At 56.9% G+C, this 57413-nt stretch carries 56 protein-coding genes (2 of these 56 running past the window's edge); 19 read left to right on the forward strand and 37 right to left on the reverse strand.

The genetic code is table 11. The features are described 5' to 3' along the window. Nucleotides 1–390 carry the 3' portion of a DUF3251 domain-containing protein gene (locus NYE85_RS21950; RefSeq protein WP_259006815.1) on the forward strand. Its footprint begins 159 nt before the window's first position, so the window shows 390 of its 549 coding nt (coding positions 160–549); the start codon falls outside the window, past its left edge; the stop codon is at nt 388–390. A gap of 108 nt (nt 391–498) precedes the next feature. Here NYE85_RS21950 and secF read toward each other — a convergent pair whose 3' ends face one another. The 5 genes from secF to queA form a co-directional block, all read right to left on the reverse strand. Next, entirely contained in the window at nt 499–1467 is a 969-nt protein-coding gene (gene secF / locus NYE85_RS21955; RefSeq protein WP_259006816.1) for a protein translocase subunit SecF, read from the reverse strand. Nucleotides 1468–1477: 10 nt separating this feature from the next. Further along, nucleotides 1478–3325, reverse strand: coding sequence for a protein translocase subunit SecD (secD, locus tag NYE85_RS21960; protein ID WP_259006817.1), 1848 nt, complete (start codon nt 3323–3325; stop codon nt 1478–1480). A gap of 25 nt (nt 3326–3350) precedes the next feature. Next, nucleotides 3351–3683, reverse strand: coding sequence for a preprotein translocase subunit YajC (yajC, locus tag NYE85_RS21965; protein WP_004949246.1), 333 nt, complete (start codon nt 3681–3683; stop codon nt 3351–3353). A gap of 33 nt (nt 3684–3716) precedes the next feature. Then, on the reverse strand, nt 3717–4841 hold the full coding sequence (gene tgt / locus NYE85_RS21970; RefSeq protein ID WP_259006818.1) for a tRNA guanosine(34) transglycosylase Tgt: 1125 nt from the start codon (nt 4839–4841) through the stop codon (nt 3717–3719). A 174-nt stretch (nt 4842–5015) separates the two neighbouring features. Beyond that, nucleotides 5016–6086, reverse strand: a complete 1071-nt coding sequence (gene queA / locus NYE85_RS21975; protein WP_259006819.1) for a tRNA preQ1(34) S-adenosylmethionine ribosyltransferase-isomerase QueA — start codon at nt 6084–6086, stop codon at nt 5016–5018. 104 nt (nt 6087–6190) lie between these two features. Here queA and NYE85_RS21980 point away from each other — a divergent pair, with 104 nt between their 5' ends. The 3 genes from NYE85_RS21980 (at nt 6191) to ggt (ending at nt 9642) form a co-directional block, all read left to right on the forward strand. Then, nucleotides 6191–6772, forward strand: coding sequence for an ACP phosphodiesterase (locus NYE85_RS21980; protein ID WP_259006820.1), 582 nt, complete (start codon nt 6191–6193; stop codon nt 6770–6772). A 247-nt stretch (nt 6773–7019) separates the two neighbouring features. Beyond that, the gene (locus tag NYE85_RS21985; RefSeq protein WP_198773369.1) at nt 7020–7622 is read left to right on the forward strand and encodes a peroxiredoxin C; all 603 of its coding nucleotides are present in this window, start codon (nt 7020–7022) and stop codon (nt 7620–7622) included. 256 nt (nt 7623–7878) lie between these two features. Continuing rightward, on the forward strand, nt 7879–9642 hold the full coding sequence (ggt, locus tag NYE85_RS21990; protein WP_259006821.1) for a gamma-glutamyltransferase: 1764 nt from the start codon (nt 7879–7881) through the stop codon (nt 9640–9642). Nucleotides 9643–9691: 49 nt separating this feature from the next. On the opposite strand, the gene malZ is transcribed toward ggt, so the two are convergent. Beyond that, on the reverse strand, nt 9692–11512 hold the full coding sequence (gene malZ, locus NYE85_RS21995; protein WP_259006822.1) for a maltodextrin glucosidase: 1821 nt from the start codon (nt 11510–11512) through the stop codon (nt 9692–9694). A gap of 245 nt (nt 11513–11757) precedes the next feature. On the opposite strand from malZ, the gene NYE85_RS22000 reads away from it, so the two are divergent. Both NYE85_RS22000 and NYE85_RS22005 read left to right on the forward strand, forming a co-directional pair. Next, nucleotides 11758–13023: a mechanosensitive ion channel family protein gene (locus NYE85_RS22000; protein ID WP_259006823.1), complete on the forward strand. Its 1266-nt coding sequence runs from the start codon at nt 11758–11760 to the stop codon at nt 13021–13023. Between the two features lie 132 nt (nt 13024–13155). Continuing rightward, entirely contained in the window at nt 13156–13413 is a 258-nt protein-coding gene (locus NYE85_RS22005; RefSeq protein ID WP_259006824.1) for a hypothetical protein, read from the forward strand. A 32-nt stretch (nt 13414–13445) separates the two neighbouring features. On the opposite strand, the gene proY is transcribed toward NYE85_RS22005, so the two are convergent. The 6 genes from proY to phoB form a co-directional block, all read right to left on the reverse strand. Then, nucleotides 13446–14846, reverse strand: a complete 1401-nt coding sequence (gene proY / locus NYE85_RS22010; protein ID WP_259006825.1) for a proline-specific permease ProY — start codon at nt 14844–14846, stop codon at nt 13446–13448. Between the two features lie 70 nt (nt 14847–14916). Further along, on the reverse strand, nt 14917–16236 hold the full coding sequence (brnQ, locus tag NYE85_RS22015) for a branched-chain amino acid transport system II carrier protein (RefSeq protein ID WP_259006826.1): 1320 nt from the start codon (nt 16234–16236) through the stop codon (nt 14917–14919). 448 nt (nt 16237–16684) lie between these two features. Further along, nucleotides 16685–17791 (reverse strand): cobalamin-independent methionine synthase II family protein, encoded by a 1107-nt coding sequence (locus tag NYE85_RS22020; RefSeq protein ID WP_259006827.1) that lies wholly within the window; start codon nt 17789–17791, stop codon nt 16685–16687. Nucleotides 17792–18042: 251 nt separating this feature from the next. Next, nucleotides 18043–18978 carry a PstS family phosphate ABC transporter substrate-binding protein gene (locus NYE85_RS22025; protein WP_259006828.1) on the reverse strand — a complete coding sequence of 312 codons (936 nt, stop codon included), beginning with the start codon at nt 18976–18978 and terminating at the stop codon, nt 18043–18045. Between the two features lie 16 nt (nt 18979–18994). Beyond that, nucleotides 18995–20311, reverse strand: a complete 1317-nt coding sequence (gene phoR / locus NYE85_RS22030; RefSeq protein WP_259006829.1) for a phosphate regulon sensor histidine kinase PhoR — start codon at nt 20309–20311, stop codon at nt 18995–18997. Nucleotides 20312–20335: 24 nt separating this feature from the next. Next, entirely contained in the window at nt 20336–21025 is a 690-nt protein-coding gene (phoB, locus tag NYE85_RS22035) for a phosphate response regulator transcription factor PhoB (RefSeq protein WP_004954725.1), read from the reverse strand. Between the two features lie 211 nt (nt 21026–21236). Between phoB and sbcD the strand changes: the two genes are divergently transcribed. After that, the gene (gene sbcD, locus NYE85_RS22040; RefSeq protein ID WP_259006830.1) at nt 21237–22463 is read left to right on the forward strand and encodes an exonuclease subunit SbcD; all 1227 of its coding nucleotides are present in this window, start codon (nt 21237–21239) and stop codon (nt 22461–22463) included. Beyond that, nucleotides 22460–25717, forward strand: a complete 3258-nt coding sequence (gene sbcC, locus NYE85_RS22045; RefSeq protein WP_259006831.1) for an exonuclease subunit SbcC — start codon at nt 22460–22462, stop codon at nt 25715–25717. Before sbcD ends, sbcC begins: the two co-directional genes overlap by 4 nt. 168 nt (nt 25718–25885) lie before the next feature. On the opposite strand, the gene mak is transcribed toward sbcC, so the two are convergent. Next, nucleotides 25886–26794, reverse strand: coding sequence for a fructokinase (gene mak / locus NYE85_RS22050; RefSeq protein ID WP_259006832.1), 909 nt, complete (start codon nt 26792–26794; stop codon nt 25886–25888). A 174-nt stretch (nt 26795–26968) separates the two neighbouring features. Between mak and rdgC the strand changes: the two genes are divergently transcribed. Further along, on the forward strand, nt 26969–27880 hold the full coding sequence (gene rdgC, locus NYE85_RS22055; protein WP_259006833.1) for a recombination-associated protein RdgC: 912 nt from the start codon (nt 26969–26971) through the stop codon (nt 27878–27880). Nucleotides 27881–27939: 59 nt separating this feature from the next. Here rdgC and ppnP read toward each other — a convergent pair whose 3' ends face one another. The 7 genes from ppnP to NYE85_RS22090 form a co-directional block, all read right to left on the reverse strand. After that, complete coding sequence (gene ppnP / locus NYE85_RS22060; RefSeq protein ID WP_259006834.1) at nt 27940–28230, reverse strand: pyrimidine/purine nucleoside phosphorylase; 291 nt, start codon at nt 28228–28230, stop codon at nt 27940–27942. Between the two features lie 211 nt (nt 28231–28441). Further along, complete coding sequence (locus tag NYE85_RS22065; protein ID WP_259006835.1) at nt 28442–29119, reverse strand: AroM family protein; 678 nt, start codon at nt 29117–29119, stop codon at nt 28442–28444. Nucleotides 29120–29121: 2 nt separating this feature from the next. Further along, nucleotides 29122–30051: a DUF1177 domain-containing protein gene (locus NYE85_RS22070; protein ID WP_259006836.1), complete on the reverse strand. Its 930-nt coding sequence runs from the start codon at nt 30049–30051 to the stop codon at nt 29122–29124. A gap of 36 nt (nt 30052–30087) precedes the next feature. Continuing rightward, nucleotides 30088–31656 carry an OPT/YSL family transporter gene (locus tag NYE85_RS22075; protein ID WP_259006837.1) on the reverse strand — a complete coding sequence of 523 codons (1569 nt, stop codon included), beginning with the start codon at nt 31654–31656 and terminating at the stop codon, nt 30088–30090. Between the two features lie 215 nt (nt 31657–31871). After that, nucleotides 31872–32645: an IclR family transcriptional regulator gene (locus NYE85_RS22080; RefSeq protein ID WP_259006838.1), complete on the reverse strand. Its 774-nt coding sequence runs from the start codon at nt 32643–32645 to the stop codon at nt 31872–31874. Between the two features lie 284 nt (nt 32646–32929). Then, nucleotides 32930–33124 carry a YaiA family protein gene (locus tag NYE85_RS22085; RefSeq protein WP_259006839.1) on the reverse strand — a complete coding sequence of 65 codons (195 nt, stop codon included), beginning with the start codon at nt 33122–33124 and terminating at the stop codon, nt 32930–32932. 59 nt (nt 33125–33183) lie between these two features. Further along, entirely contained in the window at nt 33184–33582 is a 399-nt protein-coding gene (locus NYE85_RS22090; protein ID WP_259006840.1) for a nuclear transport factor 2 family protein, read from the reverse strand. A gap of 99 nt (nt 33583–33681) precedes the next feature. On the opposite strand from NYE85_RS22090, the gene NYE85_RS22095 reads away from it, so the two are divergent. Next, a complete protein-coding gene (locus NYE85_RS22095) occupies nt 33682–34407 on the forward strand; it encodes a helix-turn-helix domain-containing protein (RefSeq protein WP_259007014.1) in 726 nt (241 codons plus the stop codon). 13 nt (nt 34408–34420) lie between these two features. Here NYE85_RS22095 and aroL read toward each other — a convergent pair whose 3' ends face one another. The 4 genes from aroL to NYE85_RS22115 form a co-directional block, all read right to left on the reverse strand. Then, nucleotides 34421–34945 carry a shikimate kinase AroL gene (aroL, locus tag NYE85_RS22100; protein WP_259006841.1) on the reverse strand — a complete coding sequence of 175 codons (525 nt, stop codon included), beginning with the start codon at nt 34943–34945 and terminating at the stop codon, nt 34421–34423. A 119-nt stretch (nt 34946–35064) separates the two neighbouring features. Continuing rightward, the gene (locus NYE85_RS22105; RefSeq protein ID WP_259006842.1) at nt 35065–35580 is read right to left on the reverse strand and encodes a GNAT family N-acetyltransferase; all 516 of its coding nucleotides are present in this window, start codon (nt 35578–35580) and stop codon (nt 35065–35067) included. An 86-nt stretch (nt 35581–35666) separates the two neighbouring features. Then, nucleotides 35667–37817, reverse strand: a complete 2151-nt coding sequence (locus NYE85_RS22110; protein WP_259006843.1) for a TonB-dependent siderophore receptor — start codon at nt 37815–37817, stop codon at nt 35667–35669. Then, nucleotides 37810–38925, reverse strand: a complete 1116-nt coding sequence (locus NYE85_RS22115; protein ID WP_259007015.1) for an ABC transporter substrate-binding protein — start codon at nt 38923–38925, stop codon at nt 37810–37812. The genes NYE85_RS22110 and NYE85_RS22115 overlap by 8 nt, the downstream gene beginning before the upstream one ends. A 216-nt stretch (nt 38926–39141) precedes the next feature. Between NYE85_RS22115 and NYE85_RS22120 the strand changes: the two genes are divergently transcribed. After that, nucleotides 39142–39603 (forward strand): GNAT family N-acetyltransferase, encoded by a 462-nt coding sequence (locus NYE85_RS22120; RefSeq protein WP_259006844.1) that lies wholly within the window; start codon nt 39142–39144, stop codon nt 39601–39603. On the opposite strand, the gene NYE85_RS22125 is transcribed toward NYE85_RS22120, so the two are convergent. The 3 genes from NYE85_RS22125 to NYE85_RS22135 form a co-directional block, all read right to left on the reverse strand. Further along, nucleotides 39600–40157: a class I SAM-dependent methyltransferase gene (locus NYE85_RS22125; RefSeq protein WP_259006845.1), complete on the reverse strand. Its 558-nt coding sequence runs from the start codon at nt 40155–40157 to the stop codon at nt 39600–39602. The two genes, NYE85_RS22120 and NYE85_RS22125, sit on opposite strands and share 4 nt — an antisense overlap. 153 nt (nt 40158–40310) lie before the next feature. Further along, nucleotides 40311–40580, reverse strand: coding sequence for a DUF1471 domain-containing protein (locus tag NYE85_RS22130; protein WP_259006846.1), 270 nt, complete (start codon nt 40578–40580; stop codon nt 40311–40313). Between the two features lie 546 nt (nt 40581–41126). Beyond that, nucleotides 41127–42488, reverse strand: a complete 1362-nt coding sequence (locus tag NYE85_RS22135) for an esterase-like activity of phytase family protein (RefSeq protein ID WP_259006847.1) — start codon at nt 42486–42488, stop codon at nt 41127–41129. 443 nt (nt 42489–42931) lie between these two features. Between NYE85_RS22135 and aqpZ the strand changes: the two genes are divergently transcribed. Then, nucleotides 42932–43627: an aquaporin Z gene (aqpZ, locus tag NYE85_RS22140; protein ID WP_259006848.1), complete on the forward strand. Its 696-nt coding sequence runs from the start codon at nt 42932–42934 to the stop codon at nt 43625–43627. A 58-nt stretch (nt 43628–43685) separates the two neighbouring features. Here aqpZ and NYE85_RS22145 read toward each other — a convergent pair whose 3' ends face one another. Further along, the gene (locus tag NYE85_RS22145) at nt 43686–44456 is read right to left on the reverse strand and encodes a class I SAM-dependent methyltransferase (protein WP_259006849.1); all 771 of its coding nucleotides are present in this window, start codon (nt 44454–44456) and stop codon (nt 43686–43688) included. Nucleotides 44457–44575: 119 nt separating this feature from the next. On the opposite strand from NYE85_RS22145, the gene NYE85_RS22150 reads away from it, so the two are divergent. Both NYE85_RS22150 and NYE85_RS22155 read left to right on the forward strand, forming a co-directional pair. After that, the gene (locus NYE85_RS22150) at nt 44576–45361 is read left to right on the forward strand and encodes a helix-turn-helix transcriptional regulator (protein ID WP_259006850.1); all 786 of its coding nucleotides are present in this window, start codon (nt 44576–44578) and stop codon (nt 45359–45361) included. A gap of 97 nt (nt 45362–45458) precedes the next feature. Continuing rightward, the gene (locus NYE85_RS22155; protein WP_259006851.1) at nt 45459–46190 is read left to right on the forward strand and encodes a DUF2076 domain-containing protein; all 732 of its coding nucleotides are present in this window, start codon (nt 45459–45461) and stop codon (nt 46188–46190) included. A gap of 279 nt (nt 46191–46469) precedes the next feature. Here NYE85_RS22155 and NYE85_RS22160 read toward each other — a convergent pair whose 3' ends face one another. The 3 genes from NYE85_RS22160 to NYE85_RS22170 all read right to left on the reverse strand — a co-directional run bounded on the left by NYE85_RS22160 (nt 46470) and on the right by NYE85_RS22170 (nt 48274). Then, on the reverse strand, nt 46470–46727 hold the full coding sequence (locus tag NYE85_RS22160) for an ABC transporter ATP-binding protein (protein ID WP_259006852.1): 258 nt from the start codon (nt 46725–46727) through the stop codon (nt 46470–46472). 83 nt (nt 46728–46810) lie between these two features. Beyond that, nucleotides 46811–47263, reverse strand: a complete 453-nt coding sequence (locus tag NYE85_RS22165) for a thiol-disulfide oxidoreductase DCC family protein (RefSeq protein ID WP_259006853.1) — start codon at nt 47261–47263, stop codon at nt 46811–46813. A 120-nt stretch (nt 47264–47383) separates the two neighbouring features. After that, nucleotides 47384–48274, reverse strand: a complete 891-nt coding sequence (locus NYE85_RS22170) for a pirin family protein (protein WP_259006854.1) — start codon at nt 48272–48274, stop codon at nt 47384–47386. Nucleotides 48275–48401: 127 nt separating this feature from the next. On the opposite strand from NYE85_RS22170, the gene NYE85_RS22175 reads away from it, so the two are divergent. After that, nucleotides 48402–49307: a LysR family transcriptional regulator gene (locus tag NYE85_RS22175; RefSeq protein WP_309600890.1), complete on the forward strand. Its 906-nt coding sequence runs from the start codon at nt 48402–48404 to the stop codon at nt 49305–49307. Here the strand turns inward: NYE85_RS22175 and NYE85_RS22180 are convergent, their stop codons facing one another. After that, on the reverse strand, nt 49308–49691 hold the full coding sequence (locus NYE85_RS22180; protein WP_259006856.1) for a VOC family protein: 384 nt from the start codon (nt 49689–49691) through the stop codon (nt 49308–49310). Then, nucleotides 49688–50476: a DeoR/GlpR family DNA-binding transcription regulator gene (locus NYE85_RS22185; RefSeq protein WP_259006857.1), complete on the reverse strand. Its 789-nt coding sequence runs from the start codon at nt 50474–50476 to the stop codon at nt 49688–49690. Before NYE85_RS22185 ends, NYE85_RS22180 begins: the two co-directional genes overlap by 4 nt. Before the next feature lie 170 nt (nt 50477–50646). Here NYE85_RS22185 and NYE85_RS22190 point away from each other — a divergent pair, with 170 nt between their 5' ends. Further along, the gene (locus tag NYE85_RS22190; RefSeq protein WP_259006858.1) at nt 50647–51258 is read left to right on the forward strand and encodes a hypothetical protein; all 612 of its coding nucleotides are present in this window, start codon (nt 50647–50649) and stop codon (nt 51256–51258) included. A 9-nt stretch (nt 51259–51267) separates the two neighbouring features. Here the strand turns inward: NYE85_RS22190 and NYE85_RS22195 are convergent, their stop codons facing one another. From NYE85_RS22195 to pagP, 3 genes are all read right to left on the reverse strand, one after another. Beyond that, nucleotides 51268–51534, reverse strand: a complete 267-nt coding sequence (locus NYE85_RS22195; protein ID WP_309600888.1) for a DUF333 domain-containing protein — start codon at nt 51532–51534, stop codon at nt 51268–51270. A gap of 22 nt (nt 51535–51556) precedes the next feature. Next, the gene (locus tag NYE85_RS22200; RefSeq protein WP_259006859.1) at nt 51557–52039 is read right to left on the reverse strand and encodes a DUF2501 domain-containing protein; all 483 of its coding nucleotides are present in this window, start codon (nt 52037–52039) and stop codon (nt 51557–51559) included. 132 nt (nt 52040–52171) lie between these two features. Then, a complete protein-coding gene (gene pagP / locus NYE85_RS22205; protein WP_259006860.1) occupies nt 52172–52765 on the reverse strand; it encodes a lipid IV(A) palmitoyltransferase PagP in 594 nt (197 codons plus the stop codon). A gap of 881 nt (nt 52766–53646) precedes the next feature. Between pagP and NYE85_RS22210 the strand changes: the two genes are divergently transcribed. Continuing rightward, nucleotides 53647–55323: an alpha-keto acid decarboxylase family protein gene (locus NYE85_RS22210; protein WP_259006861.1), complete on the forward strand. Its 1677-nt coding sequence runs from the start codon at nt 53647–53649 to the stop codon at nt 55321–55323. A 53-nt stretch (nt 55324–55376) separates the two neighbouring features. Here NYE85_RS22210 and NYE85_RS22215 read toward each other — a convergent pair whose 3' ends face one another. Continuing rightward, nucleotides 55377–56492, reverse strand: a complete 1116-nt coding sequence (locus NYE85_RS22215) for a DUF1615 domain-containing protein (RefSeq protein WP_259006862.1) — start codon at nt 56490–56492, stop codon at nt 55377–55379. 168 nt (nt 56493–56660) lie between these two features. On the opposite strand from NYE85_RS22215, the gene tehB reads away from it, so the two are divergent. Together tehB and leuE are read left to right on the forward strand one after the other, a co-directional pair. Continuing rightward, nucleotides 56661–57257, forward strand: coding sequence for a tellurite resistance methyltransferase TehB (tehB, locus tag NYE85_RS22220; protein WP_259006863.1), 597 nt, complete (start codon nt 56661–56663; stop codon nt 57255–57257). 118 nt (nt 57258–57375) lie between these two features. Further along, nucleotides 57376–57413: the 5' end (the start) of a leucine efflux protein LeuE gene (gene leuE, locus NYE85_RS22225; protein ID WP_259006864.1), read on the forward strand. The gene runs 601 nt beyond the window's last position; only the first 38 of its 639 coding nucleotides appear in the window; it begins with the start codon at nt 57376–57378; its stop codon lies beyond the right edge, outside the window.

A 57413-nucleotide genomic window follows, 5' to 3' on the forward strand; every position in this document is an offset into this window, starting at 1 on the left:
AATCGATTGAACGGCAACTCCGCCAGCGGCGTATATCTGCTGCCCGCCGCCAACACCGCCGCACGTTTGCAGAGCGCACTGGGTGAACTGAGCGTATCGCTCACCCATGTAAAAACCGAAGCCAACGGCACGCAGGCGATGTTGCATATACGCACGCTCTCCGGTAAATCGCTGCCGGCCTTCAAGGCGATGGTGGAATGGGGCCAGCTGGATCCCAACGGCCAGTTGCAAAGCGCCGGAGCGCTTTCACAACCCATCCAGAGCACCGAATCCCTGCTGTCGAAAACCGAGCAGAGCTTTGAGCTGCGCTTCAGCGGCGTAACCCCACAACAGCTGGGTTACATTCGCCTGCATGAGGTCGAGCCGATCGGCGCAGAAACGGCAAAATAAACGCCGTTTGCTACCGCGCAAGTCGCCGCGCTGCAAGCCTCATCGGTCATGCAGCAGCAAAAAAAAGAGCGCCAATTGGCGCTCTTTATTCAACTGAACCTATCGCAATCAGGGCAGGATTGAAGGCTGATCGGCGCCTTCTTTTTCTACTTTCTGCTGCAGCATGTGTTCACGCTTCATACCCAGCTTCAACGCCAGCGCAGACGCGACGTAGATGGAGGATACGGTACCGATGGATACGCCGATCAACATCGCCAACGAGAAGCCGTGCAGCATCGCACCGCCAAAGATGTACAGCATCAGCACTACCATCAAGGTGGTCCCGGAGGTCATCAATGTACGACTCAGCGTCTGGGTCAGCGACACGTTGATGATTTCGTAAGAAGTACCGCGACGGATCTTGCGGAAGTTCTCACGAATACGGTCGGAAACCACGATGCTGTCGTTCAGTGAATAACCGATGACCGACATCAAGGACGCCACGATGGTCAGATCGACTTCGATCCGGAACAGTGACAGAACCCCGAGGGTGATCACCACATCGTGCGCCAACGCGATAACCGCCCCTGCCGCCAGACGCCATTCAAAGCGGAAACCAACGTAAATCAAGATACAGATCAACGCCACCAGCAGCGCCATGCCGCCATTTTGCGCCAGTTCGCTACCAACGCTTGGACCGACGAACTCAACGCGCTTGACGGTGGCGTTTTTATCCACTGACGCGTTAATCACGCTGATCACCTTGTTGCCCAGCTCCTGACCGGCAGGGCCGGTCACCGGAGGCATGCGCACCATGATGTCGCGGCTGCTGCCAAAGTTCTGCAGCACCGGGTCCTTGAAGCCGGCCTTTTCCAGCGTATCCCGCATCAAATCCAGGTTTGCCGGCTGTTCCAGGTTGATTTCAATCACCGTACCGCCGGTGAAATCCAGACCCCAGTTAAAGCCGCGAACGGACATCACGGTAATCGACGCGATCAACAGCAGCAATGAGATGCCGAAGGCCACGTAATCCCAGCGCATAAAGTCATACACTTTACGGCCGTAGTTGAGTTGTTCAACAGTATAATCCTGTGCCACAACGCACTCCTCAGATAGACAGCTTGTTAATGCGTTTGCCGCCGTAAAGCAGGTTGACGATGGCACGGGTACCGACAATCGCGGTGAACATGGACGTCGCCACACCGATCGCGGTGGTAATCGCAAAGCCTTTAATCGAACCGGTACCCACTGCGTACAGAATAATCGCGGTGATAAGCGTGGTGATGTTGGCGTCGATAATACTGGAGAACGCGCCTTTATAGCCTTCATGGATCGCTTGCTGAACGGAACGCCCGTTCTTCAGCTCTTCCTTGATACGTTCGTTTATCAGTACGTTGGCGTCAACCGCCACCGCCAGTGTCAGCACGATACCGGCAATACCCGGCATGGTCAGCGTTGCCCCTGGTAACAGCGACATAACGCCGACAATCAGCACCAGGTTGGCGATCAATGCGCTGGTAGCGATCACACCGAATTTACGGTACCAGACCACCATGAACACGATCGACGCCACCAACCCCCACAGGCAGGCTTCCAGACCTTGAGTGATGTTTTGCATCCCCAGGGTTGGACCGATAGTGCGTTCTTCCACGATCTGGATTGGCGCAATCAGCGCACCGGCGCGCAGCAGCAGCGACAGTTGACGTGCTTCGTTCGGGTTCCCGATGCCGGTAATACGGAAACTGTTGCCCAGACGTGACTGAATGTTGGCAACGTTGATCACTTCTTCCTGTTTGACCAGTACCGCGCGACCGTTGGCGTCTTGCTTGCCACTGTCCTTGTACTCCACGAACAGGGTCGCCATCGGCTTGCCGATGTTGTCCTTGGTGAAGTTGGACATGGCGTTGCCGCCAGCGCTATCCAGCGAGATGTTAACCTGCGGCTGGTTGTACTCGTCCATGGTCGAAGTCGAGTCGGTGATATGATCGCCGGTCAGAATCACCCGCTTGTACAGCACAATCGGCTGGCCTTCACGGGTGTCTTTCACTTCGGAGTCGCCCGGCACACGGCCGTTGGCTGCCGCCGTGGCATCCACGTTGGTGTTCACCAGGCGGAATTCCAGCGTTGCGGTCGCGCCAAGGATTTCTTTCGCGCGCGCAGTGTCCTGAATCCCTGGCAGCTCGACCACGATACGGTCGGAGCCCTGACGCTGCACCAGCGGTTCGGCTACGCCGAGCTGGTTCACACGGTTACGCAGGATAGTGATGTTCTGCTGAACGGCATATTCGCGCGCTTCGCTCAAACGCGCATCGGTCAGGACGGCCTTCAGCGTGTTGTTGCCATTGGAAGACAGCACCAGATCGCGTTGACGCGGCGACAGGTAGCTGATGGCCTGATCGCGCGCGGCGTTGTCACGGAAACGGACCTCAACGCCATATTTGTCCAGTTTACGGATTGACGCATAAGGAATGCCCTTTTCACGCAGATCGCTGCGCAAGGTATCCATGGTCTGCTCTTGCAACTTGCCAAGCGCGGTATCCATGTCGACTTCCATCAGGAAGTGCACGCCACCACGTAAATCGAGGCCCAGTTTCATCGGCTCGGCACCCAGCATGGTCAGCCAGCGCGGCGTAGCCGGAGCCAGGTTCAGCGCAACGACATATTTGTCGCCCATCGCGGCCATCAGGGCTTCGCGGGCACGCAGCTGAACGTCGGGATCGGAAAAGCGAGCCAGGATTGCGCCTTCTTCCAGTGCAATCGACTTGCTCGCGATCTGGTCTTTTTCTAATACGGTACGGACTTGGTCCAGCGTAGCTTCACTGGCGGCGACACCGCGCGCGCCAGTGATTTGTACAGCCGGATCCTCACCATAGAGGTTGGGAAGCGCATAAAGCAGACCGACGACGATCACCACGATCAGCATCAGATACTTCCACAAAGGATAACGGTTTAGCACGGCAATTCCCTTCGGGAAAACAAAATTACAGGGCCTTCATGGTACCTTTCGGCAGAACGGCCGCCACGAAGTCACGCTTGATCATCACTTCCGTGGTGTCGTTCAGCGCAATAGCGATAATGCCGGTATCGGCCACTTTGGTAACGCGACCGATCAGACCGCCGGTGGTCAGCACTTCATCGCCCTTGCCGATGGAGTCCATCAGCTTCTTGTGCTCTTTGGCGCGTTTCTGCTGTGGGCGCAGGATCATGAAATAGAAGATCAGGCCAAACACCACCAGCATAATGATCAGAGAGTACGGGCTTCCCTGAGCCGGAGCCCCTGCGGATGCGACGGCGTCAGAAATGAAAAAGCTCATTGAAATTCCCTCATTAAGTTATCAATTATTAATTCAAACAGTTAAAGGTGGAACCGGCTTGCCGATCCGACCATAGAAGTCCGCAACAAACGTCTCTAATTTACCCTCTTCAATAGCCTGGCGTAAACCCGCCATCACACGCTGGTAGTAGCGCAGGTTATGAATCGTATTCAAACGGGCACCGAGTATTTCGTTGCAACGGTCGAGATGATGCAAGTAGGCGCGGCTGTAATTGCGACATGTGTAGCAATCACACTCGCTATCCAGCGGAGAAGTATCATCCTTGTGCTTGGCATTACGGATTTTTACCACACCGTCGGTCACGAACAGATGGCCGTTACGCGCATTACGCGTCGGCATCACGCAATCGAACATATCGATGCCGCGACGCACGCCTTCCACCAGATCTTCCGGTTTACCTACCCCCATCAGATAGCGTGGCTTATCTTCCGGAATTTGCGGGCAAACATGTTCGAGAATGCGATGCATGTCCTCTTTCGGCTCGCCTACCGCCAGGCCGCCCACAGCGTAACCATCAAAGCCGATCTCCACCAGCCCTTTTACTGAAACATCACGTAAATCTTCGTAAACGCCACCCTGAATAATGCCAAACAGGGCATTCTTGTTATTCAGTTCGTCAAATCTTGCGCGGCTGCGCTGCGCCCAGCGCAGGGACATTTCCATCGACCGTTTGGCATAATCCCAATCGGCCGGGTACGGCGTGCATTCATCAAAAATCATCACGATGTCGGAACCCAGATCATACTGGATTTCCATCGACTTTTCCGGGCTGAGAAACACCTTGTCGCCGTTGATCGGATTGCGGAAGTATACGCCTTCCTCTTTGATCTTGCGCATCGCTCCGAGGCTAAACACCTGAAAACCGCCGGAATCGGTCAGAATCGGCCCGTGCCACTGCATAAAGTCATGCAGATCGCCGTGCAGCTTCATGATTTCCTGCCCCGGGCGCAGCCACAGGTGGAAGGTGTTACCCAACAAAATCTGCGCGCCAGTCTCTTTGACTTCTTCTGGCGTCATGCCTTTTACCGTGCCGTAAGTGCCGACCGGCATAAAGGCCGGCGTTTCTACTACACCGCGTTCAAATACCAGGCGGCCACGGCGAGCGCGGCCATCGGTTGTCTGTAATTCGTACTTCACAATGCCTCCAGCGTCAGAGAAACAGTCTGACGTCATTAATACCTGCCATGCTTGAAACTGCCTCTGTATTGGCGGCGTTCACTCTCCCGGATCGCTTACTGTCGTAAGTACGCCAGGATTCGCTCCCATACCGCCTTGACGCCGTTTCAATTATTTTTGGTATACCTCGAAAATTTATTTGCCGACGGATTCGTGTTCCGCCTGCGGATTACGACTGATGAACATCGCATCACCATAGCTGAAGAAACGGTATTGCTCGGCCACCGCCTGCCGATAGGCGTTCATGGTGTTCTGATAGCCGGCAAAGGCCGAAACCAGCATGATCAGCGTCGATTCAGGCAGGTGGAAATTGGTGATCAGCGCATCAATGACCTGATAGTGATAACCCGGATAAATGAAAATACGGGTATCGCCGAAGAATGGCGCGATCGGCGCATCCTGGCTGGCCTTGGCGGCGCTTTCCAGCGAGCGCACCGAGGTGGTGCCGACGGCAACCACGCGCTTGCCACGCGCTTTGCAGGCCAATACCGCATCGACCACCTCTTGCGGCACTTCGGCGTATTCGGCGTGCATTACATGTTCTTCGATGGTTTCTACCCGCACCGGCTGGAAGGTGCCTGCGCCGACGTGCAAGGTAACAAACGCCATTTCGACGCCCTTTTCACGCAGCGCCGCCAGCAGCGGCTCGTCAAAGTGCAGCCCGGCGGTTGGCGCCGCAACCGCGCCCGGCTTCTGGCTGTAAACGGTCTGATACAGTTCGCGATCGGCGTCTTCGTCCGGTCGATCGATATACGGCGGCAGTGGCATATGCCCCACCGCATTGAGAATGGTGAATACGTCGCGCGGGTCGTCAAAGCGCAGTTCAAACAGCGTATCGTGGCGCGCCACCATGGTGGCAGGAATACTGTCGTCATCGCCCAGCAACAGCGCGGCGCCCGGTTTTGGCGCCTTGGACGCGCGAACATGTGCCAACACCCGATGATCGTCAAGCACCCGCTCGACCAGCACTTCGATTTTCCCGCCGCTGGCCTTACGGCCAAAGATACGAGCCGGGATCACCCGGGTATTGTTGAACACCAGCAGATCGCCGGCCTCCAGTTGATCCAGCAGATCGGTGAAGATGCCGTGCGTCAACTTCCCCGTAGGTCCATCCAGTTGCAACAAGCGGCAACCGCTGCGTTGAGGTTGTGGATAACGTGCAATTAACGACTCGGGGAGATCAAAAGAAAAATCGGCGACGCGCATGGATAATCACTTCAGCTAAAAAAACAGGCGGCCTAGTCTAAAGCCGCCGGCCGCCGGCAGCAAGAAATAAGGAGGATTCGCCGCAGTTCGGGTATAGTTAACGGATGAATTTTCTCGCTCATCTCCATTTGGCCCAGTTGGCGGAAAGCTCGCTGCTGGGCAACCTGTTGGCCGACTTCGTGCGCGGCAACCCCGCGGCCGACTATGCACCCGAGGTGGTGGCCGGCATCATGCTGCACCGGCGCATCGACGTGCTGACCGACTCATTACCGCAGGTCAAGGCCTGCCGCGATTTTTTCAGCGATCGGCATCGCCGCGTCGCGCCGATTACGCTTGATGTGGTGTGGGATCACTTTCTGGCTCGCCATTGGCAACAGATAGAACCGTCGCGCAGCCTGGAACGTTTCACTCAGGAAGCGCGCAGCCAGATTGTGCCGCACCTGCCGCTGACGCCGGCGCGTTTCCAGAATCTGAATAACTACCTATGGCCGGAGCGCTGGCTGGAACGTTATGCTGAACTGCCGTTCATCGCCACGGTATTGCAGGGCATGGCCAACCGCCGCCCGCGATTGGCGGCGCTGGCGGGCTCGTTTGACGACGTTGAACGCCATTATCATCAACTTGAAACACAGTTCTGGCAGTTTTACCCGCATATGATGCAGCAGGCAAAAGCCAAAACGTTATGACCACCGCGAAAACGATACGACCAGAAAATGTTTTTAGCGCTTGCCCTTTTTTGCGAAAAGGTTATTTTTAAAACTTGCTAAATTTAAACGATGAATTTAATAGGCGAAAGCTATCTCATTGATTGGTAGTTTGCCCTTTATTCACCGCACCAAGGCCCCTATACTGGCCCAAGTTTTTACCCAACGACTGGTGGTTTACTGCCCGATGGGTATACATCAACCCTTAACAACTATTACAGGAGTAATCATGGTCCTGGTAACTCGTCAAGCCCCTGACTTCACTGCTGCTGCCGTACTCGGCAATGGCGAAATCGTTGAAAACTTCAATCTGAAAAAGCACCTGAACGGCAAGCCTGCCGTACTGTTCTTCTGGCCGATGGACTTCACCTTCGTATGTCCTTCCGAACTGATCGCCTTCGATCACCGTTATGAAGAATTCCAGAAGCGTGGCGTTGAAGTTGTTGGCGTTTCCTTCGACTCAGAATTCGTCCACAACGCATGGCGTAAAACCCCTGTCGACAAAGGCGGCATCGGCGAAGTGAAATACGCAATGGTTGCTGACGTGAAGCGTGAAATCCAAAAAGCTTACGGCATCGAGCACCCAGAAGCCGGCGTTGCGCTGCGCGGCTCTTTCCTGATCGACAAAGACGGCATCGTGCGTGCACAGGTAGTTAACGACCTGCCAATCGGCCGTAACATCGACGAAATGATCCGTACCGTTGACGCGCTGCAATTCCACGAAGAACACGGCGAAGTGTGCCCTGCTCAGTGGGAAAAAGGCAAAGCGGGTATGGGCGCATCTCCAGACGGCGTTGCCAAATACCTGTCTGAAAACGCTGCCAAGCTGTAATTTCAACAGCAATGCAGACAACCGGTCAGCCTCGCTGGCCGGTTTTTTTATGCCCTTTTATGGTGCGCGCTGCCCTTTTTACCGGCCTTCCAGCCAAATAATTCCTTGTTTCCGCTCACATTCCACCCTCTATTTTCAGCACGGACGCCACGGTAGCGCTACGCTGTAAACGCTGGCCTGCGCTTTGCAGAGCATGACAGTACCCCCGCACCATGACGGGGGAATCACAATAAAAACTGACAGGGTAGGAAGAACTATGCTTTTGCAAAAATGGAGTAAACCCCTGACCATGGCGGCGCTACTGGTCAGCGGCAGCCTGTACGCCGCGTCAAACCCGGCGGTAGAAGCCCGGAATGGTATGGTGGTCACATCGCAGCACCTCGCCTCGCAGATTGGCGTGGATATTCTGAAAATGGGCGGTAACGCCGTGGATGCGGCCGTTGCGGTCGGCTACGCCCAGGCGGTGGTTAACCCCTGCTGCGGCAATATCGGCGGCGGCGGGTTTATGACAATTCATTTGGCCGACGGCAGCGATACCTTTATCAACTTCCGTGAAACCGCTCCGGCAGCGGCCAGCGCCAACATGTATCTGGATGCCGACGGCAAGGTAAGAAAAGACGCCAGTTTATATGGCTACCTGGCATCCGGCGTGCCGGGCACGGTACTCGGGATGGAAACCGCCCGTAAAAAATACGGCAAGCTGAGCCGTGAACAGGTGATGGCTCCGGCAATCAAACTGGCGCGCGAAGGCTTCATACTGACCCGCGCCGATACCGATATTCTTGATACCACCGTAGCCCGCTTCAAGCAGGATCCGGAAGCGGCCAGGATTTTCCTGCGCAAGGACGGCTCTGCGCTGCAACCGGGCGATCGTCTGGTGCAAAGCGATCTGGCCGAGACGCTGGAAGCCATTGCCAAAAACGGGCCAGATGCGTTCTATCACGGTAAAATTCCGCAGGCGGTCGAGGCAGCGGCAAAACAGGGGGGCGGCATTTTGACCGCTGCCGATTTTGCCAATTATAAAGTGACCGAAACACCGCCGATCGTCTGCAGCTACCGCGGCTACAAGTTCGTCTCATCCCCGCCGCCCAGCTCTGGCGGGGTGACGCTGTGTGAAACGCTGAACGTGCTTGAGGGATACGATCTGAAAAGCATGGGCTTCAATTCCGCCGCCGCGATCCATACCATGACCGAAGCCATGCGCCATGCCTATATGGATCGCAACACCTATCTCGGCGATCCGGAATTTATCAAGAACCCTATCGACAGGCTGGTCAGCAAAAGTTACGCCGAGCAGATCCGCAAGAAAATCGTCGCCGGCAAGGCAACGCCGTCCGAAAACGTGCAGCCAGGTATGGAACCGCATGAAAAACCGGAAACCACCCATTACTCGATTGTCGATCATCAGGGTAACGCGGTCTCCACCACCTATACCGTCAATGGCCGCTTTGGCGCGGTGGTGATCGCACCGGGCACCGGTTTCTTCCTCAATGATGAAATGGACGACTTCACCGTTAAGGTCGGCGAGAAAAACCTTTACGGTCTGGTGCAGGGCACTGCCAATTCCATCGCCCCCGGTAAGCGCCCACTATCCTCAATGAGCCCGACGCTGGTGACCAGGGACAATAAAATCTTTATGGTTCTGGGTTCGCCGGGCGGCTCGCGCATCATCACCATCACGCTGCAAACCGCGTTGAACGTGATCGACCACGGCATGGCACCGCAAGAGGCGGTCGACGCCGCGCGCATTCACCACCAGTGGCTGCCGGACGAAGTGTATTACGAACAGCGCGGCGTATCGGCCGATACGCTGAACATCCTGCGCGATATGGGCTATAAAATGGTAGAGCAAACGCCGTGGGGCGCCGCCGAGTTGATTCTGGTGGGCTTGCCGGGAGCGGCGGGCGTGACGCCGGCCAACTCGGGCAACGACTCGGCGGTATCGGGCAAAGTACGCGAAGGCTACCTGTACGGTGCCAACGACGTTCGCCGCCCGGCCGGCTCTGCCGTAGGCTACTGAGCATGATGATGGGGCCGGTAAACGGCCCTCTGAAGCCTAGTGCCACGCGCTATAAGGTCCACAACGTCACCGACTGCTCCCCCAGCCGCAGCGCCACGCCGTCGTCCCGAGACTGCATATCCCCCAGTCCCTCCTGCCGCTGCCAATCTCCCGACGGCAGCAGCGGACTGTAGGGCAGCGCTATTTCATGGTTGCCGGCGTCACGCTGCAACGCCACCAAGACCCGCTCATGCTGGTAAGTACGTACAAACACCAGCGTTTCGCCGTGCGCAAACAGCACCTGACAACTACCGCGGCGCAGCGCCATGCTCTTTTTACGCAATGCCGCCATCCGCTGGAACAGATTTAGCAGTTGATGGTTCCACTGGCTCTCATCCCATGGGAACGGTTTACGGCAGAACGGATCGTTATCCCCGTCCAACCCAATTTCGTCGCCGTAATACAGACAAGGCACGCCTATCCAGCTCATCAGCCATACCGCCGCCATCTGCATGCGTGGCAGATTGCCGCCCAACAGGGTCAGGAAGCGCGGCGTATCGTGACTGTCGAGCTGGTTAAACATAATCAACTGGCGATTATGTGGCAGGCCGGCACGGTAGCTATCCATCCAGTGGGCGGTTTCAGCTGCGTCCAGCTTTAGTGGCTGCAACGCGACGTCCAGACCCGCGAGAAAACCGCGTAGCGGTAACGCAAAGCCCATGTAGTTCATCGCCGCATCTTCCACCCCGGCATGCAGCCAGCGGCGAGCGTCGCCAAAATGTTCGCCCATGATGTAGGCATGGGGATTCACCTCGCGGGCAGCCCGATGGATGCCGGCCAGGTGACGCAGGTTACCGCTGGCGCCGCCATTTTCCCCCAGCATATGCACCACGTCCAAACGCCAGCCGTCAATGCGGTACGGCGGTTTCAACCAGTGGCGTACCACGCTGTCCTCATCGCCATATATTGCGCGCGCCACCGCAGGTTCGGCATAGTTCAGCTTCGGCAGGCTGGCGTTCCCTTTCCAGGTCAACGCGGTGCCGTCCGGATAAAAGTTAAACCAGTTGCGGTAGGGAGAGTCGGGATGATGACAAGCTCCCTGCTCCGCTTGCTGATGGCGATCGAACCAGGGATGCGAGTCACCGGTGTGGTTAAACACCCCATCCAGGATCAGTTTCATCCCCATCTTGTGAGTACTTACTCGCAGGCGGCGCAACGCGGCATTGCCACCAAAATGGGGATCAACCTGGTAATAGTCTTCGGTGTCGTACTTGTGCACACTCGGCGCCTTGAAAATCGGGTTAAGGTATAGCGCGGTAACCCCCAGGCGTTTCAGGTAGGGCAACTGCTGGACGATACCGTCCAGATCGCCGCCATAAAACGTTGATGCGTCATGCTGTGCTTCTACCGGATGCTGCCAGTCGCGGCGAATGACCCCGGTTCCCGCCGCATGGTGGTAATAACTACCGCTCTGCAGATTATATGCGGCGCCGCTGCTGGCAAAACGATCGGGGAAAATCTGATAAAACAGCCGATCGGCCACCCAGCCGGCGCCGCTGTCCGGTTCATCCAGCGCGAATTGCGCCAACTGTCCAATCGGCATCACCGACCAGCCGAGTGGGCCAAACCACCGCTGGCGATCCTGCCACAGCAATTTGAAGCAATAACGGCGCGTCGCTTCTCCCTCGTTCAGCGGCAGGCTGGCCTGATAGCGCTGCCGGCCGTCCACCGCACGCGCTTTCATCTCCAGCAGCCATTCTTCATTGTCCGGTTCGGCCCGCAGAAACACCTGTTTGGGCAGATCGTCCCCCTGGAGCCACAGGGTGATATCCAGGCGTGCTCCCTTTTTGACCACAAAAGGCGGAACCGGTTGATGCCAGGCGTCAAGCATACTGTTCTCCTACTGTACCAAACGAAATCGACGACATTGTCCACTGGCGCGAACAATGCCACGTTGAGTGCAATTCCCCCTCCTCTTTTCAGCTTAAAATCAGGGTGGAGCCGGGGGGTGGAGCCCAAGTTGTGTTAACCTAACCCAATGTAAAAAGGTGAACAGCTACACATTGGTTCTGCTGACCCTTAGGCTAACGTTTATAAGTGTATTGGATTTTTTTGGACATGTTTTAAGGAGCAGGAATGCAACAGCGGATTGCCCAATGGCTGGGGAAATTTGGCATCGAGTTCACCGATGTAATGTCATTGGTTATGGTTCTGGGGCTGATCGTCCTGATCTCGGTGGTTATTCACCTGGTGCTGCACCGGGTGGTGCTGGCAACGCTTCAACGCCGCGGTCAACGGTCGCAGCGGGTCTGGCAACAGGCGATAACGCAGTACAAGCTGTTTCAGCGTGCGGCGCTGTTGCTGCAAGGGGTAATAATCAACCTGCAGGCTATCTTGTGGCTGCATAACGGCAGCCAGACGCAGGCGTTCATCGTTACCGCCGCACAGGTATGGATACTGGCGTTTGTGCTGCTGACGCTGTTTTCGCTGCTCGACACCCTGCTGGCGATGCTGCGCCAGAGCAAAGTCGCCAATCAACTGCCGTTGCGCGGAATTTTCCAGGGGATCAAGCTGGTTGCAGCTGTTCTGATCGGTATCACGATTGTCTCGCTGCTGATGGGCAAATCGCCGCTGTTACTGTTAAGCGGCCTGGGTGCGATGACCGCCGTATTGATGTTGGTGTTCAAGGATCCGATCCTCGGTCTGGTGGCGGGCATTCAGCTGTCTGCCAACGATATGCTGAAGATCGGCGACTGGCTGGAAATGCCTAAATACGGTGCCGACGGCGCGGTCATCGATATCGGTCTGACCACGGTGAAAGTGCGCAACTGGGACAATACCATTACCACCATCCCCACCTACGCGCTAATCTCGGATTCGTTCAAAAACTGGCGTTCAATGTCGGAGTCCGGCGGGCGCCGCATCAAGCGCAGCATTAATATCGACACCACCAGCGTACATTTCCTGTCCGAACCGGAGCAGCAACGGCTTAACCGCAACCCGCTACTGCAACAGTACCTGAACGGCAAGGCGCAGGAACTGGATGAATACAATCGACAAAAGCAGTGGGATCTCAGCTCGCCGCTTAACGGCCGCCGGTTGACCAACCTCGGCACGCTGCGCGCCTATCTAGAAGCCTATTTACGCGCCCATCCGGATATTCACCAGCAGATGACGCTGATGGTTCGCCAGTTGGCACCGACTCCGGAAGGTTTGCCACTGGAAATTTACGCGTTTACCAACACCACGGTATGGACAAAATACGAAAGCATTCAGTCGGATATCTTTGACCATATCCTGGCGGTGATCGGTGAGTTTGATCTGCGCATTCACCAGACGCCGACCGGCAACGATATGCGCGGCCTGCTGAACCCGCAGCGGCCGGGTAGCGACGTTTCTTGACCTCAGCTGACGAAATAGTTTCCGCTGGTAATTATTCTGCTCTGATTGCCAGCAAATATCTCCCACCTCTTCCCATCCGTGATAAAAACGGCGTTAATGCGAGCAACCAGGCTCATTGCACGAGGTACGCCGATGCCGAAATACCTTAAACACCGTTTATTGATCATGCTGTCAACCTTGCTGTTTGTCGGTTGTCTGCACAGCGCCAGACTGGACGAAGCTCGCATGAACAGCGCATTGCAGCCGGCGCTGAGCGCGATAAGCAGCAATATGCAGGATATCCGTGAAGCACTGTCGCGCTGTGCACGCGATGAAGAAGAGAGTGATGACGCAATAGCGACCGAAGCACGCGTCTCTGGCAGAGACGACGAGGCAGACCCGCAGCGCTAAAAAAACACCGGCACGAGACCGGTGTTTGAAGGTTAGTCCTGCGCCAGCTGCGCCCGCTTTTTCTGGCGGCTGACCTTGAAGTAGTAGCCTGCCAACAGCAAGACCACCCACACCAGGCCGGCGTACAACGACACGCGGGTGGTTGGGAAGTAGCCGATAAGACCAATGATGAACACCAGGAACGCGATGGCGACTGCTGCGGTGAACACCCCACCGCGCAGCGGAAACTCAAGCTTCCTCACCTGTTCTTTGCTTAAACTGCGACGGAAGGCAATCTGCGAACACAGGATCATGATCCATACCCAGACGGTGGCAAAGGTGGCTAGCGATGCAATCACCAGGAACACGCTTTCCGGCATGATGTAGTTGAGGTAGACCGCAATCAGCAGCGCCGCCATCATCACCACTACCGTAACCCATGGAATGCCGCGTTTGGAAACCGTGCTGAACATTTTCGGCGCGTGGCCCTGCTCGGCCATGCCGTGCAGCATGCGGCCCACGCCAAACACATCGCTGTTAATCGCTGACAACGACGCAGTGATCACCACAAAATTGAGAATGCCGGCAGCGACGGTGATCCCCATGTGCTGGAAGGTCAGCACGAACGGGCTGCCGTTGGTTCCCACCTGGTTCCACGGATAAATCGACATGATCACGAACAGCGTGCCGACGTAGAACACCAGAATACGCCACGGCACCGAGTTGATGGCTTTCGGGATCGATTTCTTCGGATCCTTGGCTTCACCGGCGGTAATACCGATAATTTCAATGCCACCATAGGCAAACATCACCAGTTGCAGCGACAAAATCATGCCGATAAAACCATTGCTGAAGAAGCCGCCATTGCTCCATAGGTTGTGGATGCCGGTAGCCTGGCCCCCATTGCCGATACCCCAGACGATGATGCCGATACCGGCAGCGATCATGATGATGATGGTGGCGACTTTAAAGAACGAAAACCAGAACTCCAGTTCACCGAACACCTTGACGCTCATCAGATTGATGGCACCAATGATCAGCACTACGCTCAATACCCAGATCCAGTGCGGCACCTCCGGGAACCAGACGCCCATATAAATGCCGAACGCGGTAACGTCGGCAATGGCGACTATCAGAATTTCAAAACAGTAGGTCCAGCCGGTGATATAGCCGGCCATCGGGCCAAGATAATCCTGCGCGTAGCGCGAAAATGAACTGGCCTGCGGATTGTTGACCGACATCTCGCCCAGTGCGCGCATGATGATGAACGCGACGATACCGCCGATCAGATACGCCAGCAGTACGCTGGGGCCAGCCATGCGGATAGCGTCCGCCGAGCCGTAAAACAGCCCGGTGCCAATTGCCGAGCCGAGCGCCATAAAACGAATATGACGCGTACTGAGGCCACGCTTGAGCTTGTTGGCCGGTGGGGTGGAGGATGTTTCCTGTTGCATTTAAAGACCTGTCTTCTTATACGCAAAAAAGCCACGGACGAGTCCGTGGCCCAAAACTCTGACCGCTAGGTTATTGATGCGCGGTGACTTCAGCGCGCGTACAAACCCGATCGTAAATGGCGGCCAATACCAGCATCAACAGCGACGGTGGCAACCAGGCCAGCCCCTGTTCAGCCAGCGGCAGGTGTGTGCTCCACGCCGGCAGCAGATGCTGGAGGCTGGATGCCTTCACGGCGTCAAGGATACCAAACAACAGGCTGATGAGCATCACCGGTGCAACAATACGTGGCGCGCTGTGCCACATCCGCAACGTGAAGCTCAACACCACCAGTACGATGCATGGCGGATAGATGGCGGTCAGCACCGGAATGGAAATCTGGATCAGATGACTCAGACCGAGGTTGGACACCAGCATTGAGAACAGGCCCAAAATGAACACCAGCGTCTTGTAGGAAAACGGCAGATATTGCGCAAAGAATTCTGCACAGGCGCAGGTCAGGCCCACCGCAGTGACCATACAGGCAATGAAAATCAGCGCCGCCAGGAAGAAACTGCCCAGACCACCGAAGGTATTTTGCACGTAAGCGTGCAGGATCACCGCACCATTGGTGGCGTCAGGCACCAGCGCCCCACTGCCGGAGCCCAGTTTGAACAGGCTCAGGTAAACCAGCGTCAGGCCGATACCGGCGATCAGACCGGCGAAAATGGTGTAACGGGTCAGCAATCCGGCGTCTTTCACCCCACGCGAGCGGGCTGCGTTGACAATCACGATGCCGAAGACCATCGCGCCCAGGGTATCCATGGTCAGATAGCCATTGACGAAACCCGAGGAGAACGGCACGTTCTGATAGATGTCGATAGCCGGGACCGGCGAACCCGCCGGCCACAGCAGTGCAGCAACGCCCAGCGCGCCTAATGCGACAATCTTCAGCGGCGCCAGAATATGGCCCACGGTATCAAGCAGTCGCCCTGGATAGAGAGAGATGGCCACCACCAGCGCAAAATAGACCACGCTATAGATAAACAGTGGCGTAGCGCCGTCACCGGTCAACGGTGCGATGCCCACTTCAAAAGAAACGGTTGCGGTACGCGGAATGGCGAACAGCGGGCCGACGGCCAGGTAGCAGACGGTAGCCAGCAGCAGGCCGGCCTTACGACCGATTGGCGTGCTGAGGGCGTCAATCCCGCCGCCAACGCGCGCCAATGCGATCACCGTAATCACCGGTAGGCCCACGGCGGTAATCAGGAAGCCGAGTGCCGCGGTCCAGACGTGTTCACCAGACTGCAAACCTACCATCGGCGGGAAAATGATGTTCCCGGCGCCGACGAATAAGGCAAAGGTCATAAACCCCAATGCCAGAATATCTCTTGACGTTAAACGATGACTCATACGATGTCGTGTTGCCTGTTCAAATGAAAAAAAAGTTCGCTAGCATGGCGGCGTAGTGCCTCCATCCGGTTGTTGGCATGCCATGACATCACAGCGCAGCAAGGTCGAAAAACGCACAATTCCCGGCGTTTCATCCTTAATGCAGAAGTAACCACTGTTGATGTTTGGCGAGTTTTAGAAGTTATAAAATGGAGGATTCATCCAACAACGGAGGGTAAGTAAATCGTTTATAGCGCCAAAAGGCAATACGTACGACAAAAAGCAGAGCTATTGACCAGACAATCTTTCACCACTAGTCGATCATGTCGGTCATATGGAAATATGCCCTACATGATTTGTATCATTTTTAATCAGTCAACTCACAAAACGTGAAACAAATACCGTCTGGCCGCGCGCAAATGCCATTTTATGGCGGTTTTTCGCGCGGCGTTAACGCCTCTTTCCGCGCTTACCAAACCTGCCCGGCAATGTTAACCACGCTACGCAGCTTGTCCCACTGCTGCTGTTCGCTCAGACTATTACCCTCTTCCGTCGAGGCAAAGCCACATTGTGTGCTGAGGCACAGCTGGCGGCGGTCGACAAACTGTGCGGCCTCCTCCAGCCGTTGCTTCACCTGCTCGGGGTTTTCCAGCTCACCGTTCTTGGTGGTGATCAACCCCAATACCACCTGCTGGTGGCCAGGTTTGATAAAGCGCAGCGGTTCAAACCCGCCGGAGCGTTCATTGTCATATTCCAGGAAGAAGGCATCGATATTCACCTGGCCGAACAGGATCTCCGCTACCGGCTCGTAACCGCCCTCTGAAATCCAGGTTGAACGGAAGTTGCCACGACACACGTGCAGACCAATGGTCAGATCCTGCGGTTTGTCGGCGATCGCCGCATTCAGCACCTCGGCGTAAATCCGCGCCAATTGATCCGGATCTTCGCCACGTTCGCGGATCTGGCGTCGTTGATCCTCGGAGCACAAATACGCCCACACCGTGTCATCCAGTTGCAAATAACGGCAGCCGGCCGCATAAAATGCCGCGATCGCGTCACGATAGGTTTGCGCCAAATCGGCAAAATACGCATCCAGCTGCGGGTAGATCTGGCTATCGATCGCCTGGCGTCCACCGCGAAAATGCAGCACACTCGGGCTGGGTATGGTCATCTTCGGCACTGCGTCACCGGCGATCGTCTGCAAGTAACGAAAATCTGCCAACATCGGGTGCTGTGGGTTAAAGCCCAGTTTGCCAACCACTTTGATACTGCGCGCTTTGGTTTGCACGCCATTGAACTGGATGCCCTGGTTGGCATCGTAGCCTTCTACACCGTCCAGACCTTCCAGGAAATCAAAATGCCACCACGCCCGGCGGAACTCACCGTCGGTGACCACCGCCAAACCGAGTGCCCGCTGCGCATCTACCGCCAGGCGAATCTGCTCGTCTTCCACCGTACGCAGCGCGGCGGCATCGATTTCGCCACGCTGGTACTGCTGGCGCGCGGTTTTTAGCGCCGCAGGGCGCAGCAGGCTACCGACAACGTCGGCGTGAAAAGCGTGGTGACATTGGCACATGATTTTGACTCCCGGTTACAGACAAGCGCTAACAACCGCTCGCTTTAATGATTTACAGATTGAATTATTACGCTGGGTTATAATTAGACATCCAGACATCTAAACTTCTGGATTAATCCTGTCATGTGCCACGCACCGCGGCAACGGAAAAATTTTCATCAACCTTGAAGAAAATTCATTTTGATGTGTCGCGTCGGTGATTGACGGCGGGAGGATGGTCTATTGCCGGCCCGTCGACAGCGGGCCGAGGTTTATTTCAGCCCCAGCAGGCTGCGCGTTTTATGCAGGGTCGTTGGCGGTAACGGCAGATAGCCGTCGTGGTTCACCAGGTTTTGCCCCTGCTCGGACAATACGCGATCGAGAAATGCGGCGGTGAGCGGTTCCAACGGCCGGTTAGGCGCTTTGTTGATGTAGATATAGAGGTAACGGGCCAGCGGATAACTGCCGTTGCGCACGTTGTCTTCGGTCGGCGCGATGTAATCCTCGCCCCGGGCTGCCAAAGGCAATAAACGCACGCCGCTGGCACGGAATCCAATACTGGCATACCCCACGCCGTTAAGCGATCCGGCCACCGCCTGCACCACCGATGCGGAACCGGGCAATTCATTCACCCGCGCCAAGAAATCGCCGCCGCACAGGGCGCGCAGTTTGAAATAGCCGTAAGTGCCAGACGCAGAGTTGCGACCAAAGCGCTGCATACTGCGCTGCGCCCAATCACCGCTCAGGCCAAGCTGGCCCCAGCGTTGCAGCGGCTGCGCTTCGCCACAGCGGCGGGTGGCGGAGAAAATCTGATCGAGTTGACGCAGATTAAGGCCGCGTAGCGGGTTGTCCTGATGCACCAATACCACCAGCGCATCCACCGCTACCGGCACCGCCAGCGGCGCGTAGCCGTAACGATGTTCAAAGGCCGCCAGTTCGGCTGCCTTCATCGGCCGACTCATCGGCCCCAGTTGCGCGGCCCCCGCAGCCAGCGCCGTCGGTGCGGTCGAGGACCCGGCCGCCTGAATCTGCAGATTAACGTTGGGATAATGCTGGCTGAAATCCTGCGCCCACAGCGCCATCAGATTGGCCAGCGTATCAGAGCCGGCGCTGGACAAATTACCCGCCAGCATGCCGCCCGGCTGCGCCAACACGCCATGGCTGAACAGCAGCGTCAGGCAGAGCCACACTCCTCGGGACAATCGCATCACTTCGCCTCACGCGTTAATGTTTCAGCGCATTCTCTGACAAAGCCGCAGGAACAATCAACCGGTTAGGCAAGGTAAAAATGAAACGTGTGCCGCTGCCCGGTTCACTAAGCACCTCCAGCCGCGCATCGTGGTGGCCCAGCGCGTGCTTGACGATCGCCAGCCCCAATCCGCTGCCGCCGGTCTGGCGGGAACGCGCCTTGTCGACGCGATAAAAACGTTCGGTCAGACGCGGGATATGCTCGGCGGCAATCCCCGGCCCGTTATCGCTGACCTGGAACTGTGCGCCGTGCGGCGTCTGTTGCCAGCTGACTTCGATATGGGTACCGGTCGGCGTGTGATTTACCGCGTTGTACACCAGGTTGGATACCGCGCTGCGCAGCTGATCCTCGTTGCCAAACACTTTCAACCCATCGTTCACCCGGAAGGTGATCTGGTGATTACCGCCGCTCAGCGACTGGGCTTCGCGCTGCAATACCCGCAGCATCAACGGCACATCGACCTTTTCGTTCATGTCGACGATCGGCGCCGCCTCGATGCGCGAAAGCGTCAGCAACTGTTTCACCAGCCCGTCCATACGCCGGGTCTGTTCCTGCATGGTACTCAGCGCCTTGCTGCGCAGCGAGCCGTCCATCTCCTGGTCGCTCATCATTTCCAGATAGCCTTGCAGCACGGTTAACGGCGTGCGCAATTCGTGGCTGACGTTGGCAAAGAAGTTGCGCCGGGCACCTTCGAGCTGACGCATCTGGGTAACGTCGCGTGCAACCATTAACAGCTGCCCTTCCGAATAGGGCATGACGCGAAACTCAACGTAATGTTCATTATTGAGTTGCAGCGTCAGCGGGCGCGAGAACTCTTGCTGCTGCAAATAGCTGCTGAATTCAGGATAACGCAGCAGGTTGAGAATATGCTGGCCGTTGTCTTCCGGCCAGCGGAAGCCCAGCAAATGCTGCGCCAGTCCGTTACACCAGAAGATATTCCCCTCTTCGGTGGTCATGACTACCGCATCGGGTAACGACTCGGCACCGCTGCGAAAACGCTTGATCAGCAAGGCCAGTTCACGCCGACGCCGGCGGTTGCGTTGCTGCATCTGGTAAAGACCATAAAACAGCGGTTCCCAGCTCCAACGGCCGGGCGGCGGCGTCATGCTGCGGTCGACCCATAGCCAGTGCGAAAGCTTGAGCTGGTTATAGAAGTTCCACATCAGCGCCGCCAGAACTGCCGCCAGCAGCCACCAGGACAGATAACCGAAAATCAGGCCCAGCAACAGCGCGGGCAAACAGAAAAGGGCCAGCTCCAAAGCCAGCCTCTTCCAGGAAAGGCGTTCTAGCACGTTATGTTCTCCGGTACGGCGCGTTTAATAGCGCGTTGAGAACCGGTAACCGGTGCCCCGAACGGTTTGAACCATCTTGTCATGACCACTGGTCTCCAGCGCCTTTCGCAGCCGGCGAATATGCACGTCAACGGTACGATCTTCCACATAAACGTTAGTGCCCCAGACGTGATTAAGCAACTGCTCGCGGCTGTAGACACGTTCTGGATGGGTCATGAAGAAATGCAGCAGTTTGAACTCGGTTGGTCCCATGTCCAGAGCCAGTTCGTTGGCCATCACCCGGTGTGAAGAAGGATCCAGGCTCAAGCCCTGCATTTCTATCACCTCTTCTACCGCCATCGGCGAAATGCGGCGCATCACCGCCTTGATACGCGCCACCAGCTCCTTGGGGGAAAACGGTTTGGTAATATAGTCATCGGCACCGACCTCCAGGCCGCGCACCCGATCTTCTTCTTCGCCGCGCGCGGTCAGCATCATTACCGGAATGTCACGGGTCAGCGCCTCGCGCTTCATGTGCTTGATAAATTGAATGCCGGAGCCGCCAGGCAGCATCCAGTCGAGTAACACCAAATCAGGGAACGGCTCAGACAGGCGCGTCACGGCGCTGTCATAATCCTCGGCTTCCAACGGTTGGTAACCATTCTGTTCCAACACAAAGCACACCATCTCACGGATCGGCGCTTCATCTTCCACCACCAGTATGCGTCTTGCCATCGTCAATCCTGCCAATGTGTTAGCGATCACAATTTGATTGCGGGCGCCATTATGCGTCAGTTTTGTGACAGATTTATGAAATAAACCGCGTTGTAAAAGTCACTTTATGAATGCCACTAAGCATAGCGACAAATTCGAGCGTGTAGAAAAACCCTTTTTTGTTCCTCTGCCCTTATAATCATCGCAACATTTTTTACGCTGCGGTAGAAACATGCGCCTGATACACACCTCTGACTGGCATCTTGGCCAACATTTCTTCACCAAAAGCCGCGCCGCCGAACATCAGGCATTTTTGCGCTGGCTGATTGAACAGATCGACCAACGGCAGGTAGACGCGCTGATCGTTGCCGGCGATCTGTTCGATACCGGTTCACCGCCTAGCTACGCCCGCGAACTGTATAACCGTTTCGTGGTGGAACTGCAGCGCACCGGTTGCCAGTTGGTGGTGCTGGGCGGCAATCATGATTCCGTAGCGACGCTGAACGAATCGCGTGAATTATTATCCTGCTTGAATACTACCGTGATCGCCAATGCACAATGCGAACCCGACCGGCAGATCGTGGTACTGAATCAACGTGACGGCCGCCCCGGCGCGGTGCTGTGCGCGATTCCCTTTTTACGCCCGCGCGATCTGCTGCTCAGCCGGGCCGGTGAATCCGGCTCCCAGAAACAGGCAGCGTTGCAGGAAGCGATTGCCGAACATTATCACAGGCTGTATCAGGCCGCCTGTGCGCGCCGTGATGCGCTCGGCGGCGCACTGCCGATCGTCGCCACCGGCCACCTGACCACCGTTGGCGTCACCACTTCTGACTCGGTGCGCGATATTTATATCGGCACACTCGACGCCTTTCCGGCACAGGCCTTCCCACCCGCGGATTATATCGCGCTTGGCCATATCCACCGTGCGCAGATCGTGGCGAAGAGCAAACACATCCGCTACAGCGGTTCGCCTATCCCGCTCAGTTTCGACGAACTGGGTAACGCCAAAAGCGTGTTTATGGTGGATTTTGCCGACGGCGCGTTGCGTCAGATTACGCAGCTGGAGATCCCCTGCGTCCAGCCAATGCAGTTAATCAAGGGGGATTTGCCACAAATTGAGCGCCAGTTGCAGCAGTTCGCCGCTTATCAGGGCGAATTGCCGGTATGGCTGGATATCGAGGTAGCGACACAGGATTATCTCAGCGATATCCAGCGGCGCATCCAGCACCTGACGGATGAACTGCCGGTGGAGGTGGTGGTGCTGCGGCGTAGCAAAGAACAGCGCCGCCAGGTGATTGACCGCCAGGACAAAGAGACGCTGAACGAGCTGAGCGTCAACGAGGTATTTGAGCGCCGGTTGGCGCTGGAAACCGAATTGGCCGAACCCCGCCGCGAGCGAATGCGTGAAATGTTCCGCCAATCGGTGGACGCGGTGCAGCAACAGGAGCCTTCGGCATGAAAATCTTGAGCTTACGGCTAAAAAACCTCAACTCGCTGCAGGGCGAATGGAAAATTGACTTCAGCAGCGAACCCTTTGCCAGCAATGGCCTGTTCGCCATTACCGGCCCGACCGGCGCCGGGAAAACCACCCTGCTCGACGCGGTGTGTCTGGCTCTGTATCACCAAACGCCGCGACTGCAGGTTTCCCCCAGCCAAAATGAACTGATGACGCGCCACACCGCCGAATCGCTGGCCGAAGTGGAGTTCGAAGTGAAAGGCGTCGGCTATCGCGCTTTCTGGAGCCAGCGGCGGGCCAAAAACGATCCGAACGGCAACCTGCAGGCGCCCAAAGTGGAGCTGGCGCTGCTGGCCGACGGCAAGATCGTCGCCGACAAGGTGCGCGACAAGCTGGAGCTGATTGCCGCCATCACCGGATTGGATTTTGGCCGTTTTACCAAGTCAATGATGCTGTCTCAAGGGCAGTTTGCCGCGTTTCTCAACGCCGATGCCAACGATCGCGCCGAACTGCTGGAGGAGCTGACCGGCACCGAGATTTATGGCCAGCTGTCAGAACGGGTGTTTGAACAGCACAAACAGGCACGGCTTGATCTCGACGCCCTGCAACAGCGCGCCAGCGGTATAGAGCTGCTGGGCGATGAACAGCGCCAACGGCTGGAAAACCAGCTCAACGCATTACGCAGCGAAGAAACCGCCCTGAACCAACAGGCGCAGCAGGCTCAACAGGCGCTGAACTGGCTGCAACAATGGCAGCAGGCGCAGCACAAACAGCAGGAATATCAACAACGGCTGAGCGAGGTGCAGCAGCAACAGCACCAGGCCGAACCACAGTTGCAGGCGCTGGCGCGCAGCGAACCGGCAGAGAAATTGCGACCGTTGTTCAACGAACATCAGCGCTGCCACAGCGAACATCAGGCGCTGCAACAGCAGATTGCCCAACTTGAGCAACAACGCCAGCAGCACAACGCCGCGTTGGCGCCGCTGCAACGGGCGCTGGAGCAGGCGCGATCCGAGCTGCAAAAACAGGCGCTACAGCGCCAGCAGCAACAGCAACTGATCGATGAGCAGGTGGTACCCCTCGATCACCAGATTGCTCAACTAGAAAAAAATCGTCACGAACTGCGCCAAACGCTCGACGACGCCGAGCGGCAATGCGCGCAGCAGCAACGGACGCTGGCAGCCATCAACGCCGAACGCAGCCAGTTGGTGGCGCAGGTGGAGCAGCATCAAGGCAGACTGGTTAGCCTGAGCCAGTTGCTGGCAACGCAGCAGCAACGGCAACAGGCACTGGAGGCGCAAACGCCACTGGCAACGCTGCGTCAGCGTTTAAACCAGCTCGGCGAACTGCGTCCGACGCGCCAACAGCTCTACAGCCTCTCGACGCTGAGCCAGCAGATCAGCCAACGGCTGCAACAGCAACGACAGGAGCTCAATGATGGTCAGCAGCAACTGAGCCAGTTGGAGCCACAGCTGGAGCAGGCCCGCCAGCTCTACCAACAGCAGAAAGCGCTTGAGCAGGAAGTCGAAAAAACGCTGAGACTGGAACAGCAGATCGTCAGTCTGGAAGCCGAGCGCCGTCGTCTGCAACCCGGTGAACCCTGCCCACTGTGCGGTTCAACCAGCCATCCGTCGATCGGCCATTACGAAACGCTGCAACCGTCGGAAACCGCCCAACGGCTGGACGGCATCAAGGCGCAGACCGAGATCGTTTACAAGCAGGGCGTTGAGCTGCGCGCTCGCCATGACAGCCTCAGGCAACAGCAACAGCGCCAACAGCTGGCCATCACCCAGGATGAACAGCAGTTGACGGCGCATCAGCAGCGCTGGCAGCAATTGACCGCCACGCTGGCATTCAGCTTCGGTTTGCAGGATAGCCAACGTCTGCACGACTGGCTGGACGACTGTGAAAATCAAGAGCGTGAAGGCGGTCAGCTATTGACGCAGCATGAACAGGCTGCATTGGCGGTACAGCAGGCCAAGGACGCGTTGGCCACGCTGCAAACACAGCAGCAGCAGGCCGAACAGCAGTCCGCCCTGCTCAACGAACGTTTCAACCTGCTGGAAAAAAACCTCGCTGAAACGCAACGTCAGCAACAACGGCTGCAACAGCAATGGCAACAGGCGCAGGAACAACACGCGACGCTACGCGCGCAACGGCTGGCGCTGTTCGGCGAGCAGCAGGTCGCGCAGGTACGCGAAAACCTGCGGGTACGGCAAGCCGCCGACGAGCTGAGCTGCAACCAGGCCGCCGAGCGCTTGCAGCAGGCACAGGAACAACGGGATCGTCTGACCGGCCAGTTGGCCGGGCTGCAGCAGCAGTTGGCGCAGTTGGCCGAACGCCTGCAACACGCGCAAACGCGGTGGCAGCAGGGGCTGGCCGCCAGCGAATTCACCGACGAGGCCGCCTTCAGCGCCGCCTTGCTGGACGATGCCGAACGCCAACGACTGCAACAGCACAAGGAACACCTGCTGCAACGTCGCGTCGAGGCCGACGCACTGCTGGCGCAGGCGATACAGACGCTGGAACAGCAGCAACAACAGCGGCCGAACGCGCTTGACGACCCGCAGAGCGACGGCGAGGCGCTGGCCGCCCGGCAACAGGCATTACTGCAACAATTGAAGATGCTGCAGTTCCGCCAGGGCGAGCTGCGCCATCAGTTGCAAAGCGACGCCCTGCGCCGCAACGACCAGCAGGCGCTACTGGCACAAATCGCCCAAAGCCAGCAGCAGTACGATGACTGGAGCCTGCTCAATCAGTTGATCGGCTCAAAAGAAGGCGACAAGTTCCGCAAGTTTGCGCAAGGGCTAACGCTCGATCATCTGGTGTATCTGGCCAATAACCAGCTTGGCCGGCTGCATGGCCGCTACCTGCTGCAACGCAAAACCAGCGACGCACTGGAATTGCTGGTGGTGGATACCTGGCAAGCCGACGCGCTGCGCGATACCCGCACCCTGTCCGGCGGCGAAAGTTTCCTGGTCAGCCTGGCGCTGGCGCTGGCGTTGTCCGATCTGGTCAGCCATAAAACCAGCATCGATTCCCTGTTCCTGGACGAAGGTTTCGGCACGCTGGACGCCGAGACGCTGGATACCGCGCTGGATGCGCTCGACAGCCTGAACGCCTCCGGCAAAACCATCGGCGTGATCAGCCACGTCGAGGCAATGAAAGAACGCATTCCAGTGCAGATCAAAGTGAAGAAGGTCAACGGCCTGGGGGTCAGCCGCCTCGAGGCGCAATATCGGGTGGAGCATCCCTGATCGGTAAAATGGCAATGCGATCGCGACGGCTGCGAGATGACCAAACGCTATCCGGCACCGTTGGCCGCAATGCCGCAGCCCTGCATCACTAGCGTCGGCAAGATCAATAGCCTGGCTGGCCAGCGCCTGCCGGGCAAAGGGCTGGTCTCGCCAGCCCCAAACGCCGGTTTACAGTTGTGGCCACAGCCAGGCTGCGCCACGTACGCCGCTGGAATCGCCATGAATCGCCTTGCGGATCGGCGTTGCGCATTCGCCGCCGAATACCCAGGGTTTCACCAGCTGCGGTACGGTTTGATACAGCCGTTCCACGTTGCTCATGCCGCCTCCCAGGACGATAACGTCCGGATCGAACAGGTTGATCGCCTGGGCCAGCGACTTGGCCAGGCGCATTTCATAACGGGCAATAGCCCGTTCCGCCAGCGCATCCTGCTGCTCGGCCAGCGCCATGATTTGCTGCCCCGTCAGCGACCGCCCACTCAGGCGCGCATAGTCGGTAGCGAAGCCGGTTCCCGAAATAAAGGTTTCGATGCAGCCCTGCTTACCGCAGTAACACGGCACGGCGGCGCGATAGCGTAGTTCATCATCGTCCAGCCAGGGCAACGGGTTATGCCCCCATTCGCCGGAAATACCGTTACCGCCGGCATGTACCTGGCCATTAATCGCCACGCCGGCCCCGCAACCGGTACCGACAATCACCGCAAACACCACTTTTTGGCCGGCACCGGCGCCGTCGGTGGCCTCGGAAACCGCCAGACAGTTGGCGTCATTGGCCAGCCTGACTTCGCGTTGCAGCATTGCCGACAGATCTTTATCCAGCGGCATGCCGTTCAGCCAGGTAGAGTTGGCGTTTTTCACCAGTCCGGTGAACGGCGACAGCGTTCCGGGAATGCCGACGCCCACCGAACCCTGTTCGCCGGTGTAATCTTCCGCCATATTGACCAGCCCGGTTATCGCGCGCAGCGTCTGTTGATAATCATCCCGTGGCGTGGCGATGCGGTGACGAAACAGCTCGCGCCCGTCATTCGCCAAAGCAACTACTTCAACTTTCGTTCCACCCAAATCGATACCAATCCGCACGATTTTCTCCTCAATGCGCAGCTGACACTCATCATATTGCGCCGAGTGTGCCGCAATAGCTGCGCGCACGCAAATCAGAGGAATGAGGCGATTTTTCAGCGTCAATTGGGTATCATGCCGCCCTGCTTTTGATGAATCAGCGTGCGGAAAGCACGCCCAGCCTGGGATAACTTTATGCTGTGGTTTAAGAATTTGATGGTTTACCGTTTAAGCCGCGAGGTTGCGCTAAACGCGGATGAAATGGAAAAACAGCTTGGCGCATTTTCCTTTACGCCGTGCGGCAGCCAGGATATGGCGAAAACCGGCTGGGTCTCCCCAATGGGTTCACACAGTGATGCACTGACGCATGCGATCAACGGCCAGATCGTGATCTGCGCCCGCAAGGAAGAAAAAATTCTGCCTTCGCCGGTTATCAAGCAGGAATTACAGGCAAAAATCGACAAGCTGGAAGGCGAACAGCACCGCAAGCTGAAGAAAACCGAAAAGGACGCGCTGAAGGACGAAGTGCTGCACAGCCTGCTCCCGCGCGCATTCAGCCGCTTCAACCAGACCTATATGTGGATCGATACCGTCAACGGCCTGATCATGGTTGACGCCGCCAGCGCCAAACGCGCAGAAGATACCCTGGCGCTGCTGCGCAAGAGCCTGGGCTCGCTGCCGGTGGTACCGCTGACCATGGAAAGCCCGATTGAGCTGACGCTGACCGAGTGGGTGCGCTCTGGTGAGCTGCCGGCCGGCTTTATCATTCAGGATGAAGCCGAGCTAAAAGCCATTCTGGAAGACGGCGGAGTGATCCGTTGCAAGAAGCAGAACCTGATCAGCGATGAAATTGCCGTGCATATCGAAGCCGGCAAACTGGTCACCAAGCTGGCCGTGGATTGGCAAGAGCGTATTCAGTTGGTGATTGCAGACGACGGTTCGCTAAAACGCCTGAAGTTCGCCGACGCGCTACGTGAACAGAACGACGATATCGATCGCGAGGACTTCGCTCAACGTTTCGACGCTGATTTTATCTTGATGACCAGCGAGCTGGCGGCATTGATTCAGAATACTATTGAAGCACTGGGCGGCGAGGCGCAGCGTTAATCAGACCTGACGGCACTCAGGGGCCCGGCATCGCGAGCCCCTTGCCATTAACTGCGGGTTTATTTGCTCAAATAGCGGCACAGATAGGCCGTTGCGTCGGCAACCTGCACGTTGAACTCACTGTGCCCCGGCACAAAAAACTTCTCGCCAGGCGTAAATACCTGCCAGTCCGGCGCCCCCGGCAACAGCACCTTCAGCGCCCCGGTAATCACCGTCATTTCTTCCGGCTGGGCAGTCCCAAAGGTGTATTCCCCTTCTTCCATCACTCCGACGCTGGTACGACCGATGCTGCTACTGTCGAAACCGATTGATTTTACTTTTCCGGCAAAATACTCATTCACATTCAGCATAGACTTGCACCCGCGTAATTATCTTTGTGGAACAACCATATTGGGGCATCGCGCCTATGCTGTCACTGGTTTTCAACGTGAAATGCGATCGCCGCGCAGAAGAAAATGCTGTGTTTGGCAAACCGCTCGACAAAGCCTGCGTCCCGAGATAAAAAAACGGGGCCTGACGGCCCCGAACGGATGATAGGATGCGATTTTATTATTTTTTTAATCAGTCAATTAGCTCTGCCGCCAGCTTGGCGACCAGCACGTTGGACAGCAACACCGGAATATCCAACCGGGCCTGCAGAAAGTCCCGGTGCCGCTGGTGATAGCCAATGCAATCCAGCACCACTACCTCGGCCCCCTGCTGCTGCAAGGCATTGGCTGCCTGCTCCAGCCGCACCTCGTCGGCCAGATAGGGGCTGGCAACGGCAAAGCACGGCGGCGTCGCCAACTGCTGCCACTTGCCAGCTTGTTCGTTAATTTGCTCCTCCACCGGCACCACAATACCCACCCGATGCTGGCTGACAATTGCGGCGATCAGCGGGGGTATGATGCGATCCGGCTCCAGTAACAACGCCTGTTCGGCCTGCAAATGACCAAATTCGCCGGTGCACAGCAGCAGGATCACCTCACACCCCTGCCGTTCCAGCTCGCGGATTTTCTGCTGCAACCCCTGCTCCACGCGTGCGGCGGCCAGTGTTACCTGCGAACCGTCCAGCAGGCGCGTCACCAGCCGTTTTTCTCCGGGCTGCGGTGCATAACCCGCTGCCACCTGCTCCGCAGACAGGCCGTCCAACAGCCCAATGTGCGTCGCCGAGGATTCGGGCAGGTAGGCAGAAAGCAATGGCATGATGTCACTGCGCGGCGCCTGGCCGATAGTCAGGGTGGCAAACGAAGCGCTCATGATTATTTCCTCTTTTGCAGGTGGCTCAGGCTACCGTACAGCGACAGCAGCCGGGCATATTCATCGGCGTCGTAAAAACGGCAGGTTCCGCGGCCGAATTCCTTCGCCACTTCCACCGCAAACTTGACGGTCAGCGCAATGTCCACTTCGTGGCTGGCACCGGTACCGCAGCCAGGTACCACCGATTCGCTGCAAATCGCCACGCCGACCACCGGTGCGTCGGTGGCGGTCGACGGTTGCAGAATGCTGTTGAGATGGTGCACGCCATTGCCGTAAGGCGTAATGTCCTGCGTGGTGATCGGGAAGGTCACCGCCGGGCGACCGCTGGTCATCTCCATAATACGCAGCAGATCTTCCGCCACCCGCAGGATATAACCCTCTTTCACCGTCGGAGAAAGCGCGTAACCTTTGTGATTGATGATGCGGTTGCCCTTGGTGGTGTCGATTGACAGGATCGCATCGGCTTCTGCCACCACTTCATTATCATTCATCGTGACGTCATCGATCGGCGAATCCATAAAATCCACCGGATCGTGCGGTCGGGTCGGCGCATTCGGGCAAATATGGGTGGTAACCACTACGTCGCCCGCCAGCACATCCCCCTTGCGCTGCATCTCGGCCAGCTTCAACGCACTGCTGATGGCGGCAATCGCACCGTCGCCGTCGGAAACCAGCCCAATGCGCGTCGGCCGGGCGCCAATGCCGCCCAAACGACCGACAATGCCCAGGGTTGGCGCATCGCCTCCCTGGCTTTTGCCGGCGCTGCCGGGGATGTCGATACGTACGAAGTCGGTCGAGCCTTTCGGTCCACTGGCGCGCCGGGTGGTGGCCGTAACGCCGGGATAGCCGGCAAACAGATCGACCACGTCCTGGCCGCTGACGAAGGCATTATCAATTAATTCAAAAACCTGTAGGGTTTGTTGCAAGCTCATAATGTCAACCTTTCACCTAGTGTTGTAACGGGCGCGTTATTTACCCTTGCTGGCAAACAGCGAGTTAAAGAAGCTGTACAGGGCGTCGCCGGCAATAAAGCCCGCGGCCATGATTTCCATTGGCGTACGGCCTTTGTCTCCCCAGCGCTTGATAATCAGGATGCGCAGCGCGATCCCGACGATCACCGCCCAGCCGGCCAAGACGTTGTTGATCAGCAAGCCGGTGGCCAACAGCACGCCAAGCTGGCGCTTCGGCCCGCCGACCAGCTGTACGATGGCGCCAGGAATCGCCCATATCAACAGGCTCCAGGCGATCCCCGGCTGGGCGCCGGCCTCGATGGTTTTGGCATACACCCGCGCCACCGGCGGCACCAAATCCTGCAAGAAATAGCTGCTGTAGGAGAAGTACACCACCGGAATGGCTACCACAAAGGCAATCAACGCCGCGCCCAATTGAATACGCCGCCCCAACAGCTCCTGTTGCAGATCTTTGCCGTGCCCGCGCAGGATAAAACCGGCCTTTAGATCAAAGCCCATATCCGCAAACGCCGGCCCGGTTGCGGCGGTAAAGCCGGTCAGAATACACAGCGCCAACGGCGGGAAACCGATCAAAATGCCGATAATCAGGGTAATCAGCGCTACGGCGAACGCCGGGAACCAGCCGGAATGCATCGCCGCGATGCCGACGATCAATTCATGCACAAAGGCGGCAAAGGCGGCGTAAATCACAAATAGTGCCAGCATGGTCAATGACATTTCGCTGTACAATCCGCCCGCCAGCGCCAGCAGCGCGGCGATCGTCACGTACCCCACGGCGCCGAGGCCCAGCGCCTTGCGCACCTCGCTATCCGGCTGCGTGTGGCTGGTACCGAGGTCGAGTCGCTTGTTGCGAATCACCTGTACCACCTGGATCAGCGCCACCAGCCCGGCGCCTACCATCACGCCGTGGGGAATATACAGCGCATTGATATCAACACCGGCCATCGGTTCGGCATAGGCGCGCAGCAGCAGGCCCACGCCGAACATGCCGAGCGCCCAGATATTGCCGATAAACGCGGTGCCAAACGCCGCCATCGGGATCTTCAGCATCGAGCCGGCAATGCCGATCGCTACGCCAACCACCAGCAGCCAAGCCTGTTTGCCTCCCCGGTCACCGGCCTTGATGGCTTCCGCCGCCGCCACGCCCGGTGGCCAGGCATTGGCGGCCGGGAACACTTTGGTATCGAACAGGCGGTATAACAGATAGGCGTCCAGCAGCATTGCCGCTGCCACGCCGCAGAACATTGGCAGGATCAGCTGCGGTTGCCCCATCACATAGGGTACGGCAATCGGCATCAGCAAGCTGTTGGCCGCGCCAAAGGTGGCGGAAGAGATCACCGTCTGCGCCAGATTCTGCGTATGCACCGAGCGATAACGCTGGAAGATCTGCAACGGCAGACGTGCCAGCAGCATGGCCAGCAGCGCACCAATAATCGACGTATTCGGCGTCACGCCGAGCGTGGTAATAAGCTGCACGCCGATAATTGCGCCAATCACCGACAGCGCCACCATCACCAACAGCGTGCCGATATCCCGCAACGGATTGAGTGTGGTATTTGGCTTCATTATGTCATTTCCCCTGAATAACCCTGCAACAGCGAAAAGAGATATTTATGGCAATAAGCAACCAGCGCAGTTCCAATATATGGGACTGCGAATAACTTGATTGCGTTATTACCATCCCAACAAAATACGTATTATTTTAATCGTTAAATCGTTGGCAAATGCCCTGGTATTAGCGCCAATAATTTAGAATATCGGAAAAAGGCATGTTCGACGCGCTATGGGATCTGGCGCCAATAATCATCACCGAGTTTTTCTGCCAATTGCCGTGAAACTGTCATTAATTCTAATAATACTTCGGCGGCAAACGGCTGTTCGACGCTCTGGGTCGGGAAAGACAAACACAGCCCGACGGTTTCGCTGCGATGCTTGTTGGTCACCGTGGTGGCCAGCGAGCTGATGCCCTGCAAGGTTTCATTACGTGCCAGGGACCAGCCCTGCTGGCGGATCTGCCCTAATTTTTGCAGTAATGCCGCCAGCGTTTGTGGCGCATTGGGTGACGCCACCTGATAGCCGGCGGCAAAGCGCGCGGCCACCTGTGCATCATCTTCACGCGCCAGCAGCGCTCGGCCAACCGAGGTTTCCGCCGCCGGCGAGCGGCTGCCGACCGGCGTCACCACCTGCAAAAAATGCCGGCCGGGAAATACGCGCATCACCACGATTTCGCTGCCGTCCAGCATCGAAATATAGCCGGTACAGCGGGTCAAGCCACTGAGTTGCACCATGCCTGCCGCAGCGTTGTCGACCATCGGCGTCGACAGATAATGGCTGCTTACCGCCAGCAACAACCGGCCGATTTTATACAGGCGATTTTGCGCATCGCGCTCAAGCAACCCCTGGTTTTCCATAGTTTGCAGCAGTCGCGAAACGGTACTCTTCGGCAACGCCAGCTGTTGAACCACATCGCTAAAAGAAATGCCCGGCTGGCCATGCGTCATGCTCTGTCGCGAAAACAGTTTTAATACCGCGGCGGCATTTTCCAACGTCGTCATTGCGCTTCCTGTTCCACTATATGGAACCTGGTTCCTGTTCGATAATTAGAAAACTAAAACTCGCACAGTTTATCGTCAAGCAGTTTGTTATTTTCCGTGCAGTTGATTTATAGCGAATGATGCTTCTGAAAATAAAATTCAACAGAGATCGCGCAAATATTGCGGCTGGATTGCTGGGGATATGCGCTTATAACCAATATAAGCAGAGGATCGTACTGATTCATTACCTTGGCCAAGCGATAAAATGAACCGGCGAATGCCGGTTCTGCAATACATCAGGCAGCTTATTCGCCTAATTCTTTATCCTCGTAACGTCGTTTGGCATCATTGGCTTCCTGTTCCGTCTCATGCTCACTGATCAGCGTATCGGGCTTCGGAAAATCCGCGCGCAATTCATACCAGCGAACCTGACTGCCCTGCTCGCCCTTGTCGACCGCAACGATACGAGCCTGTCTTGGATAGGGAGGTTTCTGTGGCATATCGCTCTCCTGTGTGATTAACCTGTCGCTAAGTATAGACAATCACCGCGTTGCGCCAGTCAGCAGCGCGCGCCCAAATCACGATCGGCGCTGTCGCCCGACAGCAGACGCGTCAACTCGTCGCAGCGAACGATTCGCCCGGCGCAGAGCGTAAATTGGGCCAAGACCTGCACCACACTGCGGCTACCATCGCGTTTTTCCACCACCACCCGGTGGTGGGTCAGCACCGTTTCACCCTGTTCCGCCAGCGCCAGCACGTTGAGCCGCATACTGCGCGTCTGCTGCTTCAGCAACGCCATATGCTGCACGAACTGTGCATAATCCAGGGTATGGCCATCCACCTGCTGCTGGTAGTCCTGGCTGAAAAAATCGGCAATAACCGCGGGTTGATGTTCAGGACTGGCCACCACCTGCTGCAAAGCGCGAACCACGATTTCTGAAGGGGTAGATGTCGGCATGGCAAACTCCGTTAGACTGGGATAGGACAGCGATCATAACTGCGTTGGCAGCTGGCAGAATAACCACATCCGGACTAAATTTAACGTTAAACGGCCAAAATAATGCAATTACACAGCGAACGTTTACTGCACCCCAAACGCCACCTGACGGCGTGGCATCAGCATCCGCACGGGCAAATTTACCTGCTGACCCGAGGCATGATGGCGATGGAAACCGAACGGCAGCAATGGGCGATGACCAGCGGCAGTATCGGCTGGCTGCCGCCGCTGTGCCAACATCAGGCGCAAGCCTGCGGCAACGTGGAAGGCTGGAGCCTTTATCTGCCGGCTGCGCTGTGCAGCAGATTGCCGCCACGGCCACAGCTGACGCGGGCCAGTACCCTGGCACAGGCACTGGTAGAGCGTATCGCCTGCTTCCCGGTCTCTGCGCTGACCGGCGCACAGCGGCGCATGTTGCAGGTACTGTTTGATGAAATGCAGGGGGATGGTCAGGAGGCGCTGCAATTGCCGTTACCGCAGGATGCGCGGCTGCAAAAAATCGCTCGAGCGCTGCTTGCCGATCCGGCCAATACGCGCCGGCAGGATGAATGGGCCAGTTGGGCCGGGCTGAGCGTGCGCAATTTGAGCCGCCTGTTTATCACGCAGACCGGCATCGGTTTTGCCCGCTGGCGGCAGCAGGCGCGGGTGATTCGTTCATTGGAAGCCCTGTCGCGCGGCGAACCGATTGCTGCGGTAGCCGCCGGTGTCGGCTATGACAACGTCAGCGCTTACATCGCGGCGTTTCGCCAACGCTTCGGCGTAACGCCAGGTATGTACTTTCGTTGAGCCCCCAGGGAGGTTACTTAACCGTTTCTCGTTGCAGTACGCCGAGGATTTGCGCTACCACCTGTTGTGGATCGCCAGTGCCATCGAGCACGTGATGCGCCGCGTCCTGGTACAGCGCTTCGCGTGCCGCCAGCACCTCCAACATTTCTTCGGCAATCGGCCGGCCGGTCAAGGTCGGTCGCTGGGTGTCGTCAGGAGATTCCTCCAGCCGCTGCGCCAGTACTCTGGCAGGGGAGCGCAGATAGATCACCGTGCCATGCTGCTGCATAAAGCGGCGGTTTTCTTCCGCCAGGATCGCCCCGCCACCCGTGGCAACAATAGTTGACGGTTGAGTGACATCCTGCAACGCGAGGGTTTCACGACGGCGAAAGCCCAGCCAGCCTTCCTGTTCGACCATTTCCGCCACGCTCATCTGCGCAGCCTGCTGCATAAACAGATCGGTATCGATGAAACCAAAACCCAGCGCCTGCGCCAGCGCCCGGCCAACGGTGGTTTTACCGGCTCCGCGAGCGCCTACCATGAAAATGGTTTGTGTCATTATGGGTATCCCTTGTCCGGTGACGTTGATTGCATCTGTTACACGCCCACGCCGGGGCGTATCATTGGCGCGCTGGCGTTGTTGCTGCATCATACCGCCAACGTCATGTATTGCAATCTTTACGATAGTGTAAATTTCATGGCACAACGACTGCCAAGCGGTAAGCCGTGCTCGGCCTCATCCGCCATCTGTCTGCGCAACGCCTCGGATAGCTCACGCGTCGCCAGCATCTCAAAACCTAGAGAACGGTAATATGGCGCGTTCCATGGCACGCTACGGAAGGTGGTCAGCGTCAGTTGCATCACCCCTGCCAGCCGCGCCTGGTCGATCAGATGAGCCAGCAACTGGCGCCCTATCCCACGCCGCTGATGTGCCGCAGCCACCGATAATTCGGCAATATGCCAGCTGGCGTCATGCGGCTGGACGGCGATAAATCCCACGATCTGCGTGCCGTCCTGCGCCAGCCAATGATGCTGGCGAGCAATAAACTCGGCGTGCCGCTCCGCCGGCATGCCTTCGGCGTCGGCAATAAACGCCCACTGCGGCAATTGGCGAAACAGCGTGGCCGCCGAGCGTTCAACGGCGATCAGTTGCGCGATATCTGACGACTGCGCGAGTCGTATGTTCAGGCTCATGGAAGCTCCTTTAACGCTGCGGCCGGCTATTTAACCAGATTTATCCCGTGGCAGAAACCGGTCGCGGCAATGGCCGGGGACCGGGTTTAAAAATCGACGCTGGCACGCAGTACTACTTCGCGTGGCTCCCCCACGGCGATGCGCAGGTCGCCACCGCTGGAAGGATAATAGGTTTTATCAAACAGGTTCTTGACGTTGAGTTGCCATTTCACCCGATAGCCGTTCACCGGCATGGTATAGGCCGCAAACGCGTCAGCCACGGTGTAATGATCAAGATAGAAGCTGTTGGCTGCATTGCCTGGCCGACGGCCAACGTAGCGCGCGCCAGCGCCGATACGCACCGCATCGCCGCTGTACAACCCCGGAGAGCCCAGGTTCTGCGTCATGAACAGCGAGGCGGTATGGCGTGCCACGTTGGTCATTTCCTTGCCTTTGTTGTCCGGATCGTCCACCACCCGCGCATCGGTATAGGCATACGAACCGATCACGCTGAGGTTTTCGCTGATATTGCCGGCCACGTCCAGCTCCACGCCCTGTGAGCGCACGCGCCCGGCGGTGCGGGTCACGGTTTCACCGTCCACCAGTTCGCTGACCATCACGTTGCGTTTGGTGATGTCGAACAGCGCCAGCGTTCCGGTAATGCCATTGGGCAACTCGACCTTGCTGCCCACTTCCCAGGCTTTGCCCTGCTCCGGCGGCAGAGAGCCAATCTGCGTGGCAATAGAGGAGTTGGGTTTGAACGACTCGGTATAGCTGCCATATAACGACAGGTACGGCGTCACCTTGTAGACCACACCGCCACGCGGCACCAGCTTGCTGTCCGAACTGTCGGTATTGGTGACAAACGGCCGCCCTTTGCCGGCGAAGACGTCGAAGCTGTCGTAACGCAGCCCGCCCATCACCAGCCATTTGTCGGTCAGTTGGATGGAATCCTGCATGAACCAGCCATAACTGGTGAGATTTTCGCGTTGATCGCTGTCCTTGGCGCTGACGGCGGTGGACGCCGGCATTTGGCCATAAACCGGATTATAAATATTGAAATCGCTGCTCTTGCTGCCGCGGATCATATCGCCACGATAGGTGCGACTGTCTTCAAAATCAAAGCCGAACAGCAATTGGTGATTGACACGGCCCCAGTCTACGTCACCGTTCAGGGTCAATTGCAACGCATTGGCATGGCTGACCGCATCGGCGGTGGCGTCGGCCTGGCGCGTCAACGCACCGGTGTCCGGGTTCAGCGCGGTGGCTCGCGCCTGATTATCGCTGTAGCTGTTGCGGTTATAGGCATACGTGAAAGCGCTTTTCCAGCGCTCGTTCAGCACCTGCTCGATTTGCAGGGTGACGCTGTCCTGATCGCCGCGCGTGGCGTTATAGCTTTCATCAAAGCGACGGTCACGCGGGGTGTTCACCGGCTTGCCGGTGCGCGAATCGATAATGGTGCCCCGATCGAACGGCGTCAGATATTCCATATGCTCATATGCCAACCGCACGGTGGTATTTTCGCCGTACCACATCAACGACGGTGCAATCACCGTCTGGCGATTACGGCCAAAGTTGCGCCAGTAGTCCGTTTCGTCGTGATCGACAATCATGCGGTAGGCAAAACCGGAAGTACCGAGCGGCCCGGTCAGGTCCAATTGCCCGCCGCCGCCGTGAAAACTGCTGCCCCAGCCCTCAACGTGAGTGTGTTGCTGCAACTGCGGTTTTTTGCCGATCATATTGATCATCCCGCCAGGCTCGCCCATGCCGTACAGCATGGAAGCCGGCCCCTTGAGCACTTCGACCCGTTCGGTGGTTGGCGTGAAATTGCGCGCCTGAATCGATCGCACTCCGTCGCGCAAGACTGAGCCGTCGCGGTTATCACCAAAGCCGCGCTTCATCACCGCGTCCTGGGTACCGCCCAGCGTGTTGCTCTGGGTAATGCCGCTGACGTTGTACAATGCCTCATCCAGACTGCCGACCGCCTGATCGACCAGCACCTGCTTTGGCACCACGTCCACCGCCTGCGGCACGTTGAGCAGGCTGGTTTCGCTGCGGGTGCCGGTCACGCTGCTCAGCGGCTGATAGCTTTCAACGCCGTTAACCGGGCGGGTGCCGACCACCACGATATTTTCCTGCTTGTCGGCGGCGGTTTCAGCCGCACCGGCGACGCTGACGCCGGCCGCCAGCGGTAGAACGCAGGCGCTCCACATCATTCGCTTCGTATTAATACGGCGAATGTGCTTGTTATTATTCATTAGCTAACTGACTCCAATAGGTCCCTGAAAATGGTATTGGCAAGAATTGCTGATACAGCTGCTGGAAGGTCTGCTGCGGGTTGATGTCGGCAAACAGATCCGGATAAAACGCCTTGGCGAACATTTCAACCGCCACCACATGGTAGGGGCTGAGATAGAAATTGTGCCAGATGCTCCAGGCTCGCAGGTTTTTTACCGCGCCGAGCTGGGCCAGCAGCGGCTGTTGAGCGATCAGCCGGCGGAAACTGTCATCGGCCTGCCGCTGGGCAATCTGCGGCCCAAGCAGCAGGTCGGAATAGCGTTTGCCCTGCGCCCCGGCCATGCCGGTGGCGATATAGACGTCAGGGTTGGCGGTCAACGCGGTTTCCGGGTTCAGTTCGCCATAAACCCCCTTGATGCTGGCGTTGGCAATATTGTCGCCGCCGGCAAAGGTCACCAAATCCCCCAGATTGCCATGAGCGGCCGTCGTGCAGCAGGTTTCACGCCGGCCAAGGTGCAGGTGCAGCATCACTTTGGGTTTCCTACCGTGATAGGCCGCCAGCCGGTCGTGCACCAGCGCCATATGCTGTTGATAAAAGGCGATGAAGTCCGCGGCGCGCCGTTGCCGATTCAGCACTTCACCCAGCAGGCGCACGCTCGGCACCGTGTTGTGCAACAGGTCGATACGCAGATCGACATAGATGACCGGGATCCCCGCCTTGCTTAACGCATTGACCAGCGACTGCCGATCGCCGTCTTCACGCGCATAGCGCGCCAGAATCACCAGATCCGGCCGTAGCGGGATCAGGTTTTCGGCGTTTATCTGGCGGAAATTGCCCGCGCCGATGACCGGTATGCTCTTGATTTGCGGGAATGCCTGGCTGTAAATCTGCCAGCTTTGCGCATCATAGCGCGCCAGATCCTGCGGCCAGCCGACGATGCGCTGCGCCGGATTGCCAGGCTCCAGCAGCGCCAGCGTATACAGCATGCGGCTTTCCCCCAGTACAATGCGCTGCGGGTTGTCCGGCACCGCCACCGTGCGGCCAAGCATGTCGGTGACCATCTTTGCCTGGAGCGAAAACACGGCAAAAAACAGAGAAAATAGCAGTAGAGCGGGGAATTTACGCATGGAGGCAACAAAACGGCAAAAGGTTTGCGCATGATAATCACTCTCATTATCGTATTCAATCACAATAGGGTTCTGAGCAGTGAAACAGCGTAATTTCCCCGTTTTAGCCGCAATACGGCGATAACGCGGGGAAAATGCGCTTTATAAAGTAAAAAAATCGGTCGCGCGGCGCGCTAAAAAACGGCTAAATGGCGATGAATGACTCGCGGAGGAAAGATGAGCCAACGAATCGTATTACTCAGTGACTACCCGCAGTATGCCGATGTTTGCGCCGCCTGGGCTTTTGGTCAATGGGGCTGTCAACGCGGCGGCTCGTTGGAAGGCGCGCGCCAGCGCTTCGCTTTGTGCAGCCAGCCCAGCGCAGATCATTTTACGCTAATGGCGATCGACGAGCAGCGCCCGCTGGCCATGGCCAGTCTGTGGCCGAGCGACGACCACCACCGCCGCGATCTCACGCCGTGGCTGGCCGGGGTGTTCGTGCATCCCGATCACCGCCGACAGGGCATCGCCCGGCGGCTTGAGCAGGCGGTGATTGATTTGGCGCAACGGGATGGCCATCCGCTATTGCACCTGATCACCGATACATCCGAAGCGCTGTACGCCGCCTGGGGCTGGCGCACCATTGAACGCCGTCAACGGTACGGCGACCAGGTGGTGGTAATGGAAAAGCGCCTCTAGCGAGGGGTGCAGACATAGACCAGCGCAGGTGGGAAGTTACGCACCACCCGCAGCTTCTTCCAGCGAAAATAACGCGACAGCAATTTTTCCGACAAATGGCTGTACTGGAACAACACCAGCGTACCATCGCGGGTTCGCAGCCGTTCCTGCGACTGCTGCAAGATGCGCATGCTGACTTTAAGCGGCATCGACAATAGCGGCAGGCAGGAAAAAATAACGTCATAATCGCGCTCCAACCGCTCCGCCGATTGCGCCATCACCCGCAGACGCGGCGCGTCGATCTGTCGCAGTTGGTGCACAAAGTTGGGCTGAATTTCATAGGCATCCACGTCGGCATCGGCGCGTATGCGCCCGAGAATACGTTTGGTCAATACGCCATCAGCCGCGCCCAATTCTGCAATGGTCAACGCCCGGGTCCATTCAATCTGGTTCAGCATCGCCTGGCAAAGCCAGGGAGAAGACGGCGCCAACGTGCCAACGGTGCGTGGTGCTGCCACAAACTGCTGTAGATAGGCAAAGTGGTTTTTCAGTTGTAACCGTGTCGCGTTTATCATTGGGGACTCCTGCGTTAGGGTCTCCCAATGTGCGCATAAATACCAACCAGATCGTTAACATAATTCCGAAAGCGGCAGACACAGTTGTAAAAAAATGCAACGGCAATAAAAATGGCCGCCTTATTGGCGACCATGCTTTTATTCTCGATACGGTTAACGGTAAATAACGGCATTACCGCGCCAGCTGCTGGAATCTCCAGGGTTATCCAAACCGATAATACGGTAATACGAGGCGCCCTGTTCCGTAGCTTTTGATTTCAGCGCACTGACGGCATCGTCCGGGGAACCGGCAACGCCGGAAACCGAAACCACGCCGATGCTTTGCAGTTTGGCAGCCCGATCGTTACCCACCTGCGTGGCGGCCAGGGAAGAAAATGAAGCGATTGCCATAACGGCGGCTGCGATGTAAGGATAAAGTTTCATGACGGACTCCGAGTATTGTTGGTTATTGTTAACATCACGTTGTTAATTATTGGCCAAGCAGTGAAAACGGGCGTCATGCAACGTAAAGAACATCAATCATTGTGAGTAAAATAAGGAGAAAGTACGTGTGATTATGATCTGGTAATTACCGCCGAAGATTAACGCGAGTCGATAGAAATATTTTATTTAAATAACAGCAGCATGTCTGTCGATACCGTTTATTGTGCCGCACCAGGATTGTTCTCCGGGCAGCAGAATCTGAGCCGTCCTGTTTTGGCGGTTATCATTCAACAGGGATAGTTATGCCCCCAACCTGCTGCGCGAACGAAATGGTCAAGGTGCTAGGGTTTCATTTTCCGACATGCTATCCGATCCGTACTTGACCATCATGCAACTCGCCCACACCTGACGTCGTCAGGTGCGCTGTAAGTCCCGTTACTGTAGTTCGCCATCTGGGAAAACGTTTCTCGCCGACGCACGCCTGGCGCTCTGGTCCGCTGGTGATGAAAACAGGCCCCAACCCCGAGGCCTGTTACTGCCGAGCGGCTAGATCAACGGCTGTGGCAGCGTCAGTATCCACAGTTCGCTCAACGACTGCGGTTTTTCCAGCGGCAACAGTTCGATACGCGTCAGTACCGTCTTGCCGTCCAGCGTCAGCCCGCCCTGCGCATTCAGTTGGTAATCGCCTACCTTGTCGGCCTTCGGTTGTGCATCCACCAGCCTGGCCTGCAAGCCGAAGTCATTGTCATTGATCACCGCCAGCGTCCGATGGTCGATCAGCGCCAGACCTTCCACTTTTTCCTGCTGCCAGCCCAGCTTGCGCAGATCGGCCACTTCGCGTTTCTGGGCTAACTGCACGCCGCGCCTGGCCAGCGCTTTGGCATCATCATATTCCAGCGCCTTGCCCTGGCCGTCGAACGGCGTCAAATCGCTGGCCTGACGTAAATCCACCAGATATATCTTGTTGATCATCTGCTTGTTTTTGTCGCTACCCTGCTCGATGAGCAAAATATGCTGGTTATCTAGCGCCACGATATCGCCAATCTTGGCGTCTTTGGCTTTTTTATAGCTATCGATATCAATCGGGTAGCCATATTGCGCGGTCTTGCCGCTAGCCGGATCAAAGCTCACCAGACGGGTGAACTGCGCCTTGTTTTTGGTTTTGCCGTCGACGTCGAGGGTGCTTTGTACCGCCGCCAGAATTCGGCCGTCCGGCAGACGCGTTATGCCTTCGAAACCGCGGTTCGGCTGACGCCATTTAATGATATTCGGCAGTCCCGCGGCTATCGCCCGCTCGCCCCGTTGCGGCTGCGGGCCGTACTTGGCCAAAATCTTGCCTTTACTGTCGACGTGGATTAGGAACGGGCCGTATTCGTCACATAGCCAATAGCCGCCGTTACCATCCGGCGTGATGCCTTCGGTATCCAGCCCGCGCTTGTCGCTCGGCAGCGTCTGCAACCGGTCGTTCAGCGCTATCTCGTTGGTTGAGCCGATCAGTCCCGCCGGCAACGGCAATCCGACGATTGGCCCCTGGCCGTCATGCAACGGGCGTGCATTGCCGGCAACCGCCTGACCGTCGCTGATGCGGATATCCATCAATAACGGCGTAAACTGCGGCGTGGCAAAGATTTTTGCTTCCTGCTCGCCAACCGTCGGCGCATCGGCGTTCGGGCCACGATCGGTGACGGTGGTCAATTGCAGCACATTACCCTGCTTGCCGTTGAATACCAGCCCGGAACCCACGCCAACCGGCAGCCCCTGCGGAAAGTTGCTGGCAAATGCTCCTGAGTAACTGACGCGCTCGCCAGCGGGAAAACTGACGACGTAACGCGCAACCTCAACCTCTGCCGCTCCGGCAGCCAGCGGGAACAGCGCAGACAACAACAGGGAAAGCGTTTTTCTTCTCATGATAGTTAAGCTCGGTAATGGGAAAGATCGGCCGGCTGTCAGGGTAATTATCAGTAATGACATTTTGATGACAGCGTTGCTTAATCTACTGAAATAACTGAAAACAAATCAATGGCAAATAGAATTGATCAATTAAGTGTTAAATATCGAACGGTAAAATCATCTGGCATTTTTAATTTTCCGCCCTTCTCATTTTTCAAACGCTCATTTTAAATCCGACAGGTACGCAATATTCCGATCCGATTGCTAAAAAATAGCGCAATTAGCCGCCAGGTTGTAAAAATAACGCATTTCACATGGACAAAATAAGGCGATAGGGATTTAATAACCGCCCTAATCACAGGTGCACTAAGAAAGTTATCAAGATACCTGCAATAAATAAAAAAGGTGTTCTATAGTTTTTAGTGCTAACGCCCGTTAGTTTATCCAGTAGGATGGAGTCTATGTCAAAGCGACTTTTTGCCGAATTTTTTGGCACATTTTGGTTGGTGTTTGGTGGTTGTGGTAGTGCAGTATTAGCCGCAGCTTTTCCTGAGTTGGGCATTGGTTTTGCCGGTGTCGCTCTCGCTTTCGGTCTTACCGTGGTAACCATGGCGTATGCCGTAGGGCATATTTCCGGCGGGCATTTTAACCCGGCCGTTACCGTCGGTTTATTTGCCGGCGGCCGCTTCCCGGCAAAAGACGTTATTCCGTATGTTATTGCCCAGGTCATTGGCGGTATTGCCGCAGCCGCGGTACTTTATCTGGTTGCCAGCGGCAAGGCCGGCTTTGATGTTACCGGCGGCGGTTTTGCCTCCAACGGTTACGGTGAGCATTCACCGGGCGGCTACTCTCTGCAGGCCGCCATCGTGATTGAATTGGTGCTGACCGCCTTCTTCCTGATTGTCATTCATGGCGCCACGGATAATCGCGCTCCCGCCGGCTTTGCGCCTCTGGCGATTGGTCTGGCTCTGACGCTGATCCACCTGATCAGTATTCCGGTGACCAATACCTCGGTTAACCCGGCACGCAGCACCGGCGTCGCCATCTTCCAGGGCACCTGGGCATTGCAACAGCTGTGGGTGTTCTGGCTGGTGCCGTTGATCGGCGGCGTGATTGGCGGCCTGATTTACCGTTGCCTGCTGGAAGAGAAAAAGTAACCGGCACGCGGTTGTTATTGCAGGGCAACCCTGACGGTTGCCCTGAGTTTGGCAGCGATTACGCTTTCCTGGCGACCAGCATCATGATGTCACAGGTAAAGGTGCCATCCTGCTGAATGGCAAAATGCCGTTTAACCTCCTCGGAAACGCTTTGCTGGTAGGCGCGAATGGCGGTGACAAAGTGCTGTGGCGTACGCATGCGCGCCACCCAGCTGTCAAATGCCAACTCCAGCCGATCGGCGGTTGCGGCCTCAATCACCAGTCCGGCCTCGGTCAACAGACTCAGCCACTCCCCCGGTGCGTAATTATGTACGTGCGACGTATCGCGCAGCGCTTCCACCGTTTGCAGATAAATATCCAGCAGTGGATGACCCGGTGAAACCACATCCATGAAAATCGCCGTACCGCCCGGTTTCAGCACTCGTTTTACTTCACGCAGCGCCTGTCCTACATCATGCCAGTGGTGAGCTGAATAACGGCTGATCGCCAGTTCAAAACTGGCATCGGCAAACGGCAGCGTCTCCGCCACGCCCTGCTGCACCTGTACGTTTTGCAATCCCTTTTCGTCGGCGACGCGTGTGACCACCTCCAGCATTTGTGCCGACAAATCATAGGCCACCACCTGCGCCACCTGCGCGGCGGCGGTAAAGCTGGCGTGGCCAGCGCCGCACCCCAGATCCAGCAGCCGGGCCTGCGGATGCTCGGCCAGTAATGCGCTCAGACGCTGCAAGTCCTTGCCCTGCGCGTGTACCGTGCTGGTCAGATAGGCATTGGCCTGTTCACCAAACTGGCGATCGACCGCATTTTGGTGACTGTTGTGATTGCTCATAGTGACTCCTTGGTTATTGTGCGGCTCACGCCTATGCCGGATGGCTTTCGGCTACTATAATCAGCACCATATACGGGTACAATATGTGCAATTATCCTAGTATCAGCAGGTACCAGCCTATGCAATCTGATGATTTGTCCGGACCAAAGGCCCTTGGCGCGTTCTTGCGCAACCACCGTGAGCGCGTCACGCCAGAGATGATTGGTTTACCCAGCGGTCCGCGTCGCCGTACCAGCGGCCTGCGGCGGGAAGAGCTGGCGCAGGTCAGTGGTATCAGCGCCACCTGGTATACCTGGATTGAGCAGGGGCGAGACGTCTCGATATCACCGTATACGCTGGCGCGTATCGCCAAGGCGCTGAAGCTCGGCCATGCCGAACGCCATTATCTGTTTACGCTGGCACGGGTGGCCGACCCGGAACAGGAACGCCAGCAAGACCGTATCAACGACGCCGTATTGCACAGCGTGCATCAGGTCAGCGTGCCCTGTTATCTGCTGGATATCACCTGGAACGTGCTGGCATGGAACCAACCCGCACAAGTGCTGTTCTCCGGCTGGCTAGGCCAGGCCAAAACCCCTAATCTGCTGCACTTTATGTTTTTCCACCCGTTGGCGAAAACGCTGGTCAGTGATTGGCACCATCGTGCGCGCCGGGTGGTAGCGGAATTTCGTGCCGAAACCAGCCACCATCAGGCTACCGATCCGATGCGCGCCTTCGTGCGCAACATGACGCGCAACAGCGACGACTTCAACCATTGGTGGCAGCAGCATGACGTAATGGCGCGTGAGGGCGGGGAGCGGCTATTTGAACACCCTCAGCAAGGCCGCTTGCATTATCAGCAGGTTACCTTTAACCCGGCTGAGAACAACGTGCTGAAACTGGTCATGTTGCTGCCGTTGCCGTAATTGGTAACAAATTCGCAGACAGGTTTACCTATGGCGTATTTATTGGCTTGAGCAATCGCGCTAGGGTGGTAAGGCAAAACCCTATTGAGAGGATCCTATGCAATCTGAAGAACAACGCCTTATTGATGGTCTGTTCAGCCGCTTAAAGCAAGCCGAGACTCAGACGAGCCAACGGGATATTCAGGCTGAGCAGCAAATTAACCAGCACATCCGTCAACAGCCTTCCGCACCTTACTATATGGCGCAGGCGATGATCATTCAGGAAGCAGCGCTAAAACAGCTGGATCAGCGGGTCAAGGATTTGGAAAGCCAGCTCGCGCAACGCCAGCAAAACGCCCCGAGCCAACAGAGCAGCGGCGGTTTTCTTGCCGGCCTGTTTGGCGGCGGTAACCGGCAGGCTGCTACCGCGCGCGAACCGTACCAGACTCAACAGCCCGCCAATAACGGCTGGAACAGCCCGGCTCAGGGCAGCTATGCACCGCAGCAGCCATATGCCCAACCGCAGGCGCCGTCACGCGCCGGCAGTTTCCTCGGCGGGGCGCTGCAAACCGCGGCCGGCGTGGCCGGTGGCGTGGTGCTGGCCGATATGCTGACCGGCATGTTCCGCCACTCTCAGCCGGAAGAGATAGTGAACATAATCAATGAACCCCCGCAGGATAATGCGATGGATAATATTGATACTGCAAACAATCTTGATACCTTCAATAACAGCGACGGCAGTTTTCTTAATCAGGGCAACACCGGCCTGCAGGATGCCGATTACCAAAGCGACGATTTCTCTGATTTCGCCGACGATGACGGCTTCAACGACGACGACTCCTTCATTTAGCCCTTCTGTCAGCCCGATTTCGCCGGCGTTCACCCGAGATACCATACCGCCGCAGCGCATCAACTGCGGCGGCATTGCATGGCCTTCGTTCGATACCACGGCCGCACAACGGCAGTAGGCGTTGCTGTGCAACGGCGGGGTTTGCGCACGCAGGGGTAACTCGACCTGGCGTCATCGGACGCGTTGGCTACATCGATGATGGAAAAGATGAAAAAATTTGGCGGTGCACCCCAGACCGCATGCTGACCAGGAGCAAAGGTTGGCCGGGATGACTGTAGGTTATTGCGGCGTATCCTCAGACGCGATCTCAGCCAGCGTTCGGCGGTAGGTTTTTACCTTGCGACGTTTTTTCAGCCAGGTGGTAGTCGCCACCAGACAGATCGCGCCGGACATGGTCAATACGCCGACGGGATGGCCATAAAACACCATCAAGACAAAATAGCAGGCAGAAACAATCGCTATCCATTTCGCCATATTGCCAATGGCGTTCTTCTCTTGGCTGAGTCGGCGGATATTTTCTTCTTCGCTGATTCCCATGGGCTCTCCTTATTATCGAACACACCATTATATGGGGGTGTGCCGCTGCTATTTCAAGCAGTTAGCCGGTAAAAAAGTAAAGTTCAACGCGGCCTGTCTCGTCCACCGGGCAGATAACGCCAAGGCTGTTCACTGCCCGGCAGGCGGTGGCCATCATTGCGGCCAAACCACCGATAACGGTTACGCGCGACGCCGTCATAGAGGGCATCACCTAGCCGACGCGGCAGGAAGCGGGCGATCGATAACCAGCAAAAAGGCCAATCGAGCCAGCGCAATGCCTGAAAAAACGCCGCCGAACGCAGCCAGTACCGGCCCGACGCCAGCAACACCACGCTGTCAAAACGATCGGTTGGCATCGCCAGGCTACGCAACATCGCCTGACCGGTGCTCGACTGTACGGTGGCAAAGCGGATGCGCCCATGGCGGTCTGCCCACATCAAAAAACGCACCAGGCGGTGGCATAAATTGCATTCGCCGTCGAATAACAGCACCGGTTCGACAGGCAACGGCGGGGAAGAAATTACGCTAGGGTTCATCGCGCCTCCTGAGTTTTCACCAGACTAGCGCGCTCCCCGGCGAAAGGCCAGCTGGCGCAAACGCCAATGCAAACCTTGGGCCGGCCCGCGGTAATGGGCCAGCCGAAGGGGGGTGATAGCTCAGTCTCTGCCGCTGACGGTTTCAACCGCCGGCATGGTGCCAAAATTGCCGCTGTTGAAATCCTCAAACGCCTGCTGTATCTCGGCGTCGCTGTTCATCACAAACGGGCCGTAGCCGACGATAGGTTCATCGATCGGTTCACCGCTCAGCACCAGAAGGCTGACGTCGTTGTTGGCTTCAATGGTGAGGGTATCGCCCACGCGATCCAGCATCACCATCTGGGTTTCACGAACAATCTGCTCGCCGTTGACCAGTATCGCGCCATGCAGCATCACCAGCGCCAGCGTATGGCCTTCCTGCACCGTTAGCGTGGTGGTGTGGCCGGCATTGAGCTTCATATCCCACAGATTCAGCGGGCTGAAAGTGCGAGCCGGGCCAACATGGCCGCCGAAGTCACCGGCAATCACCCGAAGCTGCCCTGCGCCATCCGCCAGCGCTACCTGCGGGATAGCCTGATTGCGCAGCGTCTGATAACCCGGTGCAGCCATTTTATCCTTGGCCGGCAGGTTAACCCACAGCTGTACCATTTCGATGGTGCCGCCTTTGCGTGAGAAGTCCGTTGAATGGAACTCTTCATGCAGAATACCGGAGGCGGCCGTCATCCATTGCACATCACCGGGGCCAATCACCCCGCCGTTGCCGGTGGAATCACGGTGCTCCACTTCGCCCTGATAAACGATGGTTACGGTTTCGAAGCCCCGATGCGGGTGCTGGCCAACGCCGCGTCGCCCGGTGGTTTCACGAAATTTGGTGGGTGCTGCATGATCCAGCAACAGGAACGGGCTCATTTCCGCCCCCAGATCGTTATAGGAAAACAGCGAATTGACCAAAAAACCGTTGCCGACCCAATGTGCTTCAGGGCTGTTATAGACGCCAAGGATCTTTTTCATAAGGATCTCCCGTTATCGGCCTCACGGCCTTTATTTGATGCCAGCAGTGTAAACCCGCCGCGATTGCCGCAGTAGTCGGCGAGATATACACTCAGTGTTCTACTGACAGGACAATGGGACGGCAATGTTGATCGATTTGAATGACCTGTTTTTCTTCGCCAGCGTAGTGGAACATCAGGGATTTGCCGCCGCAGGCCGAGCGCTCGGCATACCAAAATCCAAGCTCAGCCGCCGGGTGGCGCTGCTGGAGGAACGGCTTGGTGTGCGCTTGATCCAGCGCTCAACGCGTCGGTTTTCCGTTACCGACGTCGGCCAGAATTATTATCAGCACTGCAAGGCGATGTTGGTGGAAGCCGAGGCAGCGCAGCAGGCGATCGAACAAACCCGCGCGGAGCCTTGCGGCACCGTGCGCCTGTCTTGCCCGATCGCCCTGTTGCATACCCAGGTCGGGAATATGCTGGCACGCTTTATGGCCGATTACCCCCAAGTATCGCTGCATCTGGAGGCGACCAATCGCCGGGTCGACGTGGTGGGGGAAGGACTGGATCTGGCGTTACGCGTGCGGCCACCGCCGCTGGAAGACAGCGATCTGGTGTTGAAAGTGCTGGCGCAGCGCAGTTGGTGCGTGGCGGCCAGCCCTGCGCTGGTGCGAGCACTCGGCGACGTCAGACAGCCGGAAGATCTGCAACGCTACCCGACGCTCGATCTTGGCCCGCCGCGCCCCCAGCACCAGTGGACGCTGACCGGCCCGGATACGCGCCGCTTTGACTGGGAACACCTGCCGCGGCTGGTCACCGACGATATGCTGATGCTGCGTACCGCGGCGATCGCCGGTGCCGGGTTGGTACAACTGCCGAGCATGATGATGCGCGATCAAATCCTGCGGGGCGATCTGATGGCCTTGCTGCCTGACTGGCGACCACAGGGTAGCGTGGTACATGCGGTGTACCCGTCTCGCCGTGGTTTATTGCCGGCGGTGCGCCTGCTGCTGGACTTCCTCGGCCAGCAGTTCGCCGCGCTGGAAGAGAGCTAATCAGGCGGTGATTTCGATGGCGTTACCGTCGGGATCGCCGATAATCGCTTCATAAAAGCCGTCCCCCGTCCAGCGGGGCGGCGCCAATAGAATGCCGTCGCATTGCGCCTGCTGTGCCAGCCTGTCAACCCGCAGCCGATCCCCCAGCGACAGCGCGATATGCGCCCAGCCGATGCGCTCCCCGGATCGCTCATCGGGCAGCAGATGCGGCAACCACATCACCTCCAGCGTTGGGCCTTCGTCCAGTTGAATAAAACGTGACACAAACCCCGGACGATGCTGACTGACATATTGCTCTCCCGCCACGCCGTTAAAATAGCGCTGCCAAAAGGCGACCTGAGCATCAATATCCTGCGTCCATAAAGCGACATGGGCAATTTTCATGGTTGGTCTCCGTGGTGTGGGTCGACGTACAGCAGATTACCGCCATGGCGTGTTACCTGCTGCGCCAGCGCCGAGCGTCCTTGATGTGTCATCAGCAGATGATCGACGCGCGCCACCGGCAAAAATGCATAAGGGGCGTAGGTCTCGAGTTTGTCTTGCGTACACATCACCACCACGCTGCCGGTCCGCCGCAGCAGATGCTGCTTGAACTGCGCCTCCTGATAACGCAAGGCGGTAAAACCGGCCTCGGCATCCCAGGCACAAACGCCGACAAACGCCCGATCGAAATGGAAACCGTCAATGTCCGCCAGCGCTTTGGCATCCACGCAGCCGCCCACCTCGGCATCAATCTCGCCCCCCAGCAGAATGGTGCGGATGCCTGGCCGTTCCAGCAATCGCGCGGCAATGCTGATAGCATTGGTCACTACGGTGAGCCGCCGATCGCGCGGCAGCAAATCGGCCAGATACAGATGGGTACTGCCGGCATCAAGAAACATCACCTCGTCCTCGCCGATCAAGGTTAACGCCGCGCGCGCCAGCGCCATTTTTTCATCACCGCTCAAGGCAATGCGCTGGGCGATCGACCCGCTGGCCGGCGTAACTGCCAGCGCCCCACCGTAAACACGTTTGCACTCGCCCATTGCCGCCAATTGACGTAAATCGCGCCGGATGGTCGCTTCGGTGGTGTTCAAACGGCTGGCCATGTCCGCTGCCAGTACCTTCCCCTGTTGTTGCAACGTAGCAACGATCGCCTGATGGCGTTCGTTAGGCAGTAATTTCGCCATATCAGGTACCCATTGAACAATGATTGATCATAAATGTACACAATCAACCATAAACGTACAATTATGGATAAGAAAATCAGGGTTAAAAGATTTTGGCCGACGGTTGTTGGCTATACTGTGGGAGGCAACGTTACCGCAGACGTAACGGCTTGGGCGCTAAGGGAAAACATATGCTATTGAGAATCGCAAGGTGGCTGTTTCAATTACCAGGCAGGCTGTTTGGTCGCATTTTTAACAGCCGTCTGACGCTATTTATTTTCTTTATGCTGATCGCCGTCGGGATATTTGGCACCAAACGCTATCTGCGCGCTCAGCAACAGCAAGACGAGCTGACCAGCGCAGCGCCGGCACATTACGACATCAAGCGCGGATTGCCGCTGCGTGAAGCGCGCGAACAGTGCGGAGGTCCGTTGCATGACAACGACGGCCAGCCGTGGCCCGCCGTTGCGGGCTATATCCACCAGCCCGAACGGCCGGCCGGCAGCCGTTCGCAACGCATCACGCTGGAAAACCAACGCAATGACTTTGCCGTGCTGGTGAAACTGGAAACCCCGGAACATCCACACCAGTTGGCGGAAGTGTTCATTCCCGCTGCGGCCAGTTTTGCCGTCAACGTCTCGGCGGCGGGCAAGTACGTTTTGAAGATCCGCGACATAAAAAGCGGCTGCAGCTTTCGCTCGCAGCCGTTTCCGTTGGCGGTAGAACATAACTGGCGTCTGCCGCTGAGCCTGCATGGCCACGGCGAGGTGGAGTATCAGGCCATCAGCGCCAGTGAGTTTTAAGGCGTGCGGTTATTTCTTCACCGGATGATCGCGGCGGAACAGCGTCCAACTCTCCAGTTCCTCACCGCTTGGCAAGGTACAGGTCGAATACTGCCCCTGCGCATTCTGTTTGGCGTTTAGGGTACCGCCAATTTTGCTGCAGTAGACGTCCGCCGGATTCGCCATACCGATCGGGCTAGTCTGCGGTGGAGGCGGTGCGTCGTTGCTCTTAACCTGTTGACATCCTTGCAGCATCGCCACACCGGCAAGCAGAGAAAACAGTAGGTGCTTTTTCATATTCAATTTTTACTCACGCCGTTCAGGAAAGGAAGGATTTACCCTGCTCCAGTACCAGATCGCAGGCCTTTTGCTTCACTTTTTCGGTGATCTGCGAGGTACCCAGGCTGTTGAGATCCAGGCTTTTGCCTTCGCCAGTCTGCAACAGGCCACCCAATCCTTGTTGATAATCCTGGCTGTTGGCGTTGGCACTGCTGCTGATGCCCAGTTTATCCATCAGTTTGGTCTGCACGTCTGCAACGCCGTTTTGCGACAGCACGTTGTTCTTCACGCAATATTGCAGAATGCCGGCCGCGTTGGTCATGCTGCTGGAGCTCAACGCCTTGTCACCACCGTTCAGCAGACCGGTCAGGCTGGACAATGACATCCCGCCGCTTTCACCGCCTGATTGGCTTAGGCCGCCGGCTGCATCACTAATAGAATCCATCAGACCAGCCGCGTTAGCCGTACCGGCCATAGATGTGGTCAATGCCAATGCCAGCAGTAAGCGATGCTTGCTGTTCATATGATTAAGCTCCTGTTTTATCTTCGGTAGGCGGCAAACCGCCGGACACAAGTTCGAACGTCATGCTCGCCAACAAGTTCCATCCAGCGGGCAGATAATGCAATTTTCGGAATAGTCAGGACGAGGCAAAGCTTAGAACTGCCAGCGCAGCCAGGCAAAGAATACGTTGCCATTGTTGTAGGTGCCGGGAATATAGGTAGCCTGGAACGTCAGGCTTTTATAACCAATGGAGGCCAACGGCAATGGCGCCGGGATCGGGATATAGTTCCAGTTGTCACGTGCGGTTACGCTGGCAGTAAAGCCCAGACCAAGGCGGAAGTCCTTATCGTCCAGCGGGCGCCAGATCTTTTCATAGGCGTAGCCGCCAATAGGTTCCCATTTGTTAAAGGAATCCTTGAACGCCATCAGGTAAATACCGTGCCAATCGCCGTCCTGATCGAAGCGCGAAATACCATAACCAGCGCCCCATGGACGTTCGTTGTACTTGTCGATGTGCTCGTCGTCGTACGTCCAGCGGTTGTGCCAGGTGATCGCCGGCAGATAGATATCCTTGTTCGGCGAGTTGTTCCAGGTTTCAGCCACGTTATGGGTAAAGCGCTGCCATAAACCGGGCTGTTCAGCCTGCACGGCAGTGGCATTTTCTGCACCAACCTCGGCGTGCGAAGGTAGTGTAGAAAACATCAACGCCATACCGCATGCCAACGGTGTCCATTTAGAAAACATCATAAAACTCCTGTATAAATTACGGCCGGGGATTCTTACCGATCGAACTTGCAAGATCAACCCAGACTTTTGCCAATCCCATCGCTAACCGATATTTGTTGTCGATTCATTAAGTTTAGCCGTTGGGCATTGTTGTGTCCGATGGGCTTGCAAGAGCGCTCCACGCACCGTGGCATTCTTAAACGCCATGCTAACGCCTTCCCCTGCTGACGATCTGTCGGAAAACTCCGTTTTGACGTCAAACAATTAATCGCCACCCAGGCCGTTAACAAAGCTTTACCCTCGTCGCCAACGCGCGTGTGATCGCCAGCGCATTATCTGGCCGGACCTGCGGGCATCGGCGTTATCCCCGTCACAGCGCGCACCGGTTACCAGTTTGTTATTTGGGTGTAAATTAAAAGTAACACACCCTGGTATTATAACTATTCCATAAGCTACTTATTGATTTCAGCAGAGGTTTCGCCAGCGCGTAATCCCGTTTGCAGCTGACCTGGGTGTGACTCAGACTCATTATTGCATGTCATACAGGTAGGATTATTAGTAATAGTAAAAGTACCGAAGCTATCCAGTTAGGGTTATTCCCCCACCGTCCATCGCCCAATGCGGTATTAAGTTCGTTTTTTTTCTGGCGAGAAAAATACCCGCTCATGCTGTTGAAGCCGACCATGACCCTGCGTTCTAGTATTTTTTAACGTAAAGCCCGGCATACATAACTACCGTTCGCCTACTGACCTACCGATCTTGAAGCAATCAGCGCTTTCCATAACTGTTAATACCAGCTGGCGCAATATGCTTTTCGCGCCATTCGCTAACGCAATAACACCGGCAAAGCTGATTGCTGATTTCTGCCTGATAAAACCAACACAATAAATTCGGAGCAAGAGATGAAAGTCACCATCGGACAATTTATTCTGCAACAACTGCACGCACTGAATATCGAGCATATTTACGGCGTGCCCGGCGATTATAATCTGTCGTTGCTGGAGTTGATTGAGCATGACAACCGGCTGCAGTTTATTGGCAACTGCAATGAATTGAATGCCTCTTATGCCGCTGACGGCTATGCGCGCATGAAAGGTGCCGGCGCGTTAATCACCACTTACGGCGTTGGCGATCTGGCGGCGTTGTCCGGCATTGCCGGCGCTTACGCTGAATCCTCACCGGTAATATGCCTGGCCGGCACCCCGCCGCTGCACGCCATGAAAAGCCATGCGTTAATGCATCATTCTCTGGCCGACGGCAATTTTGACAATGTGATGAATTGCTTTAAACAGTTCACCGTCGCGCAGGCGTTGATTACGCCGGAAAATGCCGCTATGGAAATTCCACGGGTTCTGACGGCCGCCTGGACCGAAAAGAAACCGGTCTATTTACAGCTGCCGTCAGACATTTGCGAGGTAGAGATCGAGGTAACCGCCGTGCTGGCGCCGCGTCTGCCAGCCAGCGATCGCTACAACCTGCAACTGGCTGCCAGCGCCTTGCTACGGCGCTTGCAACAGGCACAGCGACCGGTGATGCTGATCGATCAGATGGTCGATCGCTATCAGTTACAGCAACTGGTGGTGGAGGTTGCCCATAAATTCGCCATTCCGCTGACCAATATGCCAACCGCAAAATGCATTATTGCCGAAACCACCGCCGGCTGGATGGGCGGCTACAGCGGTAATCTGTCAAGACCGGAGCTGTTTGCCCTGATGGCAAACTCTGACTGCGTGCTGAACTTTGGCGCACGGCTGGTGGATTCGACCACCGGTTACTTTTCGCATCAGATCCCAACCGAAGGGCAGATAGAAATTCAACCGTATACGGTGAAACTGGACAACGTCACCTATCCGGCGGTGGCTGCCGCCGATCTGTTGCAGGCACTGCTGGACGGTGCCGCCGATGATGCAGCGACGCCGATGACCGTCCTGCCCAACCCGCGCCACAAACTGCCCGCCCCCAGCGACGCCCCACTCGATCAGGCCTATTTTTGGCAGCGTATGAGCCGATTTATTGCCGAAGACGACGTGCTGGTGGTCGAAAACGGGACTTCGGGAGCGGCCATCGGCGGTATGCGCATGCCGAACGGGGTCAAGGTGGTGAACCAACCGATCTGGGGCTCTATCGGTTATACCTTGCCGGCGCTGCTCGGCACGCTGATGGCCGCGCCGGAACGTCGGCAAATACTGTTCATTGGTGATGGTTCGTTCCAGTTGACTGCCCAGGAAGTGTCAACGCTGCTGCGTTACGAGCAAAAACCCATTATCTTCCTGATAAACAATGACGGTTACACCATCGAACGTTATATCCTCGGTGAAGCATCATCGTACAACGATATTGGCCGCTGGGATTATGCCGCGCTCCCAGCGGTGCTCAACACCGAGGCGCGCCCGTTCTGCGCCGCCGTGGAAACCGGCCAACAGCTGGAACTGGCACTGGAACACGCATCGCGCCAGGACCGACTGGCGTTTATTGAGGTGAAATTACCGATGATGGATACGCCACCGGTGATGAAGGAGTTCTGCAACCGCTGTAACAACTTCAACTTCGGCCTGCGCAACCCACGCCGCTGCGCCTAATCAGTCGGGTGAGGGACAAACGGCATCACCGGCTCCCTCACCCATGATGATTGTTATTTGGCGCGGGCCAGGCAACGCTGGCGACGCTCGTCAACCCGTTTGGCAAACCAGGCCGTAGTCAACTTGCGGGTAATTTTCGGGCTTTCGAGCGTAATGCCCGGCAGCACTTCACGCGGCAACTTTTTACCTTCGGTTTTTTCTGCCAGCGCAAACACCTGTTGGTAAACATCGGTATGCTCGAAATCGAGGCTATCGCCCTTCTCCAGCGCCCGCCGGATGGCTGAATTGCTGATATCCAGTCGTTTGCCCAACGCGCGCACCGCCAGTTCGGTGGAGCCCGGTTTGTCGGTACCGTAGTTAATCAAGTCACCGTCCAGCGCCAGCGGAATGCCGCTCGCGCGACTGAGCGCGCTCTGGAATGCCGCATTGCGGCTGGCGTACCAACCGGCGTTGAAATCGGCGAAACGGTACAGCGAACGGCTGTAATTGGCCGGATAGCCGAGCAGGTGCATGATACCGAAATACATGCCGCCACGCCGGCTGAAGACCTCGCGACGGATCGTACCGTCAATCGGATATGGATACCCTTTGGCATTGGCCTCGGCAAAGGCAATGCTCACCTGCATGGGTCCGCCGGTATGCACCGGATTCAGATTGCCGAACAGTCGTTGGCCCATCGGCACCATATCGATAAAATCATCAAAGATGGCGCTCAGCTCCTTTTCACTGCGCACCTTGTCCAGTCGGGCGCTGTAACTCTTGCCGTTCGGCGAGGTAATCATCAGCGCGGCGCGCACCAGGAAATGCGGGATATGCAGTTGATCGGCACGGCGGTCGATCTCTTTCCAGGCGATCTTCGGCAGGCCGGGCACCTGCGGATCGGCCTGGAAGGTCGACTCCTGCTCGGTGACCGCCAGTACGGAACAGATGTTCTCGTCGCTCGCGTCGAGGCCCTGCGCGGCAAATGCTGCGGTAATATCCGTCGCCCACCCCTGGCGATCGTTGGCGCTGTTCGGCATCAATTTGATGACCTGCGCCCTGACGTCTGCCGGTCGGCGCTCGGGCGCTTCGGTGGGGGTTTTGCTGGCACACCCGGCCAACACCAGCAACGCGGTCAGCATTAGCGGTCGAAAGGCGGGGAGGGGTTCGAAATGGCGGTTATAAAACATCTTTTCCCTGATTATTATGGCATCGGCGTAAACGACGTTATCTCAGCTGCCGTTTATGATCCAGTACCCGCCGCTGAAAACTGCCCTGCGTTATGCTGTGGATGGTAAAACACGCCAATAACATGCATTATATATACAACTTAATCAGACCTGAGGCTGGAGAATGACATGTCGATAACGACGCAACCGGAAGACTACTTTCATCAAAAATACGGCCTGAGCCGTACCCATTCGGAAGTGATCGCCGCAGCCCGCCAGATCGCGGCAGGCAAGGCGCTGGATCTGGGCTGTGGTGGCGGGCGAAACTCGCTATATCTCAACCTGAAGGGGTTCGAGGTAACCGCCTGGGACAAGAATGCACTCAGCATCGCCGAACTGAACCGGATCATTGATGCCGAACGCCTGAGCCACATCAGCGCCAGCGAACAGGACTTGAATAGCCATCGCTTTAGCGGCGCCTATGATTTTATTCTTTCCACCGTGGTGATGATGTTTCTGCAACCCGCAACCATCCCCACCATGATTCAGGACATGCAGTCCAGCACCGTCAGCGGCGGTTACAATCTGATTGTCGCCGCCATGGACACGCCGGATTTCCCTTGCCCGCTGCCGTTTCCGTTCACCTTCAAACCCGATGAACTGAAAAATTATTATCGCGACTGGGAAATTGTGAAATATAACGAGGACGTCGGTGAGCTGCATAAAACCGATGCCAATGGCAAGCGCATCCAACTGCGTTTTGCCACCTTGCTGGCGCGAAAATGATTGTTCAGGCAATGCAGATTGCCAAGCCCAACGCGCAGCGTTAGGATCAGGCCCGGCCCAAGCGGGGCCAGGGATAACGCCGATGCGTTGCGCGTATTAAAAGGCTTGTGAGGTTAATGTGTTAGAGAGTTTTGGCATCCTGAATTTATGGACTTA

The sequence above is a fragment of the Serratia sp. AKBS12 genome (genome assembly GCF_024793895.1).
Classification (GTDB): Bacteria; Pseudomonadota; Gammaproteobacteria; order Enterobacterales; family Enterobacteriaceae; genus Serratia_F.

Coding starts and splice junctions, on each gene's coding strand:
- NYE85_RS22215 (WP_259006862.1), bottom strand. CDS start 56,492: ATGTTTTATAACCGCCATTTCGAACCCCTCCCCGCCTTTCGACCGCTA.
- brnQ (WP_259006826.1), bottom strand. CDS start 16,236: ATGAGTCATCGTTTAACGTCAAGAGATATTCTGGCATTGGGGTTTATG.
- NYE85_RS21985 (WP_198773369.1), top strand. CDS start 7,020: ATGGTCCTGGTAACTCGTCAAGCCCCTGACTTCACTGCTGCTGCCGTA.
- NYE85_RS22155 (WP_259006851.1), top strand. CDS start 45,459: ATGCAATCTGAAGAACAACGCCTTATTGATGGTCTGTTCAGCCGCTTA.
- aqpZ (WP_259006848.1), top strand. CDS start 42,932: ATGTCAAAGCGACTTTTTGCCGAATTTTTTGGCACATTTTGGTTGGTG.
- phoB (WP_004954725.1), bottom strand. CDS start 21,025: ATGGCAAGACGCATACTGGTGGTGGAAGATGAAGCGCCGATCCGTGAG.
- NYE85_RS22150 (WP_259006850.1), top strand. CDS start 44,576: ATGCAATCTGATGATTTGTCCGGACCAAAGGCCCTTGGCGCGTTCTTG.
- aroL (WP_259006841.1), bottom strand. CDS start 34,945: ATGACACAAACCATTTTCATGGTAGGCGCTCGCGGAGCCGGTAAAACC.
- NYE85_RS22070 (WP_259006836.1), bottom strand. CDS start 30,051: ATGAGCTTGCAACAAACCCTACAGGTTTTTGAATTAATTGATAATGCC.
- NYE85_RS22125 (WP_259006845.1), bottom strand. CDS start 40,157: ATGATAAACGCGACACGGTTACAACTGAAAAACCACTTTGCCTATCTA.
- sbcC (WP_259006831.1), top strand. CDS start 22,460: ATGAAAATCTTGAGCTTACGGCTAAAAAACCTCAACTCGCTGCAGGGC.
- NYE85_RS22210 (WP_259006861.1), top strand. CDS start 53,647: ATGAAAGTCACCATCGGACAATTTATTCTGCAACAACTGCACGCACTG.
- NYE85_RS22135 (WP_259006847.1), bottom strand. CDS start 42,488: ATGAGAAGAAAAACGCTTTCCCTGTTGTTGTCTGCGCTGTTCCCGCTG.
- NYE85_RS22165 (WP_259006853.1), bottom strand. CDS start 47,263: ATGAACCCTAGCGTAATTTCTTCCCCGCCGTTGCCTGTCGAACCGGTG.
- NYE85_RS22170 (WP_259006854.1), bottom strand. CDS start 48,274: ATGAAAAAGATCCTTGGCGTCTATAACAGCCCTGAAGCACATTGGGTC.
- NYE85_RS22000 (WP_259006823.1), top strand. CDS start 11,758: ATGCAACAGCGGATTGCCCAATGGCTGGGGAAATTTGGCATCGAGTTC.
- sbcD (WP_259006830.1), top strand. CDS start 21,237: ATGCGCCTGATACACACCTCTGACTGGCATCTTGGCCAACATTTCTTC.
- proY (WP_259006825.1), bottom strand. CDS start 14,846: ATGCAACAGGAAACATCCTCCACCCCACCGGCCAACAAGCTCAAGCGT.
- NYE85_RS22120 (WP_259006844.1), top strand. CDS start 39,142: ATGAGCCAACGAATCGTATTACTCAGTGACTACCCGCAGTATGCCGAT.
- tehB (WP_259006863.1), top strand. CDS start 56,661: ATGTCGATAACGACGCAACCGGAAGACTACTTTCATCAAAAATACGGC.
- ggt (WP_259006821.1), top strand. CDS start 7,879: ATGCTTTTGCAAAAATGGAGTAAACCCCTGACCATGGCGGCGCTACTG.
- NYE85_RS22085 (WP_259006839.1), bottom strand. CDS start 33,124: ATGCCACAGAAACCTCCCTATCCAAGACAGGCTCGTATCGTTGCGGTC.
- NYE85_RS22180 (WP_259006856.1), bottom strand. CDS start 49,691: ATGAAAATTGCCCATGTCGCTTTATGGACGCAGGATATTGATGCTCAG.
- NYE85_RS22065 (WP_259006835.1), bottom strand. CDS start 29,119: ATGAGCGCTTCGTTTGCCACCCTGACTATCGGCCAGGCGCCGCGCAGT.
- NYE85_RS22185 (WP_259006857.1), bottom strand. CDS start 50,476: ATGGCGAAATTACTGCCTAACGAACGCCATCAGGCGATCGTTGCTACG.
- yajC (WP_004949246.1), bottom strand. CDS start 3,683: ATGAGCTTTTTCATTTCTGACGCCGTCGCATCCGCAGGGGCTCCGGCT.
- NYE85_RS22075 (WP_259006837.1), bottom strand. CDS start 31,656: ATGAAGCCAAATACCACACTCAATCCGTTGCGGGATATCGGCACGCTG.
- NYE85_RS22200 (WP_259006859.1), bottom strand. CDS start 52,039: ATGAACAGCAAGCATCGCTTACTGCTGGCATTGGCATTGACCACATCT.
- NYE85_RS22105 (WP_259006842.1), bottom strand. CDS start 35,580: ATGAGCCTGAACATACGACTCGCGCAGTCGTCAGATATCGCGCAACTG.
- NYE85_RS22115 (WP_259007015.1), bottom strand. CDS start 38,925: ATGCGTAAATTCCCCGCTCTACTGCTATTTTCTCTGTTTTTTGCCGTG.
- NYE85_RS22130 (WP_259006846.1), bottom strand. CDS start 40,580: ATGAAACTTTATCCTTACATCGCAGCCGCCGTTATGGCAATCGCTTCA.
- NYE85_RS22110 (WP_259006843.1), bottom strand. CDS start 37,817: ATGAATAATAACAAGCACATTCGCCGTATTAATACGAAGCGAATGATG.
- NYE85_RS22160 (WP_259006852.1), bottom strand. CDS start 46,727: ATGGGAATCAGCGAAGAAGAAAATATCCGCCGACTCAGCCAAGAGAAG.
- NYE85_RS22080 (WP_259006838.1), bottom strand. CDS start 32,645: ATGACGACGTTGGAAAATGCCGCCGCGGTATTAAAACTGTTTTCGCGA.
- NYE85_RS22195 (WP_309600888.1), bottom strand. CDS start 51,534: ATGAAAAAGCACCTACTGTTTTCTCTGCTTGCCGGTGTGGCGATGCTG.
- rdgC (WP_259006833.1), top strand. CDS start 26,969: ATGCTGTGGTTTAAGAATTTGATGGTTTACCGTTTAAGCCGCGAGGTT.
- NYE85_RS21980 (WP_259006820.1), top strand. CDS start 6,191: ATGAATTTTCTCGCTCATCTCCATTTGGCCCAGTTGGCGGAAAGCTCG.
- queA (WP_259006819.1), bottom strand. CDS start 6,086: ATGCGCGTCGCCGATTTTTCTTTTGATCTCCCCGAGTCGTTAATTGCA.
- malZ (WP_259006822.1), bottom strand. CDS start 11,512: ATGCTTGACGCCTGGCATCAACCGGTTCCGCCTTTTGTGGTCAAAAAG.
- NYE85_RS22020 (WP_259006827.1), bottom strand. CDS start 17,791: ATGTGCCAATGTCACCACGCTTTTCACGCCGACGTTGTCGGTAGCCTG.
- NYE85_RS22025 (WP_259006828.1), bottom strand. CDS start 18,978: ATGCGATTGTCCCGAGGAGTGTGGCTCTGCCTGACGCTGCTGTTCAGC.
- NYE85_RS22005 (WP_259006824.1), top strand. CDS start 13,156: ATGCCGAAATACCTTAAACACCGTTTATTGATCATGCTGTCAACCTTG.
- pagP (WP_259006860.1), bottom strand. CDS start 52,765: ATGATGTTTTCTAAATGGACACCGTTGGCATGCGGTATGGCGTTGATG.
- NYE85_RS22190 (WP_259006858.1), top strand. CDS start 50,647: ATGCTATTGAGAATCGCAAGGTGGCTGTTTCAATTACCAGGCAGGCTG.
- ppnP (WP_259006834.1), bottom strand. CDS start 28,230: ATGCTGAATGTGAATGAGTATTTTGCCGGAAAAGTAAAATCAATCGGT.
- NYE85_RS22145 (WP_259006849.1), bottom strand. CDS start 44,456: ATGAGCAATCACAACAGTCACCAAAATGCGGTCGATCGCCAGTTTGGT.
- NYE85_RS22090 (WP_259006840.1), bottom strand. CDS start 33,582: ATGCCGACATCTACCCCTTCAGAAATCGTGGTTCGCGCTTTGCAGCAG.